This is a genomic window from Rhodoplanes tepidamans, from assembly GCF_030813915.1.
Lineage (GTDB): Bacteria > Pseudomonadota > Alphaproteobacteria > Rhizobiales > Xanthobacteraceae > Rhodoplanes > Rhodoplanes tepidamans.
Map to the genome: position 1 here is coordinate 1 of NZ_JAUSUJ010000015.1, position 54,870 is coordinate 54,870.

The following is a 54,870-nucleotide window of genomic DNA, read 5'->3' on the forward strand; positions in this document are numbered from 1 at the left end:
GACGGCTTGTCGACGATCTTGCCGCCATAGGCCGCCAGCGGCTCCGCCTTCGACCGCGTCCGGTTCCAGATCGACACGTCGTGCCCGGACTTCACCAGCCGCTCGGCCATCGCGTAGCCCATGCGGCCCATGCCGATCCAGCCCACCTTCGGCGTGTTCTGCGACATCCTCGTGCTCTCCTCGTTGCGCCGGTGCGTGTTTTCGGAAGACGGAGGTTTGGGGGACGCCGGCGCTTGCGGTATCACACCGGTCCCGGCGCCCAGACGCAAGCGCCCCCACCGCCGAGCACATCGTCGAGACCCGCATGGCCGAGATCATCATCGCCGACACGACGCGGCAGTACGACGGGACGCATCTCGAGACGCAGCCGCTCGGCGGCACCGAGTCGTCGGTCATTCGCCTGGCGCGCGAGCTGGCGCGCCGCCGCCACGCCGTGACGGTCTACACCAACTGCACGACGCCGGTGGAGGACCACGGCGTGACGTGGCGGCCGATCGCCGGCGCCCGGCCGGAGACCTGCGACCTTTACGTCGCCTGCCAGCATCCCCGTCTCCTGCGCTTCGTGCGGAAGCCCGGGCGGCGCGCCATCTGGGTGCTGTGGCAGCCCAACCATCTCAAGCACTACAAGCAGCTCGGCCGGGTCTGGTGGTACCGGCCCGTGCCGGTGCTGCAGAGCCTGCACCAGGTGAACATCTGGTCGCCGGTGCTGCCGCGGCGCGATCCGCAGATCCTCATCCCGCTCGGCCTGCCCGAGGACGTGCGCGGACACGCGCCGCTCGCCGCGCCGCCGCCGCGCCGCGCCATCTTCGCCTCCAACCCGCAGCGCAACCTCAGGCGGCTCGTCGAGATCTGGGCCGAGAAGGTGCTGCCCCGCGTGCCCGACGCGGTGCTCGACGTCTACGGCGTGCACGACATGCCGCCCGGCACCGATGCCTGGGACGTGTGGTCGGGCTCGCTGCTGCCGGCGAACCAGCCGGAAGCGGTGCGCGCCTCGGTGCGGGTGCATCCGACCGCCACCCGCGAGGGTCTGATCGCGGCGATGCGCGGCTCGCGCGTGCTGGTCTATCTCGGCCACAAGGTCGAGGCGTTCTGCCTCGCGGTCGCCGAGGCGCAGGCGCTCGGCGTGCCGGCCGTGGTGGCGCCGGTCGCCGCCGTGCCGGAGCGGGTGCTCGACGGCATCACCGGCTTCCACGAGGCCGACCCCGACCGCTTCGCCGAGCGCACCGTCGCGCTCCTCACCGACGATGCCCTGTGGCGAAGCCAGCACGAGGCGGCGATCCGCCACCAGCAGGGCATCTCGTGGAACGAATATGCCGGCCGTTTCGAGGCCGCCCTGCTCGCCGACCGGTTTCCGATCACCCGCTCGGTGCTCGCCGTGCCGCCGGGAGCGGACGAAGCGGGTTGAAACGCCGTCAGTCCGGGGCGCGGGCGGCACGCCTGCGAGCCCGGACTCCATTTCCCGGTGCCGGTGGCTCACGACAGACCGGGCGTATGGGTCCCGAAACCGGCGCTTAAGCGCCGCCCCGGGACGACGACCGCGTCCGGTTCGGCCTACAGCTTCGGCAATCCGGTCAGTCCCGCGGGCGAGAAGGCGAGGTCGAGGAGCTTCCACTCCTGGTACTTCGCGGCCGGCAGCAGGCCGACCGGCTGGCAGCGGGCGAGTGCCGCCATGGCGGTCTGCATCAGCACGGCGCCCTTGGGCGAGGCGCTGGCGGCGAGGAGCGTCGGCTCGCCGGCGAGCGCGCCGCTCGGCGCGAGGGCGACGCGCAGCACCACCGAGAGCCGGGCCGGCGCGTCGGCGAGCGCCGCGGGCGGCTGCCAGCAGGCGCGCAGATGCGCCTTGAAGGCGGCGATCTCGCGATCGGTCAGCTTCGCCTTGCGCTCGGTGGTCTCGTAGCCGATCGAGACGTTCATCAGCGGCGAGTCGTACCAGCTCGATGCGCCTTCGCCCTCCGCGGGCTCGGTGGCGGCCGCACCGGTCGGCGACGGGTCGGCCGAGGCGAGCTGCGGGCCCGGCCGGTCCGCCGTCTCGGGTGCGGTCGCCGCGGCGGCCGCCGGCTCCGCGGGCGGCGCGCTCGCCTGCTGCTGCGGCTCCGAGCGGGCCGGCTGCGGCGCCGGAGTCTCCACGGCAGCCGGGCTCTGGGCCGCCTCCTGGGCGGGTGGCTCCGCCTGGGCCTGCTGCTGCGGCTCGGCCGGCTTGTCCGGCTCGGCGGCGGCCTCGGCCTCCTTCGGCCGCTCCGGTATCTCGTCGGGGCGGACCAGCTCGACCGCGATAGGCGTGTTCGCCGCGGCGAAGGGCGGGCGCACCTGCAGGGCCGCCAGCCCCCACAGGAGGGCGTGCACCATCACCGAGATGGCGAGCGCGAGGCGCACCGTCGTCCGCTCCGGGTTCGGGGTTCGGGCCGGCCGTCGCGGGCCGGCCGCCCACTGTGGAGCGTGTCTGGCCGGTTCGCATGGCCAAGTCGTGGCCGGCGTGACGATTTCGCTTCACCTGTGGCCCGGCTGCAAGGCTGGCGCGGCCGGGCGCCTATTCGGGCCGGTGGCAGACGCAGCAGAGCTTGTTGCCCTCGGGGTCGCGGCCGTAGGCGCCGTAGAAATTCGCGTGGAAGTGGGGCCGCAGGCCCGGCGCGCCCTCGTCGCTGCCGCCATGGGCGAGAAGCGCCGCGTGGAACGCGTCGACGGCGGCCCGCGTCGGCGCCTCGAATGCCACCATGCAGCCGTTGCCGACCGTGGGGGGCTGGCGGTTCTGCGGCCGCAGCACCCAGAACGGCGGCTCGATTCCGCGAAAGCCCTCCGGCGCGTAGCCGGCGCCGACCTTGAACGTCTTCGCCCGGGCGATCCCGAGCGTCGCCAGCACGGCGTCGTAGAAGCGGGTCGCGCGCTCGACGTCGGCGGTGCCGACCGTGACATGGCTGAGCATTCACTGGACTCCCGGCAGGTCTGTCTGCCGCAGAGCCTAGCCGGACCGGCGGCGCGCGGACAGCGTACGCCGGGACCTTGTTTGCGACCGATTAGCCCCACGCCTGCTCGTCCCCGCGAAAGCGGGACCCAAGGCGTCTTGCCGTGTCGTTCGCGGGGCCCCGCCTTGGCCGGGACGAGCGGACCGCCAGAACCGGCCTGTGCTCAAACCGTCGCGGCCTTCATCTGCTTGTCGCGGCGGCGCTGGACCGAGGAGGGGATGCGCATCGCCTCGCGGTACTTGGCGACGGTGCGCCGCGCGATGTCGATGCCGGCCTCGCGCAGCTTCTCGACGATGGTGTCGTCGGAGAGCACGTCGTTCGGCGTCTCGGCGTCGATCAGCTGCTTGATGCGGTGGCGCACCGCCTCGGCCGAATGGGCCTCGCCGCCGTCCGAGGCGGCGATCGACGAGGTGAAGAAGTATTTCAGCTCGAAGGTGCCACGCTGGGTCGCCATGTACTTGTTGGCGGTGACGCGCGACACCGTCGACTCGTGCATCCCGATGGCGTCGGCGACGGTCTTGAGGTTGAGGGGCCGCAGGTGCTCGACCCCGTGGGTCAGGAAGGCGTCCTGCTGGCGGACGATCTCGCTCGCCACCTTGAGGATCGTCTTGGCCCGCTGGTCGAGCGCCCGCACCAGCCAGGCGGCGCTCTGCAGGCAGTCGGACAGGTAGGTCTTCTCGGTGTCCTTCCGGGCCCGGCCCGCGACGCGCGCGTAATAGGTCTGGTTGACCAGCACCTTGGGCAGCGTGTCGGAGTTCAGCTCGACGATCCAGGTGCCGTCCGGCGCCTGCCGCACGAACACGTCGGGCACCACCGGCTGCACCGTGGTGGTGCCGAAGCGCAGGCCGGGCTTGGGATCGAGCCGGCGGATCTCGGCGATCATGTCGGCGATGTCCTCGTCCGACACCCCGCATTTGCGCTTGAGGGCGGCGACGTCGCGCTTCGCCAGCAGGTCGAGATTGGCGACCAGCGCCTGCATGGCGGGGTCGAAGCGGTCGTTCTCGCGCAGCTGGATCGCCAGGCACTCGGCGAGATTGCGGGCGCAGATCCCGGACGGGTTGAAGGTCTGCAGCACGGCCAGCACCGCCTCGACCTTCTCGGGCGGGCAGCCGAGCTTCTCGGCCACCTCGGCGGGGTCGCCGGCGAGGTAGCCGGACTCGTTGACCATGTCGAGCAGGTACTGGCCGATCAGCCGATCGACCGGGTCGGTCACGGCGAGGGCGAGCTGCTCGGCCAGATGGTCGGCCAGCGTCGTCTCGGCCGCCACGAAGGCCTCGAGATTGTAGTCGTCGTCGTCGCGGCCGCCGGAGCCGACCGCCGACCATTCCGAGTAGCCGGCCGGGCGCTCCTCGGCGAGGCGCGACAGGCCGGGGCCGGACTCGTCGGGAAAGACGTTCTCGAGGTCGGTGCCGAGCCGGTCCTCGATCGAGGCGCGGCTGGTGTCGGCGGTGTCCGCCATCCACTCCTCGGCGGCGTCGCGCGGGGCGGCCGGCGGCTCGGCCCCGGGCGGGGCCGCGTCGGCGCCGTTCGGCTCCGGTGCGCCCGGCTCGTCGCCGCTGTCGCGCTCCAGCAGCGGATTGCGCTCCAGCTCCCCCTCGACATAGGCCGAGAGGTCGAGATGAGAGAGCTGCAGCAGCTTGATGGCCTGCAGCAGCTGGGGGGTCATCACCAGCGACTGGGTCTGTCGAAGCTGCAGCCGTTGCGAAAGCGCCATGGAAACCCCGGAACTTGGTCCGGTTCTTGCTTATCGAGTTTGTCGTCTCCTGTACATCCGAATCTTTGCGGGGTTTTTCGGTTTGTCGGCGCGGACCCGACGGACGGGCCGGGGGGCTTTCAGGAGACGCCGCATGGGGGCGATCGGCGACTCCGGGATCACGATATCGTGATCGACAAGCCGCAAGCTCTGGAAATACAGGCGATTGTCGGGCGAAGGGGGCGTGCGTGCCCGAAGCGACTCCGGCGGTCCCGGCGCCGACCGGCGGGCCTGCCTACATGCGGAAGCTCTCGCCGAGATAGAGGCGGCGCACGTCGGGATTGTTGACGATGTCCTCGGTGGCGCCCTCGGTCAGCACCTCGCCCGAGTAGATGATGTAGGCGCGGTCGGTCAGGCCCAGCGTCTCGCGGACATTGTGGTCGGTGATCAGCACCCCGATGCCGCGCTGGGTCAGATGGCGGACCAGCGCCTGGATGTCGCCGACCGCGATCGGGTCGATGCCGGCGAACGGCTCGTCGAGCAGCATGTAGCTCGGCCGGCTGGCCAGCGCCCGGGCGATCTCGACGCGGCGGCGCTCGCCGCCCGACAAGGCGATCGACGGCGATTTCCGCAGCCGGGTGATGTTGAACTCCTCGAGCAGGGAGTCGAGATCCTGCTCGCGGCGCTTCTTGTTGGGCTCGACGATCTCCAGCACGGCCCGGATGTTGTCCTCGACGTTGAGGCCGCGGAAGATCGACGGCTCCTGCGCCAGATAGCCGATGCCGAGACGGGCCCGCTGGTACATGGGCAGGGCGGTGACGTCGTAGCCGTCGAGCTCGATGCGGCCGCGGTCCGCCTTGATCAGCCCGGTGATCATGTAGAACACCGTCGTCTTGCCGGCGCCGTTGGGGCCGAGCAGGCCGACCGCCTCGCCGCGCCGGACATAGAGGCTGACGCCCTTCACCACCTTGCGGCCGACGAAGGTCTTCTCCACCCCGTGGATGGCGAGATAGCCGTGCGCGGCCGCCTGCCGGGCCTGCTGGTCGTGCCAGCGGGCCTCCTCCTCGTCATAGGCGTGCGCGTGACCGTCGTGGCGGGTGTCCAGGCTCATGGGTGCGGATCCGGTCGGGATCGGCTCGTCGTTCCAGCCGGCGCCCGCGATGTCCCGCCCCCGCTGCTTCGGGGGACGGGGTTTGAATCTGCCAAAGAAACCGGCCACGCGCGCCTCGACGCCTCCGAGCCCATCAGGACGGGATCCGGCTGCGGATCCGGGCCGGACCATAGCGGGTTGCGCGGCCCGGGCAAACGCGGCCGCCGCGGGGCGGGCCGCGACCCGGGCAGGCTCGATCGGAGGAGGCTGGAACGCAACGCCCGGACCGCCGCTGTCGCCTAGTACAGGCCGCCGGTCGGGCTGCCGGCCCCGGACCGCGGCCGCGCCGGCTCGCGGGCGGCGTCGCGGCTGCCGCCGCCCGGCCCTGGCCCGCCGCCATTGCCGCCGTCCTGGCGGTTCTGGCTGCCCGGCATCAGCACGGCCCGCACCCGGCACTGGCTGCCCGTATTGCCGCATTCGACGCGCGACACCCCGGTGGTCATGTCGACCACCAGCCGGTCGCCCTTCACGGCGTTCGGCCCCTGCGAGATGACGACGTTGCCGATCAGCGTCACGGTGTTGCTCTTCATGTCGAAGATGCCGTTGTCGCCGACCGCCACCTGGTCCTTCTGCGACACGACGACGTCGCCGCGCGCCTCGATGCGCTTGATCTGCTGCGAGCCGCCGCCTCCCGCCATGGCGTTGGTGCTGGCGGGCTTGGCCTTGGGGTCGGGCTTGCCGTCCTGCTTGGCGTCGGGCTCGTAGAACACCACCAGGCTGCGGCATTTGAGGGTGACGTCGCCCTGCACCAGATGGACGTCGCCCGCGAAGGTGGCGGTCTTCTCCTTGTCGCGCACCTCCAGCGAGGCGGACTCGATCCGCACCGGCTTGTCGCGGTTCTGGGCGAAGCCCTGCAGGGCGTTCGGCGTGTTGGAGCCGCCGCTCGGCTGCGCCGCCGCCGGGGCGGCGAGAAGCACCGTGGCGACCAGGCCGGCCGCGAGGGCCGCCGCGGCGGTGCTGCGGTATCGTGAACGATGCGGCGTCATCGTTGCCCCGCTCCCGCCCGTGCGGCCCCGCCCGGCGGGCTGCCCGCGGCGTCGCCGGAGCCGATCGTCGCGAGGTCGGCGCCGATGTTGAGGGTGGTCAGCACGCCCTTGCTGAACCGCACCACCGAACCGCCGTCCGAGATGTCGAGCCGGTTGGCGTCGACGGTGCCGTTGGGAATACGAACCGCCACCGGCTGCTCGGAGACGATGGTGCCCTTCTTCACGTCGAGCACGGCCTCCTGCAGCCGGGCCTCGAAGCCCTTGCCGGTGCGCACCAGGATGTTCTCGGTCAGCTTCAGGTTGTCCTGCTTGGTGTCGTAGAGGCCGTTGACGGCCGTTACCGTGATGGCGCCCTGGTCGTCGGTCTGCACCTGCGCCTTGAGCTCCTTGAGCTCGAGCAGGCTGGGCTTGGTGAGGTCCTGCGAGGCGGCCTGGGCGGTCAGCTCGTAGGGCTTCTGGTCGGCGGTGAAGCCGGCGAGCCGCGGCAGCTCCATGGTGATCTTGGTGCCGCTGACGACGAGCTTGCCGGGATCGATCTGCGCCTCGATCGGCTGGAACGGATTGAAGAACACGGCCACCACGAGCACCCCGCCGACCGCCACGATGCCGGCCGGGATGGCGATCCGCATGATCCGGATGAAGCGGCTGTGCCGCCGCGCCTTGCGGAACCGGCGGTCGCTGTCGTTCGCCGGCAGCAGCCGCGCGCGGGAGTCCTCGCGCGCACCGGCGTCGCGCCGTGTCGTGTCGCGTCGCGGGGCCTCTCGGTATGCGGGCGCGGCGGTCAGGTGGTTCATCCCCAGCGTCTGGCTCCGGAACCGAACGTCCCTCGCCGGGCGCTCACGGCCCGCCAAGGTCGCCTTCGAATATGGCCGTCCCGCGGCGGCAGCGGATCTCACGAATGGGCGAAGATGTCCTCGTCCGCCCAGCCGGCGAGGTCGAGGGTCGCCCGCACCGGCAGGAACGCGAAGCACGCCGCCGCCAGCGGGGTCCGGCCTTCGCGCGCCAGCATCTCCTCGAGCCGGGCCTTGAGGGCATGGAGATGCAGGACGTCCGAGGCCGCGTAGGCGATCTGGGCCTCGGTGAGTTCGGTCGCGCCCCAGTCGGACGATTGCTGCTGCTTCGACACGTCGATGCCCAGCACCTCCTTGGTCAGATCCTTCAGGCCGTGCCGGTCCGTGTAGGTGCGGGTCAGCCGCGAGGCGATCTTGGTGCACCAGACCGGGCCCGGCATCACCCCGAAGGTCTTGTAGAGCACGGCGAGGTCGAAGCGGGCGAAGTGGAAGATCTTCAGCCGCGACGGATCGGCGAGCAGCGCCTCGAGGTTGGGGGCCCGCGGGTTGTCGCGCGGGATCTGGACCACGTCGGCGGAGCCGTCGCCGGGCGAGAGCTGGACGACGCACAGGCGGTCGCGCCCCGGCTGCAGACCCATGGTCTCGGTGTCGATGGCGACCGCCCCGGTGTAGCGCGCGAGGTCGGGCAGGTCGCCGCGGTGCAGGCGGATGGTCATGGTTGCCGTCGCAGCAGTCTGGTCGCGAGAGGTGCGCTCGTCGCGGGTGCGGTGGACGCGCTCGCGCACGTCGACCCGAAAGATGGCGCGCTCGCGCGCGCCGCGGGGTTCGGCCGGAACGCCCGAACGGGCCGGCGCGGTCCCCGCGCCGCCGGCCCAATCGTCTGACGAACAAGCGTTTTCAGCCTCAATTCGGCCACCTGTGTAGCACACGCTCGGCGATGGTCAACGGCGCGCGAGTACCGATGCGCCGACGCCACGGGGGTGCGGCCGCGGTCCGGCCGCAGGGGACCGGCCGGTTCGGCCGGTCACGTCGAACGGGGAACCGGCCCGACGGGCCGGTCGGGGGACGGGACCATGCGCGCGTCTGCGTTGCATCGATTGCCATTGCATGCACTTCCGCGTGTATCGCCGGCACGGGAGCCCCGCTGGCGGGCCCCGCTGGTCTGGGCACTCGGCTGGGCCGGCCTCTGGGCCGGGCTGGCCGGCGATCCGCTGCCCGCGGCGGCCACCGAATCCGACATCGAGCGGACGCGAACCCGGATCGCCGCGGCGATGCCGGACGGCACCGTTCCGGTGCCGCGGCCGCGGCCGGCCGCCGCCGGGCCGGCGCCGGCGACGCCGCTCCCGCAGACCGCCGCCCCGGTGCCACCGCCCCCCCGCCCGGCGGTCCAGCCGGCCCGGCCGATCCTGGCCTCGGCCGAGGCGGTCCCGCTGCCCGAGGCCGCCGCGACGCCCGAGCCCGTGTCGGCCGGACCGAGGCTGGCGTCCCTGACGCCGCCCTCGGTGCCGCTGCCGCGGGTCCGTCCGACGGCCCCGGCGGGCGGTTCGGTGTGCGGCGAGGGCAAGCCGATCCGCTCGGCCTTCTACTGGCAGGGCACCAGGACGGCGAGCGGCCAGCGCTTCGATCCGGACGGCTACACGGCGGCGCACCGCACCCTGCCGTTCGGCACCAGGCTGACGGTCAAGAACCCGCGCACCGGCCGCTCGGTCGAGGTGGTGGTCAACGACCGCGGCCCGTTCACCAAGGGGCTCAATCTCGACATCAGCCGCGGCGCCGCCCGCGCCATCGGCTTCACCGGGGTCGGTACCGTCTGCCTGATGTGAGGCGGCCCGGCCGCCGCGGTGCCGCGCCGGCTCAGGGGGCGGCGAGATCGGAGGCGCGGATGTCCGTCTCCTCCTGCGCCAGGGTGCGCAGGATCTTGGCGAAGCGGGCGGCGATCGGCGACAGCTTCTCGCCGCGCCGCCAGATCAGCCCGACCGGCCGCAGCGGCCCCAGGCCCTCCAGCGGGATCACCCGCAGGCGGCCGGCCGCCGCCTCGACCTCGACCAGCCGGGGCGAGATGATCGACACGCAGCCGGCCCGCATCACCATCGACTTGATGGCCAGGATCGAGTTGGTCGAGATGCCGCGGTCCGGCCAGTCGAAGCCGGACGACATGAAGACCTGCTCCATCTGCTGACGGAACGCGCTGCCGCCGGCCGGCAGCACCCACTGCACGTCCTTGAGGTCGGAGAGCCGCACCGTGCCGCGCGACGCCAGCGGGTGGTCGGGCGCCGTGATCAGCGACCAGTCCACCTCGAACAGCGCCTCCTCCTCGATGTCGGGGAAGTGGGTCGCGATGCCGAGCCGGCGGACCAGCAGGTCGAGCTGGCGGGTCCGCAGCATCTCGGTGATCTCGTGGTCGAGGCCGTCGACGATCGAGATGCCGATATTGGGGCTCTCGCGCAGCAGCGCCTCGATGCAGCGCGGCACCAGCTGGACGGCGCTGACCGGCGTGATGCCGATGGCCAGCGTGCCCTCGAGCCCGAGCGAGCGCATGCGGATCTCCTCGCCGGCGCGGCCGAGCAGCGATTCGAGCGCCTGGGCGTAGAACACCAGCGCGTCGCCGAAGTCGTTGAGCCGCGCCCCCTGGCGGCCGCGCTCCAGCACCTTGACGCCGACCTCGCGCTCCAGGAGCGCGATGCTCTGCGACAGCGCCGGCTGCGACATGTTGACGGCTTCGGCCGCTCCGCTGATCGAGCCGTGCCGCGCCACGGCCAACAGTTCGAGAAGCCGGCGCGGTTCGATCTTCATCGCGGGGTCGATCCTGTCGGCGGCAGGGCCCGGGCCGCCCGATGACGGCGGAGCCTATACGCTTCGACCGCCCGGCGGAAGGCGAAGCCGGGTGGCCGGCCTTAATTCTCGGTTGTGGCTGCGCCGCTCCTTCGCGTGACAGCCGATGTGTCCCGCGGCCGCCGGCAGCCCAGCCGCGCCGGCTGTGCATGGATCGGTTCGGGCCGCGTCCGGCGCCCGCTTCGCGCCACGGCACCGACGGTCCGCCCGGCAGGCCGTCGCCGTGGTTGCCTCGAATCCGCGCAGATCCGCGAGATCGTCCTGAGTCGCAGGCCGATCCGGACCGGCCGGCGGGGCGCGCCGCGATCGACCGCTGCCGCATTTTGCGGCGGCGCCGAAAGCTCGGGTCGTGCGACGCCGCACGGCCCGTCCGGAGGGCGGCGACCGGACATAATCGGTCCCGATAGCGTTCCCAAAACTCCGTATTGGACCTTCGTCGCAGCGCGATCCTAATCTCCGCCCCGACGACGACCTCGAGCCCCCGGAGGTCGTGATCACGACAGCGACTCATCCGACCGATCGGTGCCCCACCGACGAGGGCCGCATCGCCGGCCGCCGCGACCACCCCCCGGTCGCGGGTCGGGGAGATACCGGAAACGCCTGCAGCAGGAGACGAGGCATGAAGCTAGCCACATTCAAGGTCGGGACCGAGGAACTGGTCGGCGCCGTCGACGGCAACGAGATCGTCGTGATCGACGTGCCGGACATGCGCACGCTGTTCGCGCTCGGCACGCCGGTCAAGGAGCAGGCCGAGAAGCGCCTGACCAAGCGCCGCTTCAAGCTCGCCGACGTCAAGCTGTGCGCGCCGATCCAGCCGAAGAAGATCTTCCATACCGCCGGCAACTACGCGGAGCACGCCCACGAGGGCGACCGCTCCAACTGGGTCGCCGCGATCAAGCCGTGGATCGTGTTCTTCCAGAACGTCGACGCCGTCATCGGTCCCGAGGACCCGGTCGTCTATCCGGAGCACCTGACGAAGTGCCTCGACTACGAGCTCGAGCTGTGCGTCGTCCTCGCCAAGCCGGGCAAGTTCTTCACCGAGAAGGAAGCGTCCGACTACATCGGCGGCTACGTGATCTTCAACGACATCACGGCGCGCGACATCCAGCGCCGCGAGATGGAGTCGGCGAACTTCTGCTTCTCGAAGTCGATCGACACGTTCTGCCCGTTCGGCCCGTGGATCGTGACGCCGGACGAGATTCCGGACCCGTACAATCTGAACCTCGAGCTGCGGGTGAACGGCGAGAAGCGCCAGATCTCCAACTCGAGCCATATGTCGGTGACGATCCCGCAGCTCCTCTCCAAGTTCTCGCCGCTCGGCTACAACGCCGGCGACATCCTCACCACCGGCACGGTGTCGGGCGTCGCGGCGTTCAGCGCCGATCCGGAGGCCTGGTACCTCAAGCCGGGCGACGTGATGGAGGCCGAGATCGAGAAGATCGGCGTGCTGCGCAACAAGGTGATCTCGTGGAAAGAGGCCTACGGGGTCGACGCGCCGGCGTGGCAGGGCTTCTGAGAGGGCGTCATGATCGATCGCACCAAGGTCTGGTCCGGCACGCTCAACGACGTCGCCCTCGCGGGCCGTCCGAAGCGCGCCGCCAAGTTCTACGACACCACGCTGCGTGACGGCGAGCAGGCGGTCGGCGCGGCCTTCGATCCCGAGCAGAAGCTCGAGATCGCCAGGATGGTCGACGGACTCGGCGTCGGCCGCATCGAGGCCGGCTTCCCGCGCGTCTCCGACGAGGACAAGGAGGCGATCCGGGCGATCGCCAAGGCCGGCCTGAAGGCCGAGGTGTGGGGCTTCTCCCGCGCCCTGGTCGACGACGTCGCCGCCGTGGTCGAGCTCGGCCTGAAGTACTGCGTCATCGAGGCGCCGATCTCCGATCCCAAGCTCGCCGCGCTCGAGGTCACCCGCGAGAAGGTGCTGGACCGGATCAGGAAGGCGGTGTCGTTCGCCACCGAGAACGGCATCCATGTCTGCTTCTTCGGCGTCGACTCGACGCGCGCCGATCTCGGCTTCTTCGAGCACGTCTACAAGGCGGCGCTCGACGTCGGCGCCAAGGAGATCGCGGTCGTCGACACGCTCGGCATCGCCACCCCCGAGGCGGTGACGTTCCTGATCGGCAAGGCGCGCGGCTGGGTCGGTCCTTCGGTGCCGATCCACTACCACGGCCACAACGACTTCGGCCTCGCCACGGCGAGCGCCGTGGCGGCGATCGACGCCGGCGCCTCGTGGATCCACGGGACCGTCGACGGCATCGGCGAGCGCGGCGGCAACGCCAACATCCCGGAGATCGCGCTGGCGCTGGAGCTGCTCTACGGCATCGACACCGGCATCGACCTCACCAAGGTCCGCAAGGCGTCGGAGCGGCTGCGGCAGATCGCCCGCTACGGCCTCGAGCCGTGGAAGCCGGTGGTCGGCGAGAACCTGTTCGTGCGCGAGACCGGCGCGGTGGCGGCCCAGTTCCACCTGCCGCACGCGATCGAGCCCTACGCGGCCTCGCTGCTCGACACGCCGCGCGGCATCGTGCTCGGCAAGAAGAGCGGCGCCGCCTCGATCACCCTCAAATGCGAGGAGCTCGGGCTGAAGACCGGGGAGGACAAGGTCCCGGTGCTGCTCGCCGAGGTGAAGAAGCTCGCCCTTCAGAAGCGCGGTCTGCTGACCGACGCGGAATTCGTCGAGATCGTGAAACGCCACGGCTGAGCCCCCGAACCTCGTGCAGACGAGACGACCCGGCCGCACGCGCGGCCGGGACCGGGGAGCTCACGCCTGAAGAAGGAAGACTGAGATGGGTCGTTTCCAGGACAAGAAGGCTCTCGTGACCGGCTCCGGCCGCGGCTTCGGTGCCGTGCTGGCGCTCGCCTTCGCGGACGAGGGCGCCGACGTCGTCGTCCACTACAACTCCTCCGCCAAGGGCGCCGAGGAGGTGGTGAAGCAGATCGAGGCGAAGGGCCGCAAGGCGATCGCCGTGAAGGGCGACATCGCCTCGCACGCCGACGTGCTGAAGATCGCCGAGACCTGCTTCGGGACGTTCGGCGGCTGCGACGTGCTGGTCAACAATGTCGGCGACATGGCGCTCGACCAGAAGTCCTGGCGCGAGTTCGACGAGAAGGTGATCGAGCACACGCTCAAGGTGGACATCATGGGCACCATGTTCATGATCCACGAGATCGGCTCGCGCATGCTCGACTCGGGCCGCGGCGGCACGATCGTCAACATCGGCTCGCAGGTGGTGATCGCCGGCAGCCCGCGCGCGCCGCAGTACGCGGCCGCCAAGTACGGCGTGATCGGTCTCACCAAGTCCTACGCCCGCGCGCTCGCGCCGCTGGTGCGGGTCAACACGCTCGGCGCCGCCTTCATGGAGACCGAGGCGCTGAAGAACCGCTACGACTGGAAGCACGGTCGCCGCGAGGAGGTTCTCAAGCAGACCCCCCTCGCCCGCATCGCCACCCCCGAGGACATGGTCGGCCCGACCCTGTTCCTGGCCGCCGACGACTCCAAGCACATGACCGGCCAGTTCCTGCTGGCCAATGGCGGCCTGGCGATGGTCGGCGCCTGAGCGGGGCACCGCATCGGGGGCGGGCCGCCGCGACCTCCCACGCGGCGACCCGCCGCCCCGATGCAACGAGGACGCGCGAAATCGGAGCGGGTACAGTGGACCAGGATACCGCATCGAGGAAAGGCGCGACCATGACGGCGACCCTGGACGTCTCCCGGAGCAATCACGTGATGCTCCTGAAGATCACCGACCCGAAGACCCGGAACGCCCTGTCGGGCGAGCGCTTCTACAAGGCGATCGAGGACGCGGTCCGCACCGCCAACGACGACCTCGACATCCGCTGCGTCATCGTCACCGGCGACGGCAAGGCGTTCTCGTCGGGCGGCAACGTGCAGGACATGCACGGCCGCAAGGGCATGTTCGGCGGCGAGCCGCAGCAGATCGCCGAGCAGTACCGGGCCGGCATCCAGCGCATCCCGATGGCGATGTGGAAGCTCGACGTGCCGGCGATCGCCGCCGTCAACGGCCCGGCGATCGGGGCGGGCTGCGACCTCGCCTGCATGTGCGACATCCGCATCGCCTCCGACCGGGCCGTCTTCGCCGAGAGCTTCGTCAAGGTCGGCATCGTGCCGGGCGACGGCGGCTCGTGGCTGCTGCCGCGCGCCATCGGCTACGCGCGGGCCGCCGAGATGGCCTTCACGGGCGACCCGATCGACGCCGACGAGGCGCGCGAGATCGGCCTCGTCTCCCGCGTGGTGCCGCACGACCAGCTGATGACGGTCGCCTTCGAGATCGCCGGGCGCATCGCCGCCAACCCCCCGCACGCGCTGCGCTGGACCAAGCGGCTGCTGCGCGAATCCCAGATCGCCCGCCTCGACACGGTGCTGGAGATGGCGGCCGCCTACCAAGCGCTGTCGCACCAGACCGAGGATCACGCCGAGGCGGTCGCGGCACTGCTGGAAAAGCGGCGGCCCGAGTTCAAGGGACGCTAGTCCGTACGGAGTGAATGGCATGACCGCCGGCCCGGAACACCCGCTGCTGCTGATCGACCGCCCGAGCGACGGCGTCGCGATCGTCCGCATCAACCGGCCGGAGGTGCGCAACGCCCTCAATCTGGCGTTGCGGCAGGCGCTCGCCGCGACCTTCCGGGACCTCGCGGCGGAGCCCGGCCTGCGCTGCATCGTGCTGACCGGCGACGACAAGGCGTTCTGCGCCGGCGCCGACCTGTCCGAATACGTCGATGCCGACCCGGTCGAGATCCTCGAGCGCGACATGGGCCGGCTGTGGGGCGCCATCGCCGACTGCCCGGTGCCGGTGATCGCCGCGGTCAGCGGCTTCGCGCTCGGCGGCGGCTGCGAGCTCGCCATGCACGCCGACATCATCGTGGCGGGCCGCTCGGCCAAGTTCGGCCAGCCCGAGGTGATGATCGGCATCACGCCGGGCGGCGGCGCCACCCAGCGGCTCACCCGCGCCGTCGGCAAGTTCAACGCCATGCGGCTGATGCTGACCGGCGAGATCGTCGACGCCGAGGAGGCCCGCGCGATCGGCCTGGTCAGCCGGCTGGTCGACGACGACGCCGTGATGGCGGAGGCGCTGCGCCTCGCCGGCCTGATCGTGTCGGCGGCGCCGATCGCGGTGCGAAAGACCAAGGAGCTGGTGCTGGAGAGCCAGAACGTGCCGCTCGACGCCGGCCTGCGCAGCGAGCGCGCGGCGTTCCAGCTCACCTTCGCCACCCGCGACAAGCACGACCGCATGCGGGCCTTCCTCGACCGCAAGAAGGGCCCGCGGCGATGAGAGACCGGGCACGTCCGCGCGACGTGCCGCCAACACAACAAGGGTGCAGGATCCGGAGGTCACGCCCGCTGCACGACCAATAACCGAACCCCCATCGGAGTAGATGCGATGTCACAGACAACCGCGACCGCGGACGGCGGAGCCTTGCCTGCCGCGGACGCCAAGACGACCCCGGCCTTTCGCCGGCTGGTGGTCGCGTCGTCGCTGGGCTCGGCGATCGAGCACTACGACTTCTTCATCTATGCGTTCACGGCGCCGCTGGTGTTCGACCACTTCTTCTTCCCGAAGATGGATTCGGTCGCCAGCATGATGGCCGTCTACGCCACTTTCGCGGTCGGCTTCGTGGCCCGGCCACTCGGCGGCATGGTGTTCGGCCACTACGGCGACAAGATCGGCCGCAAGGCCATGCTGATGATGACCTTCGTCATCATGGGCGTCGCCTCGTTCCTGATCGGTTGCCTGCCGCGCTACGACTCGGCCGGCCTGTTCGCGCCGATCGCCCTCGTGGTGCTGCGCTTCATGCAGGGCTTCGCGTTCGGCGGCGAGTACATGAACGCCGTGTCTCTGACGCTGGAGAACGCGCCGCAGAAGCGGCGCGGATTCTTCGCCTCCTGGGTGAACGCCTCCGGCCCCATCGGCATCATCGTCGCCTCCGGCCTGATCGCCATCCTGTCCGGAGTCTACGGCAAGGACAGCTTCATCGACTGGGTGTGGCGCATCCCGTTCCTGTTCAGCTTCGTGCTGGTGGTGATCGGCACCTACATCCGGCACTCGGTCGACGAGTCGCTGCTCCTCAAGAAGAAGCAGGGCGAGGCCGGCACCCAGAAGGCGCCGATCCTGGCGGCCCTGCGGTCGCACAAGAAGTCGATCGTGCTCGGCTGCCTGGCCAACATGGTCCACTCCTCGTTCCAGTACCTGTCGACCGTGTTCGTCATCGGCTATGCCGTGAAGACGCTCGGCATGTCGCCGGCCCAGGTCACGTCGGGCCCGATGTTCGCCAACATCGCCGAGATGCTGATGGTGCCGCTCATCGCCTTCTACAGCGACAGGTTCGGCCGCAAGCCGTTCATGATCCTGGGGGTCGTGCTGGCCATGATCTGGTTCCCGATCTTCTTCCAGATCCTCGCCATGAAGGACCCGATCCTCCTGATCGGCGGCCTGGTGATCTCCATCGGCCTCATCCACGGCCTGATGTTCGCCCCCGAGGCGGCCTTCACGGCGGAGCTGTTCCCGACCGAGATCCGGGTCTCCGGCTCGTCGCTCGGCAAGCAGTTCGGCATCATCTTCGGCGGCGGCATGGCGCCGCTGGTCGCGACCTGGCTGATGGGCCAGGCCGGCGGCAGCACCACGCCGGTGATCGTCTACTTCGAGGTGATCGCCGCCATGGCCTTCGTCGGCATGCTGCTGGCACCCGACAAGGCCAAGAAGGTCCTGGACTGAGAAGAAGCTGGACGAGCACGAAGACAGGGCGCAAACGCGCCGTGGAGCCGGGGCGTCCGCCCCGGCTCTTTCCCGAGACACTCCCGGCCGCCTGCGGCCGGCGAACCCGGACGACGACCATGAGCCAAGACATTCGACCGGCCGACATCAAATCCGTGGCGGTGATCGGCGGCGGCACCATGGGGAGCGGCATCGCCGCCGCCTGTGCGGCGGCCGGCCGCGACGTGCTGCTCCTGGAGGCGAACGAGGCGCTCGCCGAGAAGGCGAAGGCCCGCGTCGAGAGCCTGGCGGCCGACGACGCCGAGACGGCGCTGTTCCGCGACAAGGTCGCGGTCGGCACGCTGGCGACGGACGGCGCCCGGCTGGCCGCCGCCGACTGGATCTGCGAGGCCGTCATCGAGACGCTCGACGCCAAGAAGGCCGTGCTCGCGGCGATCGAGCCGCTGCGCCGCGACGGCTCGATCGTCACCACCAACACCTCCGGCATCCCGCTCTCCGCCATCGTCGCGGGCGAGCCCGAGCGGCTGAAGCGCGACATGCTGGTGACGCACTTCTTCAACCCGGTGCGGGTGATGCGGCTCCTGGAGATCGTCACCGGGCCCGACACCCGGGCCGATGCCCGCGAGACGCTCGGCGGCTTCCTGCGCGACGTCCTGAAGAAGGGCCTGGTCAGCGCCAAGGACACGCCGAACTTCATCGGCAACCGCATCGGCCTCTACTTCATCCTGTCGGGCCTGCATCTCGGGGCGCAGCACCGCGCCCGCGGCATGCGCATCGATCGCATCGACGCGCTGCTCGGGGCGCCGGTCGGGTTTCCGGGCACGGCGCTCTACGGCCTGGTCGACCTGATCGGTCTCGACGTCGTCTCGTCGATCGCGAAGAACCTCGCCGAGACGCTGCCCGAGGGCGACGCCGGCCGCGCCTTCGCGTCGCTGCCGGCCGCCGAGGCGGCGATGCTGGCGCGCGGGCAGCTCGGCCGCAAGAGCGGCGGCGGCTTCTATCGCATGCAGAAGGCGGCCGACGGCTCCAAGCTGAAGGAGGTCTTCGATCCCGAAGCCGCCGGCGGGGCCGGCAGCTGGGGACCGTCCTCGAAGATCGAGCTCGACGGGGACTCCGCCGCGCTGGAGACGCTGTTCTTCGCCGAGACCGCCGACGGCGCGCTGGTGCGCGACGTGCTCGGCGGCACGCTGCTCTACGCCGCGGATCTGGTGCCGGAGATCTCCGACGACATCGTCAATGTCGATCGCGCCATGCGCTGGGGCTTCAACTGGGCCAAGGGCCCGTTCGAGCTCCTCGACCGCATCGGGCCGCAGCGCGTGATCGACCGGCTCGCCGGCGAGGGCCGGCCGCTGCCCCGCATGCTCGCGGTGCTCCAGAAGGCCGGCACGGCGCGCTTCTACGACGGCGCGACCTGTCTCGGCACCGACGGGCGCATGCACCCGATGCCGGCCGAGTGAGCGCGGCGGGACGATCACGATGAAACGACCGTTCCCGGGGGATCAGCGGCCAGGGCCGGTGCGCAAGGCGCAGCGGTCCGAGCCGGGCAGCACGTCGCTCTATCTCGTGCTGATGCGGGCCGAGTCAGGCTCCCGTCGGTCGTCCGGCACCAGGAGCCGTGCAGGCGCCCGCATGGATCCGGTGCGACGATCCCACCGAGGATCGCCGTCGTGACTGGGCGTGACCCCCGAACGCGAGCATGGAGCGACCCCGGCCGCTCCGTCGTACGGACCGATCGTCACGATGCCGTCCGACATCGTGACGGGCGGCGCCGGGTCGGCTCCCGCGGATCCGGGCGCCACGGGCTGCTTCGGGCATCGTGACGAGGACTCCTCCTTGACCATCCATCGGCGAGATCTCCTGCTCACCGGCACACTGGCCGCCACCGCGGCGGCAGCGCACGCCTCCACTGCCGTCGCGCAAGTGGACACCTCGGCACGGCCGTCGGCCCAGGCCGACGCCTCGGCGGCCGCCTATGCGGCACCGGCACCCGAGCAGAAAATCAATGTCGTCAGCCTGCGCGACATCGAGCGCCAGGCCGAGAAGGTGCTGCCGCCGTTCGGCTTCCACTTCATCGCCGGCGGCAGCGGCGACGAGTGGACGTTGCGCGAGAACGAGGCGGCGTTCGACCGCCTGGTGATCGAGCCGCGCTTCCTGTCCGGCGTGAAGACGCCGAACCCGGCCACGTCCATCCTGGGATCGAAGCTCTCGCTCCCGGTCCTCGCCTCGCCGATGGGCATGCACGGCTTCGCCCATGCGGGGAAGGAGGCCGGAACCGCGAAGGGAACGGCCGCGGCCGGCTCTCTCTACGTCACGCCCTCGGTCTCCAACCTGTCGATGGAGGAGATCGCGGCGGCGGCCGGCGCGGGCGCCAAGTGGTTCCAGATCTACTTCCCCGAAGATCCGGGATATGCGCGTGAGCAGCTGCAGCGGGCCAAGGCGGCCGGCTACACGGCGATCGTCCTGACCGTCGACGCGACGTCGTTCGGCAATCGCGAGCGTCCCGCCAAGCTGGGCCTCAAGCCGCCGCCGCATCTCGGCTTCGGCAACATGCCCAAGTCGCCGGCGCTCGCCGGGCAGAATCCCGACATGCAGAAGAAGGACCTGACCTTCGCCGACGTCGCCTTCTGCCAGAAGGAGAGCGGGCTCCCGGTGATCGTCAAGGGCGTTCTCACCGCCGGGCTGGCGAGCGACTGCGTCAAACACGGCTGCGCCGGCGTGTGGGTGTCCAACCACGGCGGTCGTCAGCTCGACCATTCACCGGCGACGATCGCGGTCCTGCCGAAGATCGCCGATGCGGTCGGCGGCAAGGTGCCGATCATCGTCGACAGCGGCATCCGCCGCGGCCAGGACGTGTTCCGCTGCCTGGCACTCGGCGCCAGCGTCGTGGGCATCGGCCGGCCGCTCCTCTACGGGCTCGCGCTGGGCGGCGCCCAGGGCGTCGAGGCCGTCTTCCAGCGGCTGCGCACCGAGCTTCTGATGACCATGCAGCTCGCCGGGGTCGCCTCCGTCGACAAGATCACGGCCGACTACGTCGCGCCGGCCGTGAGATCGTAACCGAACCGTCGCTCACGGGCGGCCGGTTCGCCGGCCGCCCGATCACACGAGACAACGAGACATGACCTACGAGACCCTGATCGTCGAAACCGTGGGGCGCGTCGGCGTCATCCGGCTGAACCGGCCGAAGGCGCTGAACGCGCTGAATTCGACGCTCGCGGACGAGCTCCGGGCGGCGTTCGCGGCGTTCGAGCAGGACGACGGCATCGGCTGCATCGTCGTCACCGGCAGCGAGAAGGCCTTCGCGGCCGGCGCCGACATCAAGGAGATGGCGCCACGCTCCTTCATCGACAATTTCAGCGCCAACTACATGGCGAACTGGGACAGCCCGGCGCGCTCGCGCAAGCCGTCGATCGCGGCGGTGGCGGGCTTCGCGCTCGGTGGTGGCTGCGAGCTGGCCATGCAGTGCGACCTGATCATCGCGGCCGACAACGCCAGGTTCGGCCAGCCGGAGATCACGCTGGGCATCGTGCCCGGCCTCGGCGGCACCCAGCGCATGACGCGGGCGGTCGGCAAGGCCAAGGCCATGGATCTCGTGCTGACCGGCCGGATGATGGATGCGGCGGAGGCCGAGCGCTGCGGGCTCGTCTCGCGCGTCGTGCCGCTCGCCGAGCTGATGGACGTCGCCATGACGGCGGCCGAGACCATCGCCTCGATGTCGCTGCCGGCCGTGATGACGGCCAAGGAGCTGGTGCAGCGCGCCCACGAGCTGCCGCTCGCCGAGGGCCTGCGTTTCGAGCGCCGCGCCTTCCATGCGCTGTTCGGCACCGACGGCCAGCGTGAGGGCATGCAGGCCTTCCTGGAGAAGCGCAAGCCGCAGTTCAACCGGGCGTCGTCGGCGAACCTTCCTGCCGCGGCAGAGTAGAACGGCCGCGCCGCGCCTCCTCCACCGATTCGCTTGACGGCGGTGCGACGGAGGCCGATGCCTCGACTGTCCCGCCTCGTCCCGCCGTCCGGCGGCGATCATTCTCAGGAGTTCAGCATGCGACCCTATTTCGAGCGGATGCCGGAGTTCGGCAAGGCTCTGAAGGAGAACCGCGTCGCCCGGACACAGGACAGCCGACGAAGCCTCGAGGCGGTCGAGGCGGAGCTCGCCAGGCTGCGCGAGGCGCGCCGCGAGGTCGGCATCCCGACCGAGGAGATCAACAAGCGCGGCGGCCTCACCATCTGGCAGCGCCTCGGCTATCTGGTCGATCCCGGCACCTGGCATCCGCTGCACAGCCTGTACGATCCGGAGAGCAACCCGGAAGGCACCACCAACGTGGTCGACGGGCTGGCCAAGATCGCCGGCCGCTGGGCCGTGGTGATCGGCTTCGACAACAAGGTGCTGGCCGGCGCCTGGATCCCCGGACAGTCGGAGAACATCCTCAAGGTCACCGACATCGCCAAACGGCTGCGGGTGCCGCTGGTGTGGCTGGTCAACTGCAGCGGCGTGAAGATGCCGGACCAGGAGAAGTTCTATGCCGGCCGGCGCGGCTCGGGCACGCCGTTCTATCGGCACGCCGAGCTCGAGCAACTCGGCATTCCGGTGCTCGCCGGCATCTACGGCACCAACCCGGCCGGCGGCGGCTATCAGGCGATCTCGCCGACCATCCTGATCGCCCACAAGGACGCCAACATGGCGGTGGGCGGCGTCGGCATCGTCTCCGGCATGGCGCCGAAGGGCGGCTTCGATGCCGAGGTGCTGGAGGATCTGATCGCCAAGACGCGCGAGATGCGCACCAAGCCGCCCGGCAGCGTCGCCACCCATTTCGAGCACACCGGCTTCTTCACCCGCGTCTACGAGGAAGAGACCGGCGTGCTGGAGGGCATCAAGGACTACATGCGGATGCTGCCGGCCTACGATCCGGAGTTCTTCCGCGTCGCCGCGCCGGCGGAGCCGCGCTTCTCGGCCGACGACCTCTATCACCTGCTGCCGTTCGACCAGGGCGAGACCTACTCGTTCGACGACATCCTGGCGCGGCTCGTCGACGGCAGTGAGACGATGGAGTTCCGGCCCGACTACGGTCCGGAGATCTTCACCGGCCTGGTCAAGATCGACGGCTACCTCACCGGGGTGATCGGCAACCGGCAGGGGCTGCTGCCGCGCGGCTATCCGGAATACGCGGACTATCCGGGCATCGGCGGCAAGCTCTACCGCCAGGGCCTGATCAAGATGAGCGAGTTCGTCACCCACTGCAGCCGCGACCGGGTGCCGGTGATCTGGTTCCAGGACACGACCGGCATCGACGTCGGCGACGTCGCGGAGCGGGCCGAGCTGCTCGGCCTCGGCCAGTCGCTGATCTACTCGATCCAGCAGACCGACGTGCCGATGATGCTGGTGGTGCTGCGCAAGGGCTCGGCCGCCGCGCACTACGTGATGGGCGGCCCGACGGCGAACCGGCACAACGCCTTCACGGTCGGCACCGCGGCGACCGAGATCTACGTGATGCACGGCGAGACCGCGGCGGTCGCGGCCTACGGCCGCCGCGCCGTCAAGGACAAGGACGCCGGCAAGCCGCTGCAGCCGGTCGCCGACAAGATGAACGAGATGGCGCGGAAGTACTACGAGACGTCGCGCCCCGCCTGGTGCGCCCAGCACGGCTTCGTCGACGAGATCGTCGACCTGACCAGCCTGCGCAGCTACCTGATGGCCTTCGCGGGTGCCGTCTATCAGAATCCCGGCTCGCTCTGCCCGCGCCATCAGATGCTGCTGCCGCGGCTGATTCGCGGCTGATCCGCCGACCCGGACGGGCCGCCCCGGGGCGGCCCCGACCGCGGCCGAGCGTCGCGCCCGGCCGGTGCAGTGCACGCCACGGCTGTGGACAACCGTCCGGCCGTGGCGGCTTACGCCCTGACTCGCCTAGCCAATCCGGAGTGCTGCTCCGCCGCACGCGCGGCGGCGCGGCGCAATGCGGCTACCACCTCCGGGCGCAAATTAATGATTCATTAACCAACAGAATTTAAGCACGGTATCGGAATGTGTTAATCATCGTTCCTGATGTGATTCGTCAGGATTTCCGCGTCCGGTCGGGCTCTTCCCTCCGCCGGGCGAGAACTCGTAACGTAGTGCATATTTTCAAGCTGGAGACGGACCATGCCCTCTGAATCAGCTTTCCGCGGATTCGACAGGACGTTCTGGACGCGCGCCCTCGGCGCCGTCATGCTCGTGTGCATCGCGGTCGGTTCGACGGCCGCGATGGCGGCGACCCCGGACGCGGCGCTGGTGGAAGGCTCGCAGCGGCTGCTGATCGCGAGCGTGCTGGTCTTCGCAGCGATCGGCTTCGTCGGCTACCGCATGGCCGGGGGCTACATCGAGTCGCTGACCAAGCACGACGTCGAGATCGCCACGCCCGCCAACGACGACGTCGCCGCGGCGCCGGTCCGCGCCGCCGAGCCGGTCGCCGATCTGGTCGCCGTCGTGGCCCCGCGCGTCGCCCCGGTGACCGGCGTCACCAGCCCGGTGCGTGGCCGTCTCGCCGCCGAGCGTTTCGCCCGCCCCATCACGGTCGCTCCGAAGATCGTCGAGCCGCAGCCCGTCCAGCGCCTGTTCATGCGCCCGGCGACGCCGAGCGGCGTTTCCGGCCGGGTCGAGCCGCGCCGCGCCGCGCCCGTCACTCCGGTGACCAGCGCCGTGACGAGCCCGGTGACGCCGCGCAGCGCGGTGGCGAGCCCGGTGGTCGGCCGCAGCGGCCGTCCGTCGCCCGTGACCAGCAGCGTGCAGCCGCGGCAGGCGGAGCGCGTCGTCGCCCGCGCCACCCCGAGCCGCAGCGAGCCGGCTCGCGAGGCGCGCGTCGAGACCGCCCGTTCGGAGACCACGGCCCGTCGCGAGACGGTGCGCACCGCGGTTGCCGCACGCGCCGTGACCAGCCCGGTGCAGGGTGTCCGCGGCCGCGAGTCGGCGGTGCGGGCCCGCGGCTGACGCCGCGATCCGGACCCCGCCGTCCGGCCGGACCCGCGGTCCGGATCACCCGACGACAGCCCGGCCGCGGCAGCGCGGCCGGCGATACGATCAGAGACCGGACGTCACCGGTGCCGTGACCGCGGCCGCCCGTCAGGGCCGGCCGCGCACGTGCACCGGACAGGCCTTTTCGGCCGTCCTCAGCGTCCGGCGACGACGCCCATCTCGGGCCGGCGCGTGTTCGCTCCCATCAGCCCCACCGTGGCGATCCGGCTGGCCAGCGCGCGCTTGGCCTGGTCGAGGCTGGTCGCGACGCCGCGGTCCTCGGGCGTGCCGTGGGCGGCGTCGATCGACCAGTACCAGCGCCGGAAGGCGCCCTGGGCGAACGAGCTCATGACGCGGCCGACGCGCCGCTGGTTGATCATCACGATGAAGTCTTCCGGCCGCGGGCTCTCGTCGTAGACCGGGGTCAGCACCCTCTCCAGGGTCAGGCTCTGCAGCGTGTCGAGCATGGTCAGGGTCCCGAGCGTGTGAGGTCGGATCTGGGGGCGAATTGACGGGCATGGGCGTCGCCCACCGCGACCCGCTCCAGCGCGTGGAGCGCGACGATCGCGGCGACGACGACGGCCGCGGCGCCGACCCAGGCCGGGCCGGCGGGCGTCTTTCGAGCAGTCATGGATCGGTCTCCGGCCCGGCGACATGCCGGGCTGGAAGGCGGAACGGCCGCTGGGGCGGGCCGGCGGAAGTCGCGTGCCGGCCGATCTCGACGGCCGATCGGGGGTCCCGACCTTCGGGTGCTTCCCTACGCCTGCGCGGGGCCCGTGTATAATATCGAGTTTTCCATTCGGCATTGGCCGAAGTTATGGCCGGCGCCCGATCGCTCCGTCTTCAGGATTGCTCGCAACGGTTCGGACACCGAGCCGATACGGCCTCGAAACCGGACCGAACCGCGCGGCCCGGACCCGTCCGCGCCCGGGGCCTCACGACACCCGGACGAGCCCGGGCGGCCGCCAGGTTCCGGCGCCGGCCGGCAGGATCGACGGCGCCTCGGTCTTCGGCCAGTAGAGCCGCATCACGATGTACATCGGCCCGTCCGGCGCGGGCAGCCAGTTGGCCTCGCGGTCGGGGCCGGGCGAGCGGTGCTGGATGTGGAGGGTCAGCGAGCCGTCCGGGTTCGTCTTCAGCGACGGCAGCATCGGCGAGTTGATCAGATAACGGTCGATCGGGTTCCTGATCAGGAGCTGCGTCCTGCCGTCGTACATGGTGACCGACCAGAAGGCGTTGACGGGCGGCAGCTGGCCGGCCGGGAAGGTCAGCGTGTAGCTGTGCCGGGCGCCGTCGAGCGCCTCGCCGGTCTGGTCGACGCGGGTCGCCGGATACATCGCCTCCTCGGCATCGTTGCCGAAGATGCCGGCCTGCGCGGCGGCGGCGCGCCTCAGCCAGTCGCCGTGGAAGAAGGCGGCGTCGCCGAACGGCGAGCCGACGCGCCATCCGTCGATGTCGCGGCCCAGCGACTTCACCGCCTCCTCGACCTTGCGCTGACCCTCCTTCATGCCGATCGCGACCTCGAGCTTGTCCTCGACCGACAGGTCCTCGAACGCGAAGGTCTTGCCCGGACCGATCCCGATCGTGGCCAGCTTCTCGCGGATCTCCCGCTCCTCCGGCAGCGCCGGGGCGAACCGCAGGGCGAAGTCGAGATAGGCGAAGAAGTCCGTCTTCACGCGCTCCTTGTCGAACCGCGGAAAGTCGATCGCCGGCGCGGCCGGCGGCGCGGGCTGCTTCAGATAGGCCGACAGCGGCTGCGCCCGGTAGCCGGCCTGGACGGCCTTGACCTTGTCCATGTCGGCCGGATCGAACAGCTGGGTGCGGAAGATGGCGAGCGAGAACTCGGTCGACGAGCGAAAGACCCTGCTGATGCCGGCCGGCCGCGGGCCGGTCCAGTGCGGACCCACCGCCATGACGTCGGCGGCCGCCGAGCCGGTCGTGCGGCTGCCGGCATAGCCGTAGTTGAAGGTGTTGCCGTCGCAGAGCTGGACCGAGAAGTAGCGCTCGGGATCGACCGCCGGCACCGACAGCACCATCGGCTCGGCGCGCAGGTCGAGCCACACCATCGAATAGGGCGTGTCGCTGTTCGGCGTGACGATCGAGGTGTCCCGCCAGGTGAAGACGCGCGCCTCGTTGTGCAGCGTGTTGAACGGCGCCTTCCACTGCCCGGAATTCCGGTCGATCACGAAGTCGTACAGCACGCCGTAGTTCATCACGATCGGCAGCCCGTAGACGAAGCCCGCCTCGGCGATGTCCTTGGCCTTGAAGAAGCCCGGCCGGGCCGGCGCGGCCGCGGGCCGCGGCGTCGCCCCGCCCGGCGCCTGGGCCGCCGCCGGCCGCGGCCCGATCGCCCCGAGCACCGGTGCCGCGACCGCGCCCAGCGCCGCGCCGCGCAGAAAGTCCCGCTTGCTGACCATGTTGGTTCCCCCGATCCCGCCGGCGCGCCGCCGGCACGCGCCCGCTGGCCGGCGCACCCTGCCGCCGGGCGCCGCAACGGTACTGCGTGGCTCCTCACGGACTATGCAGAATCGGCCGCGGTCCGCGGCGGTGCCGGGCTTGTGATCGGAGAGCCTTTGCGCGGAGACGGCCGCCGGGGCGCGAGGAACGACGATGGCCGTGTGCTCTGTTCGGGCTCGGGGACCGGCCGTGCCGGGCCGTTCGTCAGAGCTCTCCTGCGCCGCGATCCGCATCACGGCGGACGCGAGCGCGATACGGAGGTGACCCGGCCGGCCTTCGGCCGCGTGCCAGCGGCCCGTGTCCGGGCGTCAGTAACCGTGTCGATTGTCGGAAATCTCAGGGCCGGCTTGGGCTGGGCTTGGTGCCCAGGAGAGGACTCGAACCTCCACGGCTTGCACCACTGGTACCTGAAACCAGCGCGTCTACCAATTCCGCCACCTGGGCCCAAGGCGGCTCTCATACGGGGCCGGGTTCCGTCTTGTCAACGGCGCCGTGACCGAAAAGGGTGCGGCGGCTGCAGGCGCGGCATGCGCGGCCCGGCGGGGAGGTGCTTTCGCGCCTCCTGTCCGGGCCTCCGGCCCCTGCGCGCCGGGATTCGGGTGTCCGAGCCTCCGGCCTCCCGGCCTCCCGGCCTCCCGGCCCGCGGCTGCGGCGCCCGCGGCACCGACCCCGTGCCGTCCGGTCCCGAGCCGAGGCGCGCGGCGGCCCGCCATGGCCGAATCGCCGAGGCGCCCGAACGCCCGGCGTTGGCGAATCGCCTCGGCCCGCGTGGCGGCGGGCGGGGACATGGCGAACGCCGGCGTTCGGGGGGCGCCCGCCGTCCGCCCGCGGCGGCGGCGCGGACGCGGCTCCCCTGGACGGCCGCCCCGCCATCCCGTATGACCCCGGCAGGCCCGTCCGCCGCCGGCGCCGGCTGCGGATTCGTGCGAGATAATCGGGAGATCCGGCGGTCATGGCGATGTCCACCCCGACGTCCAGCTCCGACGCCCTCGTCACCATCTTCGGCGGCTCCGGCTTCCTCGGCCGGCACGTGGTCCGGGCGCTGGCGCCCGAGCTGCACCGGATGCGCATCGCGGTGCGCCGGCCCGATCTTACCGGCCACCTGCAGCCGCTCGGCCGGGTCGGCCAGATCCACGCCGTGCAGGCGAATCTGCGCAACGCCGACTCGGTCGCGAGCGCGGTGCGCGACGCCGGCGTGGTGATCAACCTGGTCGGCATCCTGTTCGAGCGCGGCAAGCAGTCCTTCGAGGCCGTCCACGTGGAGGGCGCCGCCACCGTGGCGCGCGCCGCCGCGGCCCAGGGGGCGCGGCTGATCCACGTCTCGGCGATCGGCGCCGATCCCGACTCGTCCGCCCTCTACGCCCGCACCAAGGGCCAGGCCGAGGCCGCCGTGCTGGTCGAGGCGCCGGACGCCGTCATCCTGCGGCCGTCGGTGATCTTCGGGCCCGACGACGCCTTCTTCAACAAGTTCGCCGCGATGGCCCGCATCGCCCCGGCCCTGCCGCTGATCGGCGGCGGCCGCACCCGGTTCCAGCCGGTGTTCGGCGGCGACGTCGCCGAGGCGGTCCGCAAGGCGGTCGACGGCGAGGTGGCGCCCGGCATCTACGAGCTCGGCGGACCCGACGTCGCCACCTTCAAGGAGCTGATGCGGCTGGTGCTGGACATCACGCAGCGGCGCCGGCTGCTGCTGCCGGTGCCGTTCTGGGCGGCCAAGCTGCTCGGCGCGGTGCTGAAGATCCTGCCCAACCCGCCGCTCACCCCCGACCAGGTCGAGCTCCTGAAGGCCGACAACGTCGTCTCCGAGGCGGCGATCCGCGAGAATCGCACCCTCGCCGGCCTCGGCATCGAGGCGCACACCATGGCGGCCGTGGTGCCGTCCTATCTGTGGCGCTACCGCAAGGCCGGCCAGTTCACGGGCCGCCGCAGCCTCGCCTGATCCGGCCGCCCGGCCGCGCCCCCCGCACGACCGGAGTGCCCGGAATGACACCGATCACCAGCGTCGCCGACCTGCGCGTGCTCGCGCGGCGGCGGATCCCGCGCGCCCTGTTCGGCTACGTCGACTCGGGCTCCTACGACGAGATCACCCTGCGGGCGAACGCGGCCGAGCTCGCCCGCATCCGCTTCCGCCAGCGCGTGCTGATCGACACCTCGGGCCGCAGCATGGCGACCACGCTGGTCGGGCAGAACGCCGCCATGCCGCTCGCCATCGCGCCGACCGGCCTCACCGGCCTGATCCGCGGCGACGGCGAGATTCTCGGCGCGCGGGCCGCCGAGGCGGCCGGCATCCCGTTCTGCCTGTCGACCATGTCGATCGCGACCATCGAGGACGTGCGGGCGGCGACCACGGCGCCGTTCTGGTTCCAGCTCTACGTGCTGCGCGACCGCGACTTCTCCCGCGCCATGATCGAGCGCGCCCGCGCGGCGGAGTGCCCGGTGCTGGTCGTCACCGTGGATCTGCCGACCCGCGGCCAGCGCCACGCCGACCTGAAGAACGGCCTCACCGTGCCGCCGCGCATCACCTGGCGCAACGCCTTCGACCTCGCCACCAAGCCGGCCTGGGGCCTCGGCGTGCTGCGCGGCAAGCGCATGACCTTCGGCAACATCGAGGCCTACCTGAAGGGCAAGGTCGGCCTGATGGGCGCCGGCGAGTGGTCGTCCCGGCATTTCGACCAGACGCTGAGCTGGGCCGACATGGCGTGGATCCGCGATCTGTGGCCGGGCCGGCTGGTGCTCAAGGGCATCCTGGATCCGGCCGACGCCGAGCAGGCGGTGAAGATCGGCGCCGACGCCATCGTGGTGTCGAACCACGGCGGCCGCCAGCTCGACGGCGCGCCCGCCACCGTCACGGTGCTGCCCGAGATCGTCGCGGCGGTCGGCGGCCGCATCGAGGTCCTGTTCGACGGCGGCGTGCGCTCCGGCCAGGACGTCATGCGGGCGCTGGCGCTCGGCGCCCGCGGCTGCCTGATCGGCCGCGCCTGGCTGTACGGCCTCGCCGCCCAGGGCCAAGCCGGCGTCGCCGCGGTGCTGGATCTGGTCCGCCGCGAGCTCGACATCACCATGATGCTCACCGGCACGCAGGATCTGCGCAGCGTGAGCCGCGACGTGCTGTACGAGCCGGACCGGTAGGCCGGTGGGCGCGCCGCGCCCGCCCTACAGCACCCGCACCATGAACCGCGCCGCCGCCCCGTAGCTCGCGAGCTTCTCGGCGAGCGCCGGATCGTCGACGGCCGAGAAGCCCTGCCGCATCCAGAAGCCCGGCGAGCCGCCGACCGCGACCAGCGACAGGGTGGTGAAGCCCGCCGCGCGGGCGTGCGCGGCGAGCCGGTCGACGATCGTGGCGCCGGCCCCGCCGCCGCGCGCCGCCGGCAGCAGCGCGAGGTCGTGCAGGTACCAAGTCGTCGGCCGCTCCGGCAGCCCGCCGAGGAGCGTGTCGAGCGCCGGTGGCGCGCCCGCCCAGGGGTGGCTGACCACGTAGCCGGCGAGGCCGCCCGGGGCCGGGGTGGCCGGGTCGGCGAGCACGTGGCAGCCCTCCGGCGCCAGCCGCCGCCGCTCGGCGAAGACGGCCCGGTCCTCGGGAAGATCGGGATGGACCACGGCGGCGACCGCCAGCACGGCGGCGAGGTCGCCGTCGACCATCGGGCGCCAGGCGGGCCGGCGCGCGGCGGCCGGCAGGGACTGATCGGGCATAACGAACGTCATGGCTGGTGGTGATCGCGACATCGCGCGATGATGCATCCGTAATCTACCGCCGCGCGGCGTTTCGCCACTGGCGATCGGCCGCCGGCCGACCACATGCTGGGCCATGAGCGAGAACCGATCCGACGATCCCCGTTCCGGCCGGCCCGACCACCCCCGCGCCGAGAAGCCGCGCGCCGAGCCCGAGATCATCCCGCCGGGCGCGCCCGATCCGCGCCGCCCCGGCGCCGAGGCCCCGGAGGACTTTCCGGGCGCCGTCTTCATCACGGTCGATCAGGACGGCCGCACCCGGTACACCAAGATCGAGCCCCCCGGCCCGTTCTCGGTCGCCATCGGCATGCTGGTGCTGGGCGCCATCGTCGCCGCCATCCTCCTGGTGGCGCTCGGCCTGGTGCTGTTCTGGGTGCCGGTGATCGTCATCGTGATCGCCGTCCTGCTGTTCTCCAGCTACCTCAAGGCCGCCTGGCGGAGGTTCATGGGGCGGTAGCCCAGACGCGTTCTCCAAGCGGGCGGTCCGCCGAGCTGGAGAACGCTCCTCAGGACGAGGGCGAAGCGCGGAGACGCGGCCCCGCATCACCCCTTCACGCCGCCCATCCGACAGATCGTCTTCCACTCGGCGGCCGTGACGGGCTGGACAGAGAGGCGCGACTGCTTGAGCAACGCCATCTCGGCGAGGTTCTTCTCGGCCTTGATCGCCGCGAGCGTCACGGGCGTCTTCAGCGGCGTCACGGCCTTCAGATCGACCACCACCCACGGGCTGCCGGGCTCGGCCGTCGGATCGGGATAGTGCTCGCGGATGATCTCGGCGATGCCGACGATCTGCTTCTCGTCGACCGAGTGATAGAAGAACGCGCGGTCCCCCGCCTTCATCTTCATGAGGTTGAGCTTGGCGGTGTGGTTGCGCACGCCGGTCCACGGCTCGCCCGTGTCGCCACGCTTCACCTGGTCGTCCCACGACCAGGTCGAGGGCTCGGACTTCACCAGCCAGTAGGCCATCGAAGGTTCTCCGTCGCTTCGGGTCATTCCGGGTTCGCGCGTTCAGCGCGCCCCGGAATGACGGGGTCGTCGTCAATGCTCCGCCCGGAACGGCCGGGTGGTCAGCGCTTCGATCGCCTGGCCGACGCTGAGGCGGCCGTCGAGCACGGCCGCGACCGCGGTCGCGATCGGCATGTCGACGTCGCGCTCGCCCGCCATCTCGACCAGCACCGGCGCCGTGAAGGCGCCCTCGGCGAGCAGGCCGCCGTGCCGGGCCTCCTCCGGCGAAAGCCCCTCGCCGATCGCGATGCCGAGCGAGAAGTTGCGCGACTGCGGGCTCGAGCAGGTGAGGATCAGGTCGCCGAGGCCGGACAGGCCGGTCAGCGTCTCGGACCGCGCTCCGTAGGCGCGGCCGAACCGCATCAGCTCGGCGAAGCCGCGCGTCGTCAGCGCCGCTGCGGCGCTGGCACCGAGCCGCCGGCCGCGCACGATGCCGACCGCGATGGCGAGCACGTTCTTGGCGGCGCCGCCGATCTCGACGCCGCGCAGGTCGGTGGCGTGGTAGGGGCGGAACGTCGTGGTGCCGAGCGCATGGGCGAGCGCGACCGCGACGGCGTCGTCGCCCGCCGCGAGCGTCACGGCGGTCGGCAGGCCGCGGGCGACGTCGGACGCGAAGCTCGGGCCCGACAGGATCGCCGGCGTCGCCGACGGCAGCGCCGCCGCGATCACCTCGGTCATGAAGCGGCGGCTGCCGCGCTCGATCCCCTTGGCGCAGGCGACCACCGGGGTGCCGGGCCGCAGCACCGGCGCGAGGGTCGCGGCGACCGGCCCGTGCGCCTGCGCCGGCACGACCAGCAGCACGGCGTCGGCGCCGGCGGCCGCTTCGGCCCCGGCCGCGATCGCGATGCCGGGATCGAGGGCGACGTCCGGCAGGTGCGGCGAGGCGCCGGCGCGGCGCACCGCCTCGGCGGCCGCCGCGTCGCGGGCGACCAGCACGACCTCGCGGCCGGCCCGGGCCGCGACATTGGCGAGCGCGGCGCCCCAGGCGCCGGCCCCGATCACGACGATGCGCTGGAGCGTCACCACGGCCGGATCACGTCGGAACGGGGGCGCCGGACGGCCCGGCTTCGCCGGCGAGGCCGCCGCCGGCGAGGCGGGGGTGCGGCTCGGCCGGCTTGCGGACGTGGTCGAGCGGCCAGCGCGGCTTCGGCGCCGCGTCGAGCGTGTCGGTGAGGCCGTAGGCGAGGCGCTCGGCGCCGGCCCAGGCGATCATCGCGCCGTTGTCGGTGCACAGCTCGGGGCGCGGCAGCACCAGCACGGTGCCGCCGTCGAGCGCGCAGGCGTTGAGGAGCTTGCGGATCGCCTGGTTGGAGGCGACGCCACCGGCCGCGACCAGCGCCATCGGCGCGCCGAAGCGCTCGCGGAACAGCGCCAGGCCGGCGCGCAGCCGGTCCTTCACCATGTCGGCGACGGCCTGCTGGAACGAGGCGCACAGGTCGGCGACGTCCTGGTCGGAGAGCGGTGCCGCCTTCTGGGCCTCCAGCCGCACCGCGGTCTTGAGGCCGGAGAGCGAGAAGTCGGCGTCCGGCCGGCCGACCATCGGGCGCGGCAGGGCGAAGCGCCCGGGATCGCCGTCGCGCGCGGCGCGCTCCACGGCGGGGCCGCCCGGATAGCCGAGGCCGAGCGTCTTGGCGGTCTTGTCGAAGGCCTCGCCGATGGCGTCGTCGAGCGTGGTCCCGATGCGGACGTAGTCGCCGACCCCGAGCACCGCGACGATCTGGGTGTGGCCGCCGGAGGCGAGGAACAGGCAATAGGGGAACGGCAGGTCGTTGGTCAGCCGCGCCGTGAGGGCGTGCGCCTCGAGATGGTTGACGGCGAGCAGCGGCTTCTCGTGGACGAGGGCGATCGCCTTGGCCGTGGTGAGGCCGACGATCAGGCCGCCGATCAGGCCGGGCCCGGCGGCGGCGGCGATGCCGTCCAGCGAGGCGAAGCTGCGGCCGGCCTCGCGCATCGCCTGGGCGATCAGCCCGTCGAGGATCTCGACATGGGCGCGCGCCGCGATCTCCGGCACCACGCCGCCGAAGGCGGCGTGCTCGTCGATCTGCGAGAAGACCACGTTGGACAGAATCCGGCCACGGCCGTCCGCGTCGCGCTCGACCACGGCGGCGGCCGTCTCGTCGCAGGTCGTCTCCAGCCCGAGAACGATCATCGGTGAACGATCATGGATACCGGCGACTACGCACGTCGCCTCCGTCCCCTTCCCTTGCGCAGGAGGCGCTCCTATAAGTCCTTCTGCGCAAACCCGCTTCCATTAGGGTCTCGGCGTAGCATTGTGAGGTCCCATGGCGCAATCCTCGTCCCCGCCCTTCGTCCGCATCGGCACCCGCGGCAGCCCGCTCGCCCTCTGGCAGGCGCACGAGACGCAGAAGCGCCTCGCCGCCGCGCACGGGGTTCCGCTCGAGGCGATCGCGATCACCATCATCAAGACGTCGGGCGACATCATCCAGGATCGTCCGCTCGCCGAGGTCGGCGGCAAGGGGCTGTTCACCAAGGAGATCGAGCAGGCGCTGTTCGACAACGCCGTCGATCTCGCCGTGCACTCGTCGAAGGACATGGAGACCAACCTGCCGGACGGGCTGGTGCTCACCGCCTGCCTGCCGCGCGAGGACGTGCGCGACGCCTTCATCTGCAAGCGTGCGACGACGCTCGCCGAGCTGCCGGCCGGCGCCGTGGTCGGCACCGCGTCGCTGCGGCGCGGCGCCATGGTCAAGCGCCTGCGGCCCGACATCGAGGTGGTGTCGATCCGCGGCAATGTCGACACGCGGCTGCGCAAGGTCGAGAGCGGTGAGGTCGACGCGACCCTGCTCGCCTATGCGGGCCTCAAGCGGCTCGGTCTCGCCGACAAGGCGACCTCGCTGTTCGACATCGCCGTCTTCCTGCCGGCGGTCGGCCAGGGGGCGGTCGGCATCGAGTGCCGGGCGGACGACACCCGCACCCGCGACATCCTGGCCGCCATCGACGATGGCGTCACCCGCACGGCGCTGACCGCCGAGCGCGCCTTCCTGCGGGCGCTCGACGGCTCGTGCCGCACCCCGATCGCCGGCCACGCGACGGTGTCGGGCGACCGCCTGTCGCTGCGCGGCCTGATCGTCAAGACCGACGGCAGCGTCGCCCACGAGACCTCGCGCGAGGGCGCGGCGGCCGATGCGGCGGCGCTCGGCGACGACGCGGGCCGCGAGCTGAAGGCGCGCGGCGGCCCGGACTTCTTCGCGCACGGCTGACCGGGAGGCGCGCGTGCGGCTCCTGGTCACGCGCCCCGATCCCGACGGCGCCCGTACGGCCGACGCATTACGGGCGCGCGGGCACGACGTACTCGCCGCCCCGCTCCTGCGAATCGAGCCGGTCGCCGACGCCGCGATCGGCGACGGTCCGTGGGCCGCCGTGGCCGTCACCAGCACCAATGCGATCGGCGCCATAGTGTCGCATCCGCAGTTGTCCGCGGCGCCGGTGTTCACGGTCGGCGGCCGGACCGCCAAGGCGGCGCGCGCCGCCGGCCTCGCCGACGTCCGCTCCGCCGACGGCGACGTGCACGCCCTCGCCGAGCTGATCGCCGCGGCCGTCCAGGGCACCGCCGACCCGGTGCTCTATCTCGCCGGCGAGGACCGGGCCGGCGATCTCGAAGCCCTGCTGGCCGGCCGCGGGCTCGCGGTGCGGACCGTCGTGGTCTATCGCGCCGTCGCGCAGACGCGGCTTCCCGACGCCGTGCGTGCGGCGCTCGCGAGCGGCGGCATCGACGCGGTGCTGCACTATTCGCGGCGCAGCGCCGAGGCGTTCCTGGCCGCCTGCGCGGTCGATTCTCTCCAAGTGGCGGCGCGCGCGATTCGCCATCTGTGCCTGTCGCCGCAGGTCGCCGCAGCGCTGCGCGAGGGCGGCGCCCAGGACGTGGTCGCCGCCTCCCGCCCGGATGAGGCGAACCTGTTCGGACTTCTTTAGCGAAGCGGGGTTAGCGATGCTGGCCCCGGGGGCGGGACGGCGTTGTTGTCGTCACCAAACCGGCGCAGTATGCGGGTGTGATCCGCATTGCCGCGGAATGGTCCGCAATTGCAGCGGGAGAGGTGGATGGCCGATCAGAAGAAGCCACCGGCAGACAAGCCCGACAATCAAGGCCCGCCGCCCTCCGAGGGCAAGGCGCGCCCCGATGCCGAGCTGCGGGCCGGCAAGACTGCCGCGAATCAACCCGAAAGCCCGGCGCGCGCCGAGCCGGTGCCTGCCGCGACAAAGCCCGCCGCACCGCAGGCTGCCGCGACTCAGCCGCCGACGGCTCCGTCGGCTCCGACTCCGCCGGCTGTGACTCAGCCCGCCGCGACTCAGGCTGCCGCCGCTCCGTCAGCAGCGACCCCGGCGGCCTCGACCGCGCCCGTCTCGGCCCGGCCCGCCGCCTCGGCGGCCGGCGACGCCAAGGTCGGCGACGCGAAGACCGGGGCCGGCAAGGATGCAACCAGACCCGCCCCCGGTCCAACCCGAGAGGACACCGTGATGGCGCGGTCGACGCGCCCCCAGTCGAGCTGGGGAACCCTGTTTTCGGCCGGCCTGGTCGGCGGCGCCGTGGTGGCGCTCGCCGCCGGCTCGGCCTGGATCACGCTCAAGCCGGGCGACGACGCCGGCAGCCCGACGGCCGCCAAGGTGTCGGCCCTGGAGCTCCGCGTGAACGAGCTCGCCGCCAAGCCGGCGCCGGCCGCCCAGGGTCCGGCCGATCTCGCCGGCCGGCTCGGCCGGCTCGAGGCGGCGGTCGCCGCGGCCTCGCGCCAGGGCGCCGGCGATCCGGCGCTGGCCGGCCGCCTCGCGGCCGCCGAAGCCGCCGTGACCAAGCTGACCGAGCAGCTCGCCCGCACCGACAGGCGCCTCGACGAAGCCGCCAAGGCCGCGGCCGCCGGCGGCGGCGTCGCGGCGCCGGCGGCGCCCGGCGTGCAGCCGGCCGAGCTCGACGCCGTCGCGGCGCGGATCGGCACGGTCGGCACGCAGGTCGGCACGGTCGAGCGCAACCTCGCGGCCCTGCAGCAGCAGGTCACCCAGCGCGCCAACGCCCCGGTGTCCGACAAGGCGGTGCGGCTCGCGGTTCTCACCTCGGGCCTGCGCACGCTGGTCGAGCGCGGCGCTCCCTACGCGACCGAGCTGGCCGCGGCCAAGCAGCTGGTCAGCGATCCGCAGACCTTCGGTCCGCTGGAGCCGTTCGCCGCCTCGGGCGTGCCGAGCGCGCTGGTGCTCGGCCGCGAGCTGTCCGAGGTCGCACCGGCGATGCTGAAGGCCGGCGACCTGCCGGCCGGCGAGGACTATCTCGAGCGCCTGCAGGCGCAGGCCGAGAAGCTGGTCCGCATCCGGCCCGTGAAGGACCAGCCCGCCAACGACCTCGCCGCCCAGATCGGGCGGGCCGAGGCGAAGGCCCGCCAGGCCGACCTCGCCGGCGCGCTCGCCGAGCTCGCCAAGCTGCCGGCGCCGGTGCGCGCCCCGGCGGAGCCGTGGATCAAGAAGGCCGAGGCCCGCCAGGCCGCCGTCGCCGCCGCCCAGCGCGTCTCCACGGCCGCGCTCCAGGCCCTCGCCACTCCATAAGGACCGATCCGATGATCCGAGTTCTTCTGTTCCTCGCGGCGGTCACGGCGCTCGCCTTCGGGGCCGTCTGGCTCGCCGACCGGCCCGGCGACATCGCGGTCACGTGGCTCGGCTACCGGGTCGAGACCTCCGTGATGGTCGGCATCGCGGCGCTGATCGCGTTCGTCGTCGCCGTCATCCTGGTGTGGTCGATCCTGCGGGCGATCGTGAAGGCGCCGGCCGCCTTCGCGGCGCGCCGGCTCGATCGCCGCGCCCGCAAGGCCTACAAGGCGATCTCCCAGGGCATCGTGGCGATCGGCGCCGGCGACGCGCTCTCGGCCCGCCGCTTCGCCAACGAGGCACAGCGCCTCGCCCCCAAGGAGCCGCTGGCGCTGCTGCTCGGGGCCCAGGCGGCCCAGCTCGGCGGCAACCCGGCCGATGCCGAGCGCACCTTCCGGGCCATGGCGGCCCGCGAGGACACCAAGCTGCTCGGCCTGCACGGCCTGTTCATCGAGGCGCAGCGCAGCGACAACGCCGCCGCCGCCCGCGCCTTCGCCGAGGACGCGGCGAAGGCCGCCCCCAATCTCGCCTGGGCCGCCGAGGCGGTGCTGCAGTATCGCTGCGCCGCCGGCGACTGGACCGGCGCGCTCGCCGCGCTCGAGCGCAACATGCGCTCCGGCCTCGTCGCCAAGGACACCTACAAGCGCCAACGCGCCGTGCTGCTGACCGGCCGCGCCCTCTCGGGCGAGGTCGACGCCGAGATGTCGAAGGCGCTGGTCACCGAGGCGCTCAAGCTGTCGCCCGGCCTGGTGCCGGCGGCGGCGCTCGCCGGCCGGCTGCTCACCGAGAGCGGCCAGGCCCGCAAGGCCGCCAAGGTGGTGGAGGCCGCCTACGCCATCAACCCGCATCCCGACCTGGTCGAGACCTACGCCGGCATCTTCCCCAACGAGTCGAACCGCGACCGGCTGGGGCGCATCCGCGGCCTCGCGAAGCTCGCGCCGAACCATCCGGAGAGCGCCATGGCGGTGGCCCGCGCCGCCATCGACGCCCAGGAGTTCGCCACCGCCCGCTCGAGCCTCGCCCCGATGCTCACGATGCCGACCCAGCGCATGGCGTCGATGATGGCCGAGCTGGAGGAGAAGGAAGGCGGCGACGTCGGCCGCTCGCGCGAGTGGATGCGGCGCGCCCTGCAGGCGACCCGCGACCCGACCTGGACGGCCGACGGCCTCGTCTCGGCGAAGTGGATGCCGGCCTCGCCGATCTCCGGCCGCATCGACGCCTTCGAATGGCGCATCCCGATCGCCGATCTCGCCCCGCAGGGCCCGGTGATCGAGCACGACCAGGGCCGCGCCGCCCCGGCCGCGTCCGTCACGGCAGCGCCGGCCAAGCCGGCCGCCAAGCCCGCCGCCGAGGCGGCGCCCGCGTCGCCGGCCGATCGCGCCGCCGCGGCGAAGCCGGTCTCCGAGGTGCCGCCCCGCAAGGCCGAGGCCGAGCCGCCGATCCCGCTGCCGCCGCCCGGAAAGACCGACGGGCCGGTGATCGACGCCTCGCCGCCGCCCGTGGTGGAGACGCCGACCCCGCGCGCCGGACGGGCCGGCCGGCGACCGCCGTCCGGCGCGACGCCGGTGCCGGAGCCGCGCCCCGAAGCGAAGTCCGCAGCCAAGCCGGAGAGCAGGTCCGAGCCGAAGGTGGAGGCGAAACCCGACTCCAGGACGGAGGCCAAGGCGGCCGAGAACGTCATCGTGCTGCCGCAGCCGCCCGACATCCCGGCCCCCGACTTCGTGCCGCCCTCCGACGGGCCGCCCGACGTCGAGGCGGCCAAGGACGAAAAGCCGCCCGAGCCGGTGAAGCAGGAGAGGAAGCTCTTCTTCCGCTGATCCGCCGCGGATGCCGGCCCGGTCCGCGGTCCTGCGTCTCGGCTTCGCCGTGCTCGTCTTCGCCGCCCTCGCGACGGCGATCACGAGCCGGCCGGCGAAGCGCATGGTCGATTTCGACCAGATCTTCTACCTGACGATCGCGCACGACCTCGTGCATCACGGGGTCTTCGCCAACGGCATCTTCGACGACGTGGCCGGCAGCCGGGCGCCGCCGCCGCCCGGCATGTTCTTCGCGCCGCTCTACCCGCTGGCGGTCGCCGGCGTGATGCGGCTCGATGCGCGCTTCGCCCGCGCCGTCGACTGCACGATCGCCGCCGACGAGAGCCGGCGCGAGCTCACCGGGTGCGAGACCTACGCTACGCCGGTGCTGATCCTGCACGCGCTGCTTCTCGCCCTGGCGGCGCTGGCGATCGGGCGGACCGGTGAGATCGCCACCGGCGACGCCCGCGTCTTCTACGGCGCGGCGGCGCTCGCCACGGCCGGCTTCGTGGCGGAGGCCGACCTGTTCTCCTTCGTGATGACCGAAAGCCTGAGCGTCGCGACCTTCGGCCTGTTCGGGCTCACGATGGTCACGGCGCTGGCGCGCTGGCGGCTCGCCGGCTTCGCGGCCTGCGGGTTCGCCCTCGGCCTCGCCTGCCTGACCCGGCCGACCTTCCTGATCCTGGCGCCCGTGACGCTCGTGATCGTCGCCGTGGTCGGCCGCTGGTTCTCGGGCCCGGCGCGCCGTCCGCTGCTGCGGCCGGCGCTCGTCTTCGCGGCCGCGCTCGCCGCGATGCTGACGCCGTGGCTGGTGCGTAACGCCGTCTCGGTCGGCAAGCCGGGCTTCACCGAGGAGTACGGCAGCGTCGCGCTGATCGAGCGCTTCGCCTTCAACGGGATGACGGCCCGCGAGTACGTCTGGGCGTTTCCGGCCTGCGTGCCGGTGGTCGGGCCACCCGTGGTCGCGGCGCTCGCCGGTCCCGACGCGACGGCGCGCTTCACCTGGAACGCGCCGGGCAGCTTCTTCGAGATCGGCCGCGGGCGGCGCAACGCGCTGATCGCCGCGCACGGCCGGCTCGATCCGATCATCGGCGGGGTCGCCCGCGAGGAGATGGCGGACGGCGGCTGGCTGTGGCATCTCGCGACGTCCGTGCCGCTCGCCTGGTGCGGGCTGTGGGTCGGCGGCCTGTTCGGCCTGATCGTCCTGCCGCTCGCCGCGCTCGGTCTCGTGCGGGCGGCGCGCCGCGGAAAGCCCCTGGTGATCGCCTGTGCGGTGCCGGCCCTGCTGCTCGTCGGCGTGCACGGCGTGCTCGCCAATCACTATCCGCGCTACAATCTGGGCCTCGTCGGGCCGATGGCGGTGGCGGCCGCCTGGCTGGTCAGCGATGCGCTGGCGCGCCGCCGGCGGACGGCTCCGCCTCGCCCGGATCCAGGCCGCGGCGAGCCTCGGTGAGCGCGATCGCGCGGGCGAGCCGGGTGATCTCCTCCATCTGGGCCCGCAGCTTGAGGTGCAGGTTCAGCAGCATCAGGAGGCTGATCACCACCCAGGTGTAGACCACGAGGTCGCTGCCGCGGCCGAGGCCGGCCCCGTGCGCCAGCCAGCTGGCGTGATGCGGCATCCACACCAGATAGAGTCCGGCCGACGCCGCCGCCATCGCCAGGAAGCCGACCACCGGTGCCTTGCGGTGGGCGCTCCAGGCGTAGAGCAGGACGATCACGAGCAGCAGCGTGAGAACGGCCTGCGCGATCATCGGTGCATCCGGCGGGCGAACAGGTCGACCAGGATGAAGAGCGCGTCGCTCATGCGCTGGCCCTTGGCGAGCGAATAGGCGCTGTACTCGATGGTCACCGGCACCTCGACCCAGGGCAGGCCGGCGAGCGCGATCTGGTGCAGGATCTCCGAGGCGTGCGCCATGCGGTTCTGCCGCAGCCGCAACCGCGACAGGCCGCGCCGCGTCAGCGCCCGCAGGCCGTTGTGCGTATCGGAGACGGCGAGCCCGGTGGTGAGCCGGGTGAAGGCGGTCGCGGCGGCGAGCAGCAGGCGGCGCGACGGCGGCAGGTCGACCGTGCCGCCGAGGAAGCGGCTGCCGAGCGCATAGTCGGCGCCCTGCCGGTCGAGCGCCTCGACCAGCCGGGCGATGTCGGACGTGCGGTGCTGGCCGTCGGCGTCGAACGTCACGACCACGTCGGCGTCCTGCGCCAGCGCGAAATCGAAGCCGGTCTGCAGCGCCGCGCCCTGGCCCAGATTGATCGGATGCGTCACCACGGTGGCGCCGGCCGCCCGTGCCAGCGGCCCGGTGCCGTCGGCCGAGCCGTCGTCGACCACCACCACGCGGTATCCGGCCTGCACGACGCCGGCGACCACGCCGCCGATCACGGCCGCCTCGTCGTAGGCGGCGATCACCACGAATGTCCGCATCGATGTCGGCATGGCGTCTTACCCCGCGACCAGCACCAGCCCGCCAGCGATCACCAGGATGCCGAGGACGAGCCGCAGCGACAGTGGCTCCGAGAAGGCGAGCGCGGCGACGAACGGTGTCACCGCGAACGCCAGGGCGACGAACGGATAGGCGCGGGCGAGCGGCGTGAAGGTGAGGACCCACACCCACATCACCGACAGCGCCCCGTAGAGCAGCACGGCGGCCAGGAACCAGCCGTTCTGCGCGAGGCTGGCGAGCCGGACCGCGACCCCGGCCTCGGCCGGAACCCGCAGCGCCGCGAGCTTGAACAGCATCTGTCCGCCGACCATGCCGAGCGCGTAGCCGGCGAGCAGCAGGATCTGGAACGCGGTCAGGCCGTCCTTCATGGCCGCCTCACGGCTTGCGCAGGACAACGCGCATCGCGTCGAAAAGGTTGACGGGCAGGCCGAGGCGGCTCGCCGCCGGCACGCTGCGGGGCACGCCGTCGGGCACGGAGCGTGCGCCGAGCCCCGTCATGCGGCCGAGCTGGTGCAGGATCAGCGACATCGGCACGATCTTTCCCGGATGGTCGACATGGGCGAGCTCGAGCCCGAGCCGCTCGGCGAGGCGGCGGACGCTCGCCACGGTGAAGAACCAGAGATGCTGCGGCGGCGTCATCAGGCGCCAGCCTCGGCCGGCGAGCCGCGCGACCGGCGACCCGAAGTCGCCGGTGGTGAGCACGACGATACCGCCGCGCGTCAGGCGCCCGGCGAGCAGCGCCAAGGTCTCCTCCGGTGCCGGCAGGTGCTCGATCACGTCGAGCATGACGACGACGTCGGCCGGGCCGAGCCGGTCGAGCGTGTCGGGTGCGACCACGCCCGTGATCACGTCGAGGCCGCGGTCGCGGCAGAACGCGGCGGCCTCCTCGGCGATCTCGACGCCGGCCACCTCGTAATGCCGGGCCGCCTCGGCCAGGAAGAAGCCGTAGGCGCAGCCGGCCTCGATCAGGCGGCCGCCGTCGCGGAAGCGGCGGACGAAATCGACCGTGCGGGAGAACTCGCGCCGCAGCACCGGCTCGGCGCCGCGGTAGTCGGCATAGCCGTCGGCGTGCCGGCCGGAGAAATAGCCGTCGGTATAATAGGCCGTGGGATCGAAGCCCGCCGTCTCGGTGCGGCCGATCCCGCAGCCCTCGCAGCGCAGGATGGCGCAGCCATGCTTGCGATAGAGGAGGCGCTGGCGCGTGATCACGCTGCAGGCCGGGCACGGCAAGTGCAGCGGAATCGAGGTGCCGGGCACGGTCTTCTGCAGCACGCGGAACCCTCGTGGAGCGCCCTGCGACACCGTTGGACGGCGGCTTCGGCGACGACGAAAACAGCGATGTGTCGGACGGCGCGTCGTGGGCGGGACGCGATCGTGGGCGAGCCTACGAACCGATCGCGCTGCAGCACAATCACGCCCCCCGCGACAAACCGGCGCAGCCGGGCGATGCTACCGGACGAGGTCGTAGGGCGAACAGAAGAGGCGGCTGATCAGGCAAACAGGTCGGCGACCTCGATCACGAGGCCGGGCGGATCGAGCGTCAGCTGACCGGCATCGAGCGTCCGCACGACGAGGCGGCCGTGGTCGGCACCGTCACCATCGCCGTCGCCGCCAGCGGCGCGGGCGTGGTGCGTGACCTTGCGGCCGACCGGATCGAGCAGCAGGCAGTGCGCGACGCTCGCCACCGCGAACCAGCCGGCGAGCCGCGCCGCGCGGGCGTCCGCGGCGCCGCCGTTGGCGCCCGGCATCGGCGCCGCCACGTCGACGACGATCACCGGGTCCGTGACGATCAGGCCGCCGCCGACGAGCGGCGCGCCGAGGCGCAGCACCACATCGGGCTCGTAGGCCGTGTCGGCCGCGATCGGCACCAGCATGCCGCCCGTGAAGGTCTCGCCGGCGAGGCCGGCGGCCGTCAGTGCATGTTGAAGCACGCGCGCTGTCTTGAAGCGGGTGCGGGCGTGCTCGGGCGGCTGCGGCGCGACCGGCACGACGCGGCCCGCGATCAGCTCGGCGCGCGGCGGCTCGAGCCGGGCCTCCGCCCAGGACAGGAACTCCGAGACCGTGGACGGAGCGGTGCTCACCGGGCGCTCACACCGGAGTCGTTCGATCGATGTGAACGTCATTCCGGGGCGCAGCGAAGCTGCGAGCCCGGAATCCAGCGGAGAACTCCGTGTGCTCGGCTGGATTCCGGGTTCGGCGCTGCGCACCGCCCCGGAACGACCAGCTGAACTGATTACCAAGAAGCGGTATCACACGCCCTCGGCGACCTTGCGGCGCTCTTCCTTCTTGCGCTCGTTGGGATCGAGCAGCTTCTTGCGCAGCCGGATCGACTTCGGCGTCACCTCGACCAGCTCGTCGTCCTGGATGTAGGCGAGCGCCTTCTCCAGCGTCATCTTGATCGGTGGGGTGAGGCGCACCGCCTCGTCCTTCGAGGTGGTGCGGATGTTGGTGAGCTTCTTGCCCTTGAGCACGTTCACCTCGAGATCGTTCTCGCGGGTGTGCTCGCCGACGATCATGCCCTGATAGACCTTCCAGCCCGGCTCGATCATCATCGGGCCGCGGTCCTCCAGGTTCCACAGCGCGTAGGCGACCGCCTCGCCGGCGTCGGTGGAGATCAGCACGCCGGTGCGGCGGCCCTGCACCTCGCCCTTGTAGGCGGCGTAGCCATGGAACAGGCGGTTCATCACCGCGGTGCCGCGGGTGTCGGTCAGCAGCTCGCCCTGGTAGCCGATCAGGCCGCGGGTCGGCGCGTAGAAGACGAGCCGGGTGCGGCCGCCGCCGGAGGGGCGCATCTCGATCAGCTCGGACTTGCGCTCCGACATCTTCTGCACGACGACGCCCGAGAACTGCTCGTCGACGTCGATGACGACCTCCTCGATCGGCTCGCGCATCTCGCCGGTCGCCTCGTCGCGCTGGATCAGCACGCGCGGCCGCGACACCGACAGCTCGTAGCCCTCGCGCCGCATGGTCTCGATCAGAATGCCGAGCTGGAGCTCGCCGCGGCCGGCGACCTCCATCGAGTCCTTCTCGTCCGACTCGCTGACCCTGAGCGCCACGTTCCCTTCCGCCTCGCGCAGCAGGCGGTCGCGGATCATGCGGCCCGTCACCTTGTCGCCCTCGGTGCCGGCGAGCGGTGAATCGTTCACCCGGAACGTCATCGACAGCGTCGGCGGGTCGATCGGCTGGGCCGGCAGCGGCTCGGAGACCTCGGGGGCGCAGATGGTGTGGGCGACGGTCGCCTCGGGGAGGCCGGCCACCGACACGATGTCGCCCGCGAAGGCCTCCTCGATCGGCTGCCGCTCCAGGCCGCGGAACGCCAGCACCTTGGAGATGCGCCCGGTCTCGACGATCCTGCCGTTGCGGTCCAGCACCTTGGCGGGCTGGTTCGGCTTCAGCGTGCCGGACGTGATGCGGCCGGTGACGATGCGGCCGAGATACGGGTTCGACTCCAGGATGGTGCCGAGCATGCGGAACGGCCCGTGCTCGATGGTCGGCTCCGGCACGTGGGACAGCACGAGGTCGAGCAGCGGCGCCATCGACTCCTTCGGGCCCTCCAGGCTCGGGGCCATCCAGCCCTCCTTGGCGGAGCCGTAGAGCACCGGGAAGTCGAGCTGCTCCTCGCTGGCGTCGAGCGCCGCGAACAGGTCGAACACCTCGCCGGCGACCACGTCGGGGCGGCCGTCGGGACGGTCGACCTTGTTGATGGCGACGATCGGTCGGAGGCCGATCTTGAGCGCCTTGGAGACGACGAACTTGGTCTGCGGCAGCGGGCCCTCGGCGGCGTCGACCAGCACGATGGCGCCGTCCACCATGTTGAGGATGCGCTCCACCTCGCCGCCGAAATCGGCGTGGCCGGGGGTGTCGACGATGTTGATGCGCACGTCCTTCCAGACGATCGAGGTCGCCTTGGCCAGGATCGTGATGCCGCGCTCGCGCTCCAGGTCGTTGGAATCCATGGCGCGCTCGGCGACCCGCTGGTTCTCGCGGAACGTGCCGGACTGCTGCAGCAGCCGGTCGACCAGGGTGGTCTTCCCGTGATCGACATGGGCGATGATGGCGACGTTGCGGAGCTTCATAGGGGTCCCTTGAAAAACGGAACGCGGGCCTCCGGGGCCCGCGACATTTGGGCGGGACTATAGACGAGGGCGAGCCGGAGGCAATGGCCCGGTACGGATCGGGAACGAATTTCGGGCCGGCCGATGCCGTCTATCAGCCGGGCGTATCGCCGGGATGACGGGCCGGACCCGGCCCGGACGGGGCGGCGCGGTCCCGCATGCGCCGCCGGCCGGCCCGGATCATGAGCACGCCGCCGGCCGCGACCGCGGCACTGGTCGCCCACAGGAGGACGAGCCCGGGGTCGACCAGGGACCGGGGGTCGGTCAGGCCGAACGCCACCACGAAGGCGCCGGCGCACAGGCCGGGCAGCAGCAGCACGAGGCCGACCAGGATCATCAGCACGGCCATGGGTCTCTCCTAGGGGGCGCCGGAGGGTCCGCCGGGATCGCCGGAGCCCTGCCGGCCCGGCTCGCCGGCCGCGCGGCGCAGCCGCCGCGCCCCGAACAGCACCAGGACGCAGAAGATCCAGCCGATCAGGGCGCCGCCCAGGAACACCACCGACAGGCTCTGCCCGACCGGGTCCTTCTCGAACAGGAGCCCGACCCCGCCGATCGTGAAGAAGGCCGAGCACAGGCCCGACGGCAGCGCCAGCAGGCCGATCAGCACGAAGAGGATGAAGTTCCGGCCGGTCTCGGTCATGGCCGTCGATCCGTGTGCCGTGCAGACGACGGTGCATGCCGGGTCGCATCCTGTAAGCCGTCATGCCCGCGGGCGTCGCCGGCATCCACGCCCTTTCGCTGGCGCCCGGCGGAGCAAGGCGTGGATGGCCGGCACAAGCCCGGCCACGACGTGGCGTGCGTCAGGAGCCCGCGCGCCCCCCGGTCCTGGGTCGGCATCATCTCATCGCTCCCCGCCGCGCCCGGATCGCCTCCGCGTGCCCGTTCCGGTAGAACAGGTTGTAGGTGTCGAACGGGATGATCCTCCCGTCCGGCGTAACGAAGTGGATGCAGGAGCGCTTGACGCCGCCGAGGCAGAAGCTGAAGCGGTCCATGAACGACACGATCGCCACCCGGAAGACGTTCTCGTAGCTCAGCCCCTCCGGCACGGTGGCGCGCGGCAGGCAGCACAGGAACTCGGCGAGCCGCTCCGGCGCGTTCATGGCGCCCGAGGAGAGCGAGAACAGCTCGACGAATGTCTGCTGGAGCGCCGGCTGCTTCTCGAAACTGATGGTGTTGGGCACCACGGCGACCAGATCCTCGCGCGACAGCATCGACGTGACCGGCAGCACGCGGTCGCCGCTGCGCAGGCCGTAGGCGATCGCGATCGTCTCCGGATTGCACGGCAGCGGGATCATGTCGGCCTCGCCGAACAGGCCCGAGTCGGCGATCACGCGGCGCCGGATCTCGGAGAGCACGATGCGGTTCCGTCTGGCGTCGAAGCCGTCGTTGCGGCCGGCGTCCTGCACGGGCTGGAACGTCACGCCACGCACGCACTGCCAGGTCAGCGCGTGCTTCACCAGCGCGCCGATCTCGTGGTCGTTGACGCCGCGCTTCACGGTGACGACCAGGGTCGTGGAGATCCCGTGACGCTCCAAGTTCTCCAGGGCCTGCTGCCGGATGCGGCGAAGATCGGCGCCGCGCAGATCCATCAGGGCGTCGCGCTCCAGCGAATCGAACTGCAGATAGATCTCGAGCCCGCGCCGGCGCTCCGCCAGGCGCGCGCAGAAGTCGGGGTCCTGCGCCAGCAGAAGCCCGTTGGTGTTGACCATGACGTGGCGGATCGGCCGCGCCCGCGCCGCGTCGAGGACGGCGAAGAAGTCCGGATGCAGGGTCGGCTCGCCGCCGGAGATCTGCAGCAGGTCCGGCTCGCCCTCGCTGGCGACCAGCGCGTCGAGCATCTGCTCGATCGTGGCGAGCGGCAGATGCACGGGCCGCTGCGGCGACGATCCGGCGAAGCACACCGGACAGGTGAGATTGCAGTGCTCGTTGATCTCGATCAGGGCCAGGCAGGAATGCTGCTCGTGGTCCGGGCACAGGCCGCAGTCCCAGGGGCAGCCGTGCTCGGTGCGGCTCTGGAAGGCGAGCGGCGTGTCGCCCGGCTTGATGTAGTCCTTGCAGCGCTTCCAGTAGGCGGCATCGGTCGAGACCAGGGTCGACTGGACGCCGTGGGTCGGGCAGCGCTTCTCGTAGAAGACGTCGTCGTCGACGATCTGGATCTTGGCGGGCACGAGCTCCAGGCAGGTCTCGCACAGCGACGTGGTCTGGCCCCAGAAGACATGGGGTCTAGATTTCCGCAGCGGCGCGGTCATCCGCATCTCCGGCGTGTTGCGCGGTCACCAGCATGGCCACGGCCCAGGCCACCAGCACGGCGGAGAGCAGGTGGAAGACCGTGAACGGTCCGAGGATCGTGCCATAGGGCTTGAAGAACTCCCAGACGAAGCGCTGCAGCCCGTAGAAGCCGACCGCCAGGTAGAATCCTCGGTCGATCCAGGCGGCGTCGCGGTTCGACACCTTGATCACGTAGACGAGCGCGAAGGCCGCCATGGCGGCGCTCTCGTAGAGCTGGACCGGATGGCGCGGGACGCCGTCGCCGAAGTCGTGCGCCCAGGGCAACGCGGTCGGCGTGCCATGGGTGAAATCCTCGAGGCCGGCGAGATGGCAGCCGATGCGGCCGACCGCGACGCCGACGGCGAGCGGCAGGGCGAAGCGCGCGCCGGTGCGCAAGGAGACGCCGGTCGCCTGCTTGTAGAGCTCGACCCCGAGGATCGCGCCGGCGATGCCGCCCTCGATCGATCGGGCGACCGCCGGCACGCCGGAGACGATCATGTTGAGGGTGCCGAACAGCACTGCGCCGGTGCCGGCCCCGAGGACCAGCGCCGCCACATAGGCGAGCTCGGTGGTGACCGGCGGGAAGGCGATCTTCCGCACGCGGGTCAGCCACAGGGCGGCCAGCGCCGCGGCGCCCCAGGCGAGAAGGTCGAAGAGCGTGTGAAGGGCGAAGCCGGACATGAGCGATTGTCGTACCGGGCTGCGGCCCGTCATGCCAGCGTACACGAAACCGGCACCCTCGGGGCCGCGCATCGGCGCGGCCACCTCGGGGGGACGGCTCACGACGACAGGCTCACGCCCCTTCGGCCGGCTTCGTCATGCGCAGGATGGTGGCGACGGCCGCCGGGTCGGGCACCGGACTCGGGCCGGGCCCGACGGCAGGCTGTCCGCCGGCGAGCTGCCGGCGCCGCTCGGCGACCGCCGCGCGGGCCTGATCGAAGGCGAGCGTAAAGGCGGCGAGCGAGGTGTGGTCGATGCCGTCGCGGCTGCCCGGCAGCAGCACGCGCGCGAGGATCTCGTCGATCTCCCTGTCGAGCGCGGCGAGCGTCGCGAGATCCTCGGCGGCGTGTGCGCGTCCGATCAGGGCGAGCAGGCGCTCCAGCAGCCGCTGGCGGCGCGAGCGGGTGTCGGCGCGGAAGTGGCTCGCCAGCCAGGCGAGTCCGGAGCCGACGCCCGACAGCATCATGGCGCCGATGTAGATGACGTCGCTGTAGCGGTCGAAGAAGCTCTTCTGGTCGTCGTCGATATAGGCGGCGGCGCCGGGATGCGCCGGCACCGCGGCGTCGCGGTCGGTGTCTGGCTTCTCGATGCGGGCCGCCATCGGGAATTCCGACGACAGGACCTGGCGCACCGCGAAGATCTGTCGGGTCAGGTCGGCGACCGTGTCCTCGGGCACGCTGCGGCGGGCGACGAGATAGTGCTTGAAGCCGATGGTCTCGACGGTCTCGGGCGGCTGCGGCGTCTGGCCGCCGAACACGCCGGCCTTCAGCTCGGCCTCCTCGTAGACGGGGGCGCGGGCCGCGATCGCCTCGGAGGCGCCGATCTCCAGGAAGGTCGGGCCGTCGCGGCCGTTGCTCGCCGCAGCGACGACGCCGGCGACGTGCGGGCTCGCCACCGGCCCGAGCGCCAGCACGGCGTCGATCGGGGCATGGCGCAGCGCGGTCGTCACGTCGCGGGCGTCGAGCGGCACCACCGTCACCTTCTCGATCGGCACCTGATACTGGCGCAGGATCGCCTCCAGCACCTCGCGGTCGCCCATGCCGGGGCCGACCAGGCCGATGCGGCGGCCGGCCAGCGCCTCGATGCTGTCGATCTTCGGCGGCGCCGGGGGCGTCTGGGCGGCGGGCGGCTTGGCGCCCCGCTTGCGGCGGGTCGCGGTCTCGGCCGGCGGCGCGGCTGGTTTCGGCGGGCCGGCGGCGAGCGAGCCCTCGGCCGGCACCAGAAGCACGGCGACATTGTCGTGCATCACCACCACGGCCTGGCCGGAGGCCGGGAAGGCGACGTCGCGGCGGACCACGGCGAGGTCGACCTCGCGGTTCTGCAGGGCCCGGGCCGCCGCGGCCGGTCCCTCCTTGATCACCGGCACCAGCCGGACCGTGGCGCTGCGGTCGCGGGCGAACTGCTGGGCGATCGCCTGGACGAGCCGGGCGTCCTCGCCGGCCGCCGGCCCGACCGCGATGCGCAGCCGGCTCGGCCGGTCGGAGAAGTAGAACGCGGCTGCGATCAGGCCGGTGGCGAGAAACAGCCCGATCAGCAAGACGAGCGGGGTCTGGCGCAGCAGCACGCGCAGACGGCGCCGGGTGCGGCCCGAGCGAACGCCCGCCGCCCGGTCGCGGGCCACCCCGGCGGCGGCGATGCGGCGGAGCGGCGACGGCATTCTTCGAGGTCTCCGGGGGCGGGCGGCGGCGGGGTGCGGTTTCGGGCATGTGGGCACGCCGATGCGGCGGCGCAAAGGCACGAGCCCGTGCGGCCGGGATTTCCGCTCCGGAGGGTAAAGAGGACGTCGGCGGGACCTGCGCGGGATCTATACGCCGGCGGCGCGGCCCCAGGGGCCGAAGCGGGTGCCCTTGGGCAGGGCGTCGCGCACCATCAGCATCTCGCCGACGGTCTCCGAGGTGACGAGGCCCAGGAGCCGGCCGCCGGCGTCGACGATGCCGACCGCCGGCTTCTGCTTCTCCTGCAGGATCGCGAACGCGGCCTCCAGGCGGCCGCGATGGCTCATCAGCGGGATGTCGGCGGTCATCACCTCGGCGACCGGCGCCTGCGGGCCGACGTCCTTGAGGGCCCGGATCATGTCGGCGCGGCTGAGCACGCCGACCAGGCGGCGCTGGCCGTCGACTACCGGGAACTCCTGCTGGCTGGTGCGCAGCAGCGTCTCGATCGCCGCCTCGATCGGCTCGTCGGGCGACAGCGTGGCGAACTCGGTGATCATGGCGGCCGAGATCGGAACGTCGCGCGACATCGCCCGGATGGCGACGAGCTGGGCCTCGGAGGAGGCGGCCAGATAGACGAAGATGGCGATGAAGATCAGCATCGGGTTGGTGAACAGCCCGATGAAGCCGAACGCGAAGGCGGTCGCCTGGCCGATCCAGGCGGCGATCTCGGTCGCCCGCACATGGCCGAGCCGGATCGCCAGCAGCGCCCGCAGCACCCGGCCGCCGTCCATCGGGAACGCCGGGATCATGTTGAACAGCACGAGGAAGATGTTCACGGCGGCGAGCTTGTCGACCATCGAGGTCGCCGTGTTGTCCATGGCGGCGAGATTGCGCACCGACGGGTCGGCGCCGAACAGCACGATCAGCAGGAAGGCGATCACCACGTTGACGGCCGGCCCGGCGATCGCCACCAGGAACTCCTCGCCCGGCGCTTCGGGAATCCGCTCCAGGCGCGCGACGCCGCCGATCGGCAGCAGCGTCACGTCGGGCGTCGCCACCCCGAAGGCACGGGCCGCGAAGATGTGACCGAACTCGTGGGCCAGCACGCAGGCGAACAGGAGCAGCATGAAGACGAGGCCGCTCACCGCGGCGTCGGCGCCGCCCTGCGCCCAGCTCGCCGCGAAGATCCAGACCAGGAACAAGAGAAAGGTGACGTGGATGCGCACCGCGGTGCCGGCGATCGCCCCGATATTGATCGACCACGGCATGTGCGCCTCCTCGTCCGGTCGCCGGACCTCTCGACGAGAGATATGATCGCACCGGCCCGCCCACCAGACGCGGCGCGCCGGATGCGACGAGGAGGACCCCCGATGACCGAACGACTGAGCCCCGCGCGCCGCCGCGAGGCGCTCGCCGGCCTGCCGGGCTGGCAGGATGCCGAGGATCGCGACGCCATCTCGAAGGTCTTCACCTTCGCCGATTTCAACGCCGCCTTCGGGTTCATGAGCCGGGTCGCGCTCGCCGCCGAAAAGCTCGACCACCATCCCGAATGGTTCAACGTCTATCGCACGGTGAGCGTGACGCTTTCGACCCACGACGCGGGCGGCGTCACCGAGCGCGACATCTCGCTCGCGACCGCCATGGAGGCGATCGCGGCCGGCACGGGACTGAAGCCGTGACCGGCCGTCGCCGCCCCGCGGGGAACCGGCCCGGCCGCCGATCCGGCGGCTTGAACCGACCGTCGTGGTCCCCATCTGCAAGACACGTCCGCCGGGTGGCGGACCACGGGGAAAGGCCATGATCTTCACGGGTGCACGGTTCGGTGCGGACGCCACGGCCGAGACGACGCGCGAGCCGCGCGACGAGGAGACGGTGCGGCGCGGCTTCTGGCCGAAGCTGAAGCGCGTCGTCGCCCGCGTCCCGTTCGCCGAGGAGCTGCTGGCCGCCTACTACTGCGCCCTCGACCGCGGGACGCCGCACCATGTCCGGGTCGCCCTGTTCGGGGCGCTGGCCTATTTCGTGATGCCGTCCGACATGGTGCCGGACCTGGTGCCGGCCCTCGGCTTCACCGACGACGCGGCCGTCATCGCCACCGTGGTCCGGTTGTTCTTCACCCATCTCACCCCCGAGCACCGGAGCGCCGCCCGCCACGCCCTCGACGAAATGGCGCGCTAGAGAGCCGCGAATCGGGGCACAGTGGCGCGGGGGCGCCGGGGCGTTCTCGACGATGCAGGTCTCCGCGGCTGCGCGCCCGATCGCGCGGCCCCGTCCGGAACAGCATGACGCTCGGGATAGTGACGGGTTGAGAATGGGTTACGACATCCGCAACGGGTCGGCCGCGGGGCCGACCACACGCCGCGCCATGGTGCATGTCCATGTGGCGCATCTCCGCTCGATGCCGCTGGTCGCCGCGCTGCTGGCCGCCGGGGCGGCGCTCGGCCTCGGTGGACCGTCGCCGGCGCTCGCCCAGCCGGCGCCCGCGGCGACGCCGCCGGCCCAGCGTCCGGCGCAGCCGCCGAAGCCGAAGCCGCCGGCCCGGCCCGCCGCCACGGCTCCGGCGCAGCCGCCGGCCGCCGCCACCGGCGGGGCGCAGCCGCAGCTGCTCGGCCAGTACGGTGGCTGGGGCGCCTACACGGCGAGCCCGGGCGGCCGCAAGGTGTGCTTCGCGCTGGCCAAGCCGAGCCGCGCCGACACCACGCCCCCGAACCGGCCGCGCGACCCCGCCTTCCTGTTCGTGTCGTCGCGCCCCGGCGAGCGGGTGAAGGACGAGATCTCGGTGATCTTCGGCTACGGCTTCAAGCCGAACGCCGACGCCACCCTGGAGGTCGGCGGCGCCAGCTTCGCGATGTACACCCAGGCCGACGGCGGCTGGATCAAGAACGCCGCCGAGGAGCCGCGGCTCGTCGAGTCGCTGCGCCGCGCCAACGACGCCACCATCAAGGGCGTCTCGGCCCGCGGCACCGCCTCGACCGACGTCTATGTCCTGAAAGGCCTCGCCCAGGCGCTCGACCGCGTCGCCCAGGAGTGCCGGTGAAGTACCGCGTTCCGCCGCCGGTCAGCCGGTCTGCGACCCCGCCGTCGTGAAGCGGATGCGGCCACGCTCGCCCGGCACCCGCCCGTCCCGCGGGTGCGACACGATTTCCACGTCGCGGTCGAACGCGGTCAGGAAGGTCATCAGGCGGTCGACCGAGTACTCTCGGAACGTGCCCTTGAATAGCCGCGACACCTCGGGTTGCGTGATTCCCATCAGAGCGCCGGCCGCCGCCTGGGTCAGCTTGCGCTCGCGCGTCATGCGATAGATCTCGGCGACGATCTGGGCCTTGAGGAAATGGCGCTCCGCGTCGGGCCGGCCGAGGTCGGCGAAGACGTTGTCGCCGCTCTCGTGGACTTCGATCGTCGATTTGCGCGTCATGACTTCGTCTCCCGCCTGGATCGCGCCGCGACGTCGGCCTCGGCGTCTCGTAATCGCCGGCGGACCAGCGCGAGGTCCTGCTTCGTCGTTTCGCTGCCCCGCTTCGATTTTCTTGAACGCGTGCAGCACATAGACGGCCGCCTCGAACCGCACCGTATAGACCGCCCGACAGGTGTCGCGGTCGAAGTCGTCGATCAGCTCCACGACGCCGCTGCCGAATCCCCTCAGCGGTTTCGCCGACGGAGGGTGCTGCCCGGTCTGGGCGAGGAACAGCAGGAATCCGAACGAATCCTGCGCGGCCGCATCGACCGGGAAAGGTGCGCCATCGAGCGATGATTATGAGTAGATGCTCATTTGCCGTCAAGCGTGGGCGGCGCTGTCGGCGTGCGTCGTCAGAGATCGGGATCGTGCGCCTCGTTGACCCACATGTGATCGGCCGGCGAGGGCGCGCAGCTGCGCGCTCCGGGTTAGCCTTCATCGGCGCGCGAGAGGAGGCTGGCATGCGGATGCGGATCGGACTGGTCGCGGTGGTGATGGGGTGCGCGGGCCTCGGCGTGGCCGGAGCCGCCGTCGCCCAGGACGCCGCGAGGGCGCGCACGGCCGGGCTCGATCGCCCTGTCTGGAGGGTGTTCGAGGACCGCGCCGGCACCCGCGTCGACGTTCCGGCCGGCATCTTCACCGAGGCGGTCGGGCCGGCGCCGCGCGGCGACGGGGTCGAGCTGCGGTCGGCCGACGGGCGTGCCCGCCTGATGGTCTATGTCGAGGAGAACGACGAGGCCTTCACGCCGGCGCGATTCGTGCGGACGAATCTCAAGGTGCCGGCCGGCGCGCTGGACTACCGCCGCGTCACCGACCGGTTCTTCGCCGTCTCGGGCGTGAACGACGACGAGATCTTCTACAGCCGCTGCAATTTCCCGGCCCGGGCGGCGGGGCGGATGCACTGCATCTACGTCGCCTATCCGCGCGCCGAGGAGAAGGCGTGGGACGACATCGTCACCCGGATCAGCCTCTCTTTGCGCGGTTCGCGCAGCTGAGTTCAAAAATTGTTAGCCACCCCTACAGTGCGTGATGGGCGGAATTTGCCTTATGTGAAAGATTCTTACGTCCTTTTTATCCTCATAGGGTAAAACGTGCTATCCAGGGTGGCTATTGTTCGTCCCTCGGTCGTGCGGTATGAGGCAAACGCGCATCTCGTGTATGTGTTGTTGCGTTTTTCGCTCAGGGAAGAACGTGATATATCACCACTGGATGCGTCTTTCGCCCCCGAATGACGCGCCGAGCAATCGGATCCCCGACTGAGAACGACAATGGAACCCCTCTATGATCGCCAGGGCCGCGTGCGGGCCTGGCTCCATGCCGAGCACGCCCGCATCGTGAGCCTGCAGGGCAGCCACCTCGCCTCGATCGACGGCCACAGCGTCTACGACAGCAACGGCCAGCACATCGGTTGGTGGAAGCACGGCCACATGCGCAATTCGCGCGGCGCCGTCGTGGTGTGGGCGTCCGACGCCTTCGGGCTCGGCGTCATCCGGCCGCCCCAGATGCCGTCGCCGGCCGAGCCCGAGGC

At 71.7% G+C, this 54,870-nt stretch carries 55 protein-coding genes and 1 tRNA gene (1 of these 56 only partly in view); 26 read left to right on the plus strand and 30 right to left on the minus strand.

The window, feature by feature from the left end; genetic code table 11:
- The coding region (locus tag J2S22_RS17875) for an NAD(P)-binding domain-containing protein (protein ID WP_307155856.1) at positions 1–167 on the minus strand (167 nt) is incomplete at its 3' end.
- A 137-nt stretch (positions 168–304) separates the two neighbouring features.
- Between J2S22_RS17875 and J2S22_RS17880 the strand changes: the two genes are divergently transcribed.
- Positions 305–1,405 (plus strand): glycosyltransferase, encoded by a 1,101-nt coding sequence (locus J2S22_RS17880; RefSeq protein WP_272775078.1) that lies wholly within the window; start codon positions 305–307, stop codon positions 1,403–1,405.
- A gap of 146 nt (positions 1,406–1,551) precedes the next feature.
- Here the strand turns inward: J2S22_RS17880 and tolA are convergent, their stop codons facing one another.
- The 7 genes from tolA to J2S22_RS17915 all read right to left on the minus strand — a co-directional run bounded on the left by tolA (position 1,552) and on the right by J2S22_RS17915 (position 8,296).
- Positions 1,552–2,373, minus strand: a complete 822-nt coding sequence (gene tolA, locus J2S22_RS17885) for a cell envelope integrity protein TolA (RefSeq protein ID WP_272775077.1) — start codon at positions 2,371–2,373, stop codon at positions 1,552–1,554.
- Between the two features lie 154 nt (positions 2,374–2,527).
- On the minus strand, positions 2,528–2,920 hold the full coding sequence (locus J2S22_RS17890) for a VOC family protein (protein ID WP_272775076.1): 393 nt from the start codon (positions 2,918–2,920) through the stop codon (positions 2,528–2,530).
- 203 nt (positions 2,921–3,123) lie between these two features.
- Positions 3,124–4,674 (minus strand): RNA polymerase factor sigma-54, encoded by a 1,551-nt coding sequence (gene rpoN / locus J2S22_RS17895; RefSeq protein ID WP_272775075.1) that lies wholly within the window; start codon positions 4,672–4,674, stop codon positions 3,124–3,126.
- Positions 4,675–4,948: 274 nt separating this feature from the next.
- Complete coding sequence (lptB, locus tag J2S22_RS17900) at positions 4,949–5,935, minus strand: LPS export ABC transporter ATP-binding protein (RefSeq protein WP_370878219.1); 987 nt, start codon at positions 5,933–5,935, stop codon at positions 4,949–4,951.
- Positions 5,936–6,042: 107 nt separating this feature from the next.
- Positions 6,043–6,789, minus strand: a complete 747-nt coding sequence (locus J2S22_RS17905; RefSeq protein ID WP_272775073.1) for an LptA/OstA family protein — start codon at positions 6,787–6,789, stop codon at positions 6,043–6,045.
- Positions 6,786–7,583, minus strand: a complete 798-nt coding sequence (gene lptC / locus J2S22_RS17910) for an LPS export ABC transporter periplasmic protein LptC (RefSeq protein WP_272775072.1) — start codon at positions 7,581–7,583, stop codon at positions 6,786–6,788. The genes J2S22_RS17905 and lptC overlap by 4 nt, the downstream gene beginning before the upstream one ends.
- 98 nt (positions 7,584–7,681) lie before the next feature.
- Positions 7,682–8,296 carry a ribonuclease D gene (locus J2S22_RS17915; RefSeq protein WP_272775071.1) on the minus strand — a complete coding sequence of 205 codons (615 nt, stop codon included), beginning with the start codon at positions 8,294–8,296 and terminating at the stop codon, positions 7,682–7,684.
- Positions 8,297–8,683: 387 nt separating this feature from the next.
- Here J2S22_RS17915 and J2S22_RS17920 point away from each other — a divergent pair, with 387 nt between their 5' ends.
- Entirely contained in the window at positions 8,684–9,403 is a 720-nt protein-coding gene (locus J2S22_RS17920; protein WP_272775070.1) for a septal ring lytic transglycosylase RlpA family protein, read from the plus strand.
- A gap of 31 nt (positions 9,404–9,434) precedes the next feature.
- Here the strand turns inward: J2S22_RS17920 and J2S22_RS17925 are convergent, their stop codons facing one another.
- Complete coding sequence (locus J2S22_RS17925) at positions 9,435–10,373, minus strand: LysR family transcriptional regulator (protein WP_272775069.1); 939 nt, start codon at positions 10,371–10,373, stop codon at positions 9,435–9,437.
- A gap of 658 nt (positions 10,374–11,031) precedes the next feature.
- Between J2S22_RS17925 and J2S22_RS17930 the strand changes: the two genes are divergently transcribed.
- The 11 genes from J2S22_RS17930 (at position 11,032) to J2S22_RS17980 (ending at position 24,101) form a co-directional block, all read left to right on the plus strand.
- Entirely contained in the window at positions 11,032–11,928 is an 897-nt protein-coding gene (locus J2S22_RS17930) for a fumarylacetoacetate hydrolase family protein (protein WP_272775068.1), read from the plus strand.
- Between the two features lie 9 nt (positions 11,929–11,937).
- On the plus strand, positions 11,938–13,116 hold the full coding sequence (locus J2S22_RS17935; RefSeq protein ID WP_272775067.1) for a LeuA family protein: 1,179 nt from the start codon (positions 11,938–11,940) through the stop codon (positions 13,114–13,116).
- An 85-nt stretch (positions 13,117–13,201) separates the two neighbouring features.
- Positions 13,202–13,972 (plus strand): SDR family NAD(P)-dependent oxidoreductase, encoded by a 771-nt coding sequence (locus J2S22_RS17940; protein ID WP_272775066.1) that lies wholly within the window; start codon positions 13,202–13,204, stop codon positions 13,970–13,972.
- A gap of 131 nt (positions 13,973–14,103) precedes the next feature.
- Positions 14,104–14,904 (plus strand): crotonase/enoyl-CoA hydratase family protein, encoded by an 801-nt coding sequence (locus J2S22_RS17945; protein WP_272775065.1) that lies wholly within the window; start codon positions 14,104–14,106, stop codon positions 14,902–14,904.
- Positions 14,905–14,923: 19 nt separating this feature from the next.
- Complete coding sequence (locus J2S22_RS17950) at positions 14,924–15,706, plus strand: enoyl-CoA hydratase-related protein (RefSeq protein ID WP_272775064.1); 783 nt, start codon at positions 14,924–14,926, stop codon at positions 15,704–15,706.
- 108 nt (positions 15,707–15,814) lie between these two features.
- Complete coding sequence (locus tag J2S22_RS17955) at positions 15,815–17,146, plus strand: MFS transporter (protein WP_272775063.1); 1,332 nt, start codon at positions 15,815–15,817, stop codon at positions 17,144–17,146.
- A gap of 119 nt (positions 17,147–17,265) precedes the next feature.
- Positions 17,266–18,603 (plus strand): 3-hydroxyacyl-CoA dehydrogenase, encoded by a 1,338-nt coding sequence (locus J2S22_RS17960; RefSeq protein ID WP_272775062.1) that lies wholly within the window; start codon positions 17,266–17,268, stop codon positions 18,601–18,603.
- A 376-nt stretch (positions 18,604–18,979) separates the two neighbouring features.
- A complete protein-coding gene (locus J2S22_RS17965; RefSeq protein ID WP_272775061.1) occupies positions 18,980–20,200 on the plus strand; it encodes an alpha-hydroxy acid oxidase in 1,221 nt (406 codons plus the stop codon).
- A 61-nt stretch (positions 20,201–20,261) separates the two neighbouring features.
- Positions 20,262–21,065: an enoyl-CoA hydratase gene (locus J2S22_RS17970; protein WP_272775060.1), complete on the plus strand. Its 804-nt coding sequence runs from the start codon at positions 20,262–20,264 to the stop codon at positions 21,063–21,065.
- 117 nt (positions 21,066–21,182) lie between these two features.
- Positions 21,183–22,916 (plus strand): acyl-CoA carboxylase subunit beta, encoded by a 1,734-nt coding sequence (locus J2S22_RS17975; RefSeq protein ID WP_272775059.1) that lies wholly within the window; start codon positions 21,183–21,185, stop codon positions 22,914–22,916.
- Between the two features lie 360 nt (positions 22,917–23,276).
- Positions 23,277–24,101 (plus strand): hypothetical protein, encoded by an 825-nt coding sequence (locus J2S22_RS17980; protein ID WP_272775058.1) that lies wholly within the window; start codon positions 23,277–23,279, stop codon positions 24,099–24,101.
- Positions 24,102–24,280: 179 nt separating this feature from the next.
- On the opposite strand, the gene J2S22_RS17985 is transcribed toward J2S22_RS17980, so the two are convergent.
- The 4 genes from J2S22_RS17985 to J2S22_RS18000 form a co-directional block, all read right to left on the minus strand.
- Entirely contained in the window at positions 24,281–24,592 is a 312-nt protein-coding gene (locus tag J2S22_RS17985; protein WP_272775057.1) for a hypothetical protein, read from the minus strand.
- Between the two features lie 2 nt (positions 24,593–24,594).
- Positions 24,595–24,756 carry a hypothetical protein gene (locus tag J2S22_RS17990; RefSeq protein ID WP_272775056.1) on the minus strand — a complete coding sequence of 54 codons (162 nt, stop codon included), beginning with the start codon at positions 24,754–24,756 and terminating at the stop codon, positions 24,595–24,597.
- A gap of 304 nt (positions 24,757–25,060) precedes the next feature.
- A complete protein-coding gene (locus J2S22_RS17995; protein ID WP_272775055.1) occupies positions 25,061–26,542 on the minus strand; it encodes a DUF1254 domain-containing protein in 1,482 nt (493 codons plus the stop codon).
- 399 nt (positions 26,543–26,941) lie between these two features.
- A tRNA-Leu gene (locus J2S22_RS18000) sits at positions 26,942–27,026 on the minus strand.
- A 508-nt stretch (positions 27,027–27,534) separates the two neighbouring features.
- On the opposite strand from J2S22_RS18000, the gene J2S22_RS18005 reads away from it, so the two are divergent.
- Together J2S22_RS18005 and J2S22_RS18010 are read left to right on the plus strand one after the other, a co-directional pair.
- On the plus strand, positions 27,535–28,518 hold the full coding sequence (locus J2S22_RS18005) for a complex I NDUFA9 subunit family protein (RefSeq protein ID WP_272775054.1): 984 nt from the start codon (positions 27,535–27,537) through the stop codon (positions 28,516–28,518).
- Between the two features lie 44 nt (positions 28,519–28,562).
- On the plus strand, positions 28,563–29,708 hold the full coding sequence (locus J2S22_RS18010; protein WP_272775053.1) for an alpha-hydroxy acid oxidase: 1,146 nt from the start codon (positions 28,563–28,565) through the stop codon (positions 29,706–29,708).
- Positions 29,709–29,732: 24 nt separating this feature from the next.
- Here the strand turns inward: J2S22_RS18010 and J2S22_RS18015 are convergent, their stop codons facing one another.
- Positions 29,733–30,269 carry a GNAT family N-acetyltransferase gene (locus J2S22_RS18015; protein ID WP_272775052.1) on the minus strand — a complete coding sequence of 179 codons (537 nt, stop codon included), beginning with the start codon at positions 30,267–30,269 and terminating at the stop codon, positions 29,733–29,735.
- 115 nt (positions 30,270–30,384) lie between these two features.
- Here J2S22_RS18015 and J2S22_RS18020 point away from each other — a divergent pair, with 115 nt between their 5' ends.
- The gene (locus tag J2S22_RS18020; protein ID WP_272775051.1) at positions 30,385–30,765 is read left to right on the plus strand and encodes a hypothetical protein; all 381 of its coding nucleotides are present in this window, start codon (positions 30,385–30,387) and stop codon (positions 30,763–30,765) included.
- A gap of 86 nt (positions 30,766–30,851) precedes the next feature.
- On the opposite strand, the gene J2S22_RS18025 is transcribed toward J2S22_RS18020, so the two are convergent.
- The 3 genes from J2S22_RS18025 to tsaD form a co-directional block, all read right to left on the minus strand.
- Entirely contained in the window at positions 30,852–31,274 is a 423-nt protein-coding gene (locus tag J2S22_RS18025; RefSeq protein WP_272775050.1) for an EVE domain-containing protein, read from the minus strand.
- Positions 31,275–31,346: 72 nt separating this feature from the next.
- Entirely contained in the window at positions 31,347–32,339 is a 993-nt protein-coding gene (locus J2S22_RS18030) for an NAD(P)H-dependent glycerol-3-phosphate dehydrogenase (RefSeq protein ID WP_272775049.1), read from the minus strand.
- Positions 32,340–32,346: 7 nt separating this feature from the next.
- A complete protein-coding gene (gene tsaD, locus J2S22_RS18035; protein ID WP_272775048.1) occupies positions 32,347–33,462 on the minus strand; it encodes a tRNA (adenosine(37)-N6)-threonylcarbamoyltransferase complex transferase subunit TsaD in 1,116 nt (371 codons plus the stop codon).
- Between the two features lie 133 nt (positions 33,463–33,595).
- Here tsaD and hemC point away from each other — a divergent pair, with 133 nt between their 5' ends.
- The 5 genes from hemC to J2S22_RS18060 all read left to right on the plus strand — a co-directional run bounded on the left by hemC (position 33,596) and on the right by J2S22_RS18060 (position 40,148).
- A complete protein-coding gene (gene hemC / locus J2S22_RS18040; protein WP_272775047.1) occupies positions 33,596–34,534 on the plus strand; it encodes a hydroxymethylbilane synthase in 939 nt (312 codons plus the stop codon).
- A 13-nt stretch (positions 34,535–34,547) separates the two neighbouring features.
- On the plus strand, positions 34,548–35,246 hold the full coding sequence (locus tag J2S22_RS18045; RefSeq protein ID WP_272775046.1) for a uroporphyrinogen-III synthase: 699 nt from the start codon (positions 34,548–34,550) through the stop codon (positions 35,244–35,246).
- Positions 35,247–35,789: 543 nt separating this feature from the next.
- Positions 35,790–36,860: a COG4223 family protein gene (locus J2S22_RS18050; protein WP_272775045.1), complete on the plus strand. Its 1,071-nt coding sequence runs from the start codon at positions 35,790–35,792 to the stop codon at positions 36,858–36,860.
- 11 nt (positions 36,861–36,871) lie between these two features.
- Entirely contained in the window at positions 36,872–38,716 is a 1,845-nt protein-coding gene (locus J2S22_RS18055; RefSeq protein WP_272775044.1) for a heme biosynthesis protein HemY, read from the plus strand.
- A gap of 10 nt (positions 38,717–38,726) precedes the next feature.
- A complete protein-coding gene (locus J2S22_RS18060) occupies positions 38,727–40,148 on the plus strand; it encodes a hypothetical protein (RefSeq protein ID WP_272775043.1) in 1,422 nt (473 codons plus the stop codon).
- Here the strand turns inward: J2S22_RS18060 and J2S22_RS18065 are convergent.
- From J2S22_RS18065 to J2S22_RS18120, 12 genes are all read right to left on the minus strand, one after another.
- Positions 40,075–40,446, minus strand: coding sequence for a DUF2304 domain-containing protein (locus J2S22_RS18065; protein WP_272775042.1), 372 nt, complete (start codon positions 40,444–40,446; stop codon positions 40,075–40,077). The genes J2S22_RS18060 and J2S22_RS18065 overlap by 74 nt on opposite strands.
- Positions 40,443–41,126, minus strand: coding sequence for a glycosyltransferase family 2 protein (locus J2S22_RS18070; RefSeq protein WP_272775041.1), 684 nt, complete (start codon positions 41,124–41,126; stop codon positions 40,443–40,445). The genes J2S22_RS18065 and J2S22_RS18070 overlap by 4 nt, the downstream gene beginning before the upstream one ends.
- Before the next feature lie 6 nt (positions 41,127–41,132).
- Positions 41,133–41,501 carry a DMT family transporter gene (locus tag J2S22_RS18075; RefSeq protein ID WP_272775040.1) on the minus strand — a complete coding sequence of 123 codons (369 nt, stop codon included), beginning with the start codon at positions 41,499–41,501 and terminating at the stop codon, positions 41,133–41,135.
- Between the two features lie 7 nt (positions 41,502–41,508).
- A complete protein-coding gene (locus J2S22_RS18080; protein ID WP_272775039.1) occupies positions 41,509–42,405 on the minus strand; it encodes a class I SAM-dependent methyltransferase in 897 nt (298 codons plus the stop codon).
- Positions 42,406–42,623: 218 nt separating this feature from the next.
- Entirely contained in the window at positions 42,624–43,214 is a 591-nt protein-coding gene (locus J2S22_RS18085) for a Uma2 family endonuclease (RefSeq protein ID WP_272775038.1), read from the minus strand.
- 168 nt (positions 43,215–43,382) lie between these two features.
- Positions 43,383–45,209: a translational GTPase TypA gene (gene typA, locus J2S22_RS18090; protein WP_272775037.1), complete on the minus strand. Its 1,827-nt coding sequence runs from the start codon at positions 45,207–45,209 to the stop codon at positions 43,383–43,385.
- A gap of 133 nt (positions 45,210–45,342) precedes the next feature.
- Positions 45,343–45,597 (minus strand): hypothetical protein, encoded by a 255-nt coding sequence (locus tag J2S22_RS18095; protein ID WP_272775036.1) that lies wholly within the window; start codon positions 45,595–45,597, stop codon positions 45,343–45,345.
- 9 nt (positions 45,598–45,606) lie between these two features.
- Positions 45,607–45,888, minus strand: coding sequence for a hypothetical protein (locus J2S22_RS18100; RefSeq protein WP_272775035.1), 282 nt, complete (start codon positions 45,886–45,888; stop codon positions 45,607–45,609).
- A gap of 196 nt (positions 45,889–46,084) precedes the next feature.
- Positions 46,085–47,497, minus strand: coding sequence for a radical SAM protein (locus tag J2S22_RS18105; RefSeq protein ID WP_272775034.1), 1,413 nt, complete (start codon positions 47,495–47,497; stop codon positions 46,085–46,087).
- Entirely contained in the window at positions 47,472–48,197 is a 726-nt protein-coding gene (locus J2S22_RS18110) for a prolipoprotein diacylglyceryl transferase (protein WP_272775033.1), read from the minus strand. The genes J2S22_RS18105 and J2S22_RS18110 overlap by 26 nt, the downstream gene beginning before the upstream one ends.
- Before the next feature lie 112 nt (positions 48,198–48,309).
- Entirely contained in the window at positions 48,310–49,893 is a 1,584-nt protein-coding gene (locus J2S22_RS18115) for a TAXI family TRAP transporter solute-binding subunit (protein WP_272775032.1), read from the minus strand.
- A gap of 147 nt (positions 49,894–50,040) precedes the next feature.
- On the minus strand, positions 50,041–51,159 hold the full coding sequence (locus tag J2S22_RS18120; RefSeq protein ID WP_272775031.1) for a site-2 protease family protein: 1,119 nt from the start codon (positions 51,157–51,159) through the stop codon (positions 50,041–50,043).
- Between the two features lie 102 nt (positions 51,160–51,261).
- Between J2S22_RS18120 and J2S22_RS18125 the strand changes: the two genes are divergently transcribed.
- From J2S22_RS18125 to J2S22_RS18135, 3 genes are all read left to right on the plus strand, one after another.
- Positions 51,262–51,570, plus strand: coding sequence for a 4a-hydroxytetrahydrobiopterin dehydratase (locus J2S22_RS18125; RefSeq protein ID WP_272775030.1), 309 nt, complete (start codon positions 51,262–51,264; stop codon positions 51,568–51,570).
- 118 nt (positions 51,571–51,688) lie between these two features.
- Positions 51,689–52,066, plus strand: coding sequence for a YkvA family protein (locus J2S22_RS18130; protein ID WP_272775029.1), 378 nt, complete (start codon positions 51,689–51,691; stop codon positions 52,064–52,066).
- A 220-nt stretch (positions 52,067–52,286) separates the two neighbouring features.
- Complete coding sequence (locus J2S22_RS18135) at positions 52,287–52,925, plus strand: invasion associated locus B family protein (protein WP_272775253.1); 639 nt, start codon at positions 52,287–52,289, stop codon at positions 52,923–52,925.
- 21 nt (positions 52,926–52,946) lie between these two features.
- Here the strand turns inward: J2S22_RS18135 and J2S22_RS18140 are convergent, their stop codons facing one another.
- Complete coding sequence (locus tag J2S22_RS18140; protein WP_307155859.1) at positions 52,947–53,579, minus strand: XRE family transcriptional regulator; 633 nt, start codon at positions 53,577–53,579, stop codon at positions 52,947–52,949.
- Positions 53,580–53,803: 224 nt separating this feature from the next.
- On the opposite strand from J2S22_RS18140, the gene J2S22_RS18145 reads away from it, so the two are divergent.
- Positions 53,804–54,337: a hypothetical protein gene (locus tag J2S22_RS18145; protein WP_272775028.1), complete on the plus strand. Its 534-nt coding sequence runs from the start codon at positions 53,804–53,806 to the stop codon at positions 54,335–54,337.
- A gap of 273 nt (positions 54,338–54,610) precedes the next feature.
- Positions 54,611–54,870, plus strand: the 5' portion of a protein-coding gene (locus tag J2S22_RS18150) for a 4-fold beta flower protein (RefSeq protein ID WP_272775027.1). Its footprint extends 88 nt past the window's final position; the window shows 260 of its 348 coding nt (coding positions 1–260); the start codon lies at positions 54,611–54,613; its stop codon lies beyond the right edge, outside the window.

Excerpts from the sequence above, each read along its gene's own strand:
- rpoN (WP_272775075.1), bottom strand. The coding sequence starts at position 4,674 with ATGGCGCTTTCGCAACGGCTGCAGCTTCGACAGACCCAGTCGCTGGTG.
- J2S22_RS18050 (WP_272775045.1), top strand. The coding sequence starts at position 35,790 with ATGGCGCGGTCGACGCGCCCCCAGTCGAGCTGGGGAACCCTGTTTTCG.
- J2S22_RS18060 (WP_272775043.1), top strand. The coding sequence starts at position 38,727 with ATGCCGGCCCGGTCCGCGGTCCTGCGTCTCGGCTTCGCCGTGCTCGTC.
- J2S22_RS17880 (WP_272775078.1), top strand. The coding sequence starts at position 305 with ATGGCCGAGATCATCATCGCCGACACGACGCGGCAGTACGACGGGACG.
- J2S22_RS18010 (WP_272775053.1), top strand. The coding sequence starts at position 28,563 with ATGACACCGATCACCAGCGTCGCCGACCTGCGCGTGCTCGCGCGGCGG.
- J2S22_RS17935 (WP_272775067.1), top strand. The coding sequence starts at position 11,938 with ATGATCGATCGCACCAAGGTCTGGTCCGGCACGCTCAACGACGTCGCC.
- J2S22_RS17950 (WP_272775064.1), top strand. The coding sequence starts at position 14,924 with ATGACCGCCGGCCCGGAACACCCGCTGCTGCTGATCGACCGCCCGAGC.
- J2S22_RS17955 (WP_272775063.1), top strand. The coding sequence starts at position 15,815 with ATGTCACAGACAACCGCGACCGCGGACGGCGGAGCCTTGCCTGCCGCG.
- J2S22_RS17980 (WP_272775058.1), top strand. The coding sequence starts at position 23,277 with ATGCCCTCTGAATCAGCTTTCCGCGGATTCGACAGGACGTTCTGGACG.
- J2S22_RS18130 (WP_272775029.1), top strand. The coding sequence starts at position 51,689 with ATGATCTTCACGGGTGCACGGTTCGGTGCGGACGCCACGGCCGAGACG.
- typA (WP_272775037.1), bottom strand. The coding sequence starts at position 45,209 with ATGAAGCTCCGCAACGTCGCCATCATCGCCCATGTCGATCACGGGAAG.
- hemC (WP_272775047.1), top strand. The coding sequence starts at position 33,596 with ATGGCGCAATCCTCGTCCCCGCCCTTCGTCCGCATCGGCACCCGCGGC.
- J2S22_RS18065 (WP_272775042.1), bottom strand. The coding sequence starts at position 40,446 with ATGATCGCGCAGGCCGTTCTCACGCTGCTGCTCGTGATCGTCCTGCTC.
- J2S22_RS18020 (WP_272775051.1), top strand. The coding sequence starts at position 30,385 with ATGAGCGAGAACCGATCCGACGATCCCCGTTCCGGCCGGCCCGACCAC.
- J2S22_RS17930 (WP_272775068.1), top strand. The coding sequence starts at position 11,032 with ATGAAGCTAGCCACATTCAAGGTCGGGACCGAGGAACTGGTCGGCGCC.
- J2S22_RS17990 (WP_272775056.1), bottom strand. The coding sequence starts at position 24,756 with ATGACTGCTCGAAAGACGCCCGCCGGCCCGGCCTGGGTCGGCGCCGCG.
- J2S22_RS18025 (WP_272775050.1), bottom strand. The coding sequence starts at position 31,274 with ATGGCCTACTGGCTGGTGAAGTCCGAGCCCTCGACCTGGTCGTGGGAC.
- J2S22_RS17915 (WP_272775071.1), bottom strand. The coding sequence starts at position 8,296 with ATGACCATCCGCCTGCACCGCGGCGACCTGCCCGACCTCGCGCGCTAC.
- J2S22_RS17975 (WP_272775059.1), top strand. The coding sequence starts at position 21,183 with ATGCGACCCTATTTCGAGCGGATGCCGGAGTTCGGCAAGGCTCTGAAG.
- lptC (WP_272775072.1), bottom strand. The coding sequence starts at position 7,583 with ATGAACCACCTGACCGCCGCGCCCGCATACCGAGAGGCCCCGCGACGC.
- J2S22_RS18125 (WP_272775030.1), top strand. The coding sequence starts at position 51,262 with ATGACCGAACGACTGAGCCCCGCGCGCCGCCGCGAGGCGCTCGCCGGC.
- J2S22_RS18070 (WP_272775041.1), bottom strand. The coding sequence starts at position 41,126 with ATGCCGACATCGATGCGGACATTCGTGGTGATCGCCGCCTACGACGAG.
- J2S22_RS18095 (WP_272775036.1), bottom strand. The coding sequence starts at position 45,597 with ATGGCCGTGCTGATGATCCTGGTCGGCCTCGTGCTGCTGCTGCCCGGC.
- J2S22_RS18015 (WP_272775052.1), bottom strand. The coding sequence starts at position 30,269 with ATGCCCGATCAGTCCCTGCCGGCCGCCGCGCGCCGGCCCGCCTGGCGC.
- J2S22_RS17905 (WP_272775073.1), bottom strand. The coding sequence starts at position 6,789 with ATGACGCCGCATCGTTCACGATACCGCAGCACCGCCGCGGCGGCCCTC.
- J2S22_RS17925 (WP_272775069.1), bottom strand. The coding sequence starts at position 10,373 with ATGAAGATCGAACCGCGCCGGCTTCTCGAACTGTTGGCCGTGGCGCGG.
- J2S22_RS17890 (WP_272775076.1), bottom strand. The coding sequence starts at position 2,920 with ATGCTCAGCCATGTCACGGTCGGCACCGCCGACGTCGAGCGCGCGACC.
- J2S22_RS18100 (WP_272775035.1), bottom strand. The coding sequence starts at position 45,888 with ATGACCGAGACCGGCCGGAACTTCATCCTCTTCGTGCTGATCGGCCTG.
- J2S22_RS18110 (WP_272775033.1), bottom strand. The coding sequence starts at position 48,197 with ATGTCCGGCTTCGCCCTTCACACGCTCTTCGACCTTCTCGCCTGGGGC.
- J2S22_RS17945 (WP_272775065.1), top strand. The coding sequence starts at position 14,104 with ATGACGGCGACCCTGGACGTCTCCCGGAGCAATCACGTGATGCTCCTG.
- J2S22_RS18075 (WP_272775040.1), bottom strand. The coding sequence starts at position 41,501 with ATGAAGGACGGCCTGACCGCGTTCCAGATCCTGCTGCTCGCCGGCTAC.
- J2S22_RS18105 (WP_272775034.1), bottom strand. The coding sequence starts at position 47,497 with ATGACCGCGCCGCTGCGGAAATCTAGACCCCATGTCTTCTGGGGCCAG.
- J2S22_RS18005 (WP_272775054.1), top strand. The coding sequence starts at position 27,535 with ATGGCGATGTCCACCCCGACGTCCAGCTCCGACGCCCTCGTCACCATC.
- J2S22_RS17985 (WP_272775057.1), bottom strand. The coding sequence starts at position 24,592 with ATGCTCGACACGCTGCAGAGCCTGACCCTGGAGAGGGTGCTGACCCCG.
- J2S22_RS17960 (WP_272775062.1), top strand. The coding sequence starts at position 17,266 with ATGAGCCAAGACATTCGACCGGCCGACATCAAATCCGTGGCGGTGATC.
- lptB (WP_370878219.1), bottom strand. The coding sequence starts at position 5,935 with ATGGTCCGGCCCGGATCCGCAGCCGGATCCCGTCCTGATGGGCTCGGA.
- J2S22_RS18135 (WP_272775253.1), top strand. The coding sequence starts at position 52,287 with ATGCCGCTGGTCGCCGCGCTGCTGGCCGCCGGGGCGGCGCTCGGCCTC.
- J2S22_RS17995 (WP_272775055.1), bottom strand. The coding sequence starts at position 26,542 with ATGGTCAGCAAGCGGGACTTTCTGCGCGGCGCGGCGCTGGGCGCGGTC.
- tsaD (WP_272775048.1), bottom strand. The coding sequence starts at position 33,462 with ATGATCGTTCTCGGGCTGGAGACGACCTGCGACGAGACGGCCGCCGCC.
- J2S22_RS18055 (WP_272775044.1), top strand. The coding sequence starts at position 36,872 with ATGATCCGAGTTCTTCTGTTCCTCGCGGCGGTCACGGCGCTCGCCTTC.
- J2S22_RS18115 (WP_272775032.1), bottom strand. The coding sequence starts at position 49,893 with ATGCCGTCGCCGCTCCGCCGCATCGCCGCCGCCGGGGTGGCCCGCGAC.
- J2S22_RS17970 (WP_272775060.1), top strand. The coding sequence starts at position 20,262 with ATGACCTACGAGACCCTGATCGTCGAAACCGTGGGGCGCGTCGGCGTC.
- J2S22_RS18120 (WP_272775031.1), bottom strand. The coding sequence starts at position 51,159 with ATGCCGTGGTCGATCAATATCGGGGCGATCGCCGGCACCGCGGTGCGC.
- J2S22_RS18145 (WP_272775028.1), top strand. The coding sequence starts at position 53,804 with ATGCGGATGCGGATCGGACTGGTCGCGGTGGTGATGGGGTGCGCGGGC.
- J2S22_RS17940 (WP_272775066.1), top strand. The coding sequence starts at position 13,202 with ATGGGTCGTTTCCAGGACAAGAAGGCTCTCGTGACCGGCTCCGGCCGC.